55 protein-coding genes and 1 riboswitch (2 of these 56 only partly in view) are annotated in these 57,671 nt (G+C 58.6%); of the genes, 24 read left to right on the top strand and 31 right to left on the bottom strand.

All coding sequences use genetic code 11. The annotated features are described in order from the left end of the window. Positions 1-422, top strand: the 3' portion of a protein-coding gene (locus CU103_RS11675) for a tetratricopeptide repeat protein (protein WP_106664098.1). The gene continues 64 nt to the left of window position 1, outside the view; 422 of the gene's 486 nt are visible here — the last part of the coding sequence; its start codon lies beyond the left edge, outside the window; the stop codon is at positions 420-422. A 74-nt stretch (positions 423-496) separates the two neighbouring features. Next, on the top strand, positions 497-2,251 hold the full coding sequence (locus CU103_RS11680; protein WP_245448736.1) for an adenylate/guanylate cyclase domain-containing protein: 1,755 nt from the start codon (positions 497-499) through the stop codon (positions 2,249-2,251). Positions 2,252-2,285: 34 nt separating this feature from the next. Here the strand turns inward: CU103_RS11680 and CU103_RS11685 are convergent, their stop codons facing one another. The 3 genes from CU103_RS11685 to CU103_RS11695 form a co-directional block, all read right to left on the bottom strand. Then, positions 2,286-3,059 (bottom strand): molybdopterin-binding protein, encoded by a 774-nt coding sequence (locus tag CU103_RS11685; protein ID WP_106664099.1) that lies wholly within the window; start codon positions 3,057-3,059, stop codon positions 2,286-2,288. Beyond that, positions 3,056-3,934: a cytochrome b/b6 domain-containing protein gene (locus CU103_RS11690; RefSeq protein WP_106664100.1), complete on the bottom strand. Its 879-nt coding sequence runs from the start codon at positions 3,932-3,934 to the stop codon at positions 3,056-3,058. The genes CU103_RS11685 and CU103_RS11690 overlap by 4 nt, the downstream gene beginning before the upstream one ends. Positions 3,935-4,102: 168 nt before the next feature. Continuing rightward, on the bottom strand, positions 4,103-4,372 hold the full coding sequence (locus CU103_RS11695; protein ID WP_106664101.1) for a pentapeptide MXKDX repeat protein: 270 nt from the start codon (positions 4,370-4,372) through the stop codon (positions 4,103-4,105). A 226-nt stretch (positions 4,373-4,598) separates the two neighbouring features. Between CU103_RS11695 and CU103_RS11700 the strand changes: the two genes are divergently transcribed. Together CU103_RS11700 and CU103_RS11705 are read left to right on the top strand one after the other, a co-directional pair. Then, a complete protein-coding gene (locus CU103_RS11700) occupies positions 4,599-5,156 on the top strand; it encodes a sigma-70 family RNA polymerase sigma factor (protein WP_106664102.1) in 558 nt (185 codons plus the stop codon). Next, entirely contained in the window at positions 5,143-5,784 is a 642-nt protein-coding gene (locus CU103_RS11705; protein WP_162707071.1) for an NrsF family protein, read from the top strand. The genes CU103_RS11700 and CU103_RS11705 overlap by 14 nt, the downstream gene beginning before the upstream one ends. A 34-nt stretch (positions 5,785-5,818) precedes the next feature. Here CU103_RS11705 and CU103_RS31385 read toward each other — a convergent pair whose 3' ends face one another. From CU103_RS31385 to CU103_RS11730, 6 genes are all read right to left on the bottom strand, one after another. After that, positions 5,819-5,956, bottom strand: coding sequence for a hypothetical protein (locus CU103_RS31385; RefSeq protein WP_162707072.1), 138 nt, complete (start codon positions 5,954-5,956; stop codon positions 5,819-5,821). After that, positions 5,957-6,754, bottom strand: coding sequence for a 5-deoxy-glucuronate isomerase (gene iolB, locus CU103_RS11710; RefSeq protein ID WP_106664104.1), 798 nt, complete (start codon positions 6,752-6,754; stop codon positions 5,957-5,959). Between the two features lie 4 nt (positions 6,755-6,758). Further along, entirely contained in the window at positions 6,759-6,980 is a 222-nt protein-coding gene (locus tag CU103_RS11715; RefSeq protein ID WP_106664105.1) for a hypothetical protein, read from the bottom strand. 13 nt (positions 6,981-6,993) lie between these two features. After that, a complete protein-coding gene (gene iolE / locus CU103_RS11720) occupies positions 6,994-7,911 on the bottom strand; it encodes a myo-inosose-2 dehydratase (RefSeq protein WP_106664106.1) in 918 nt (305 codons plus the stop codon). A gap of 53 nt (positions 7,912-7,964) precedes the next feature. After that, positions 7,965-9,815 (bottom strand): 3D-(3,5/4)-trihydroxycyclohexane-1,2-dione acylhydrolase (decyclizing), encoded by a 1,851-nt coding sequence (iolD, locus tag CU103_RS11725; RefSeq protein WP_106664107.1) that lies wholly within the window; start codon positions 9,813-9,815, stop codon positions 7,965-7,967. A gap of 77 nt (positions 9,816-9,892) precedes the next feature. After that, on the bottom strand, positions 9,893-11,833 hold the full coding sequence (locus CU103_RS11730; RefSeq protein WP_106664108.1) for a bifunctional 5-dehydro-2-deoxygluconokinase/5-dehydro-2-deoxyphosphogluconate aldolase: 1,941 nt from the start codon (positions 11,831-11,833) through the stop codon (positions 9,893-9,895). Positions 11,834-12,032: 199 nt separating this feature from the next. On the opposite strand from CU103_RS11730, the gene CU103_RS11735 reads away from it, so the two are divergent. Continuing rightward, positions 12,033-12,245, top strand: coding sequence for a type II toxin-antitoxin system VapB family antitoxin (locus CU103_RS11735; protein WP_099998097.1), 213 nt, complete (start codon positions 12,033-12,035; stop codon positions 12,243-12,245). Next, positions 12,242-12,631: a type II toxin-antitoxin system VapC family toxin gene (gene vapC / locus CU103_RS11740; protein ID WP_106664109.1), complete on the top strand. Its 390-nt coding sequence runs from the start codon at positions 12,242-12,244 to the stop codon at positions 12,629-12,631. The genes CU103_RS11735 and vapC overlap by 4 nt, the downstream gene beginning before the upstream one ends. 3 nt (positions 12,632-12,634) lie before the next feature. On the opposite strand, the gene CU103_RS11745 is transcribed toward vapC, so the two are convergent. Further along, complete coding sequence (locus CU103_RS11745) at positions 12,635-13,468, bottom strand: MurR/RpiR family transcriptional regulator (protein WP_106664110.1); 834 nt, start codon at positions 13,466-13,468, stop codon at positions 12,635-12,637. Between the two features lie 236 nt (positions 13,469-13,704). Between CU103_RS11745 and CU103_RS11750 the strand changes: the two genes are divergently transcribed. Then, positions 13,705-14,814 carry a Gfo/Idh/MocA family protein gene (locus CU103_RS11750; protein ID WP_106664111.1) on the top strand — a complete coding sequence of 370 codons (1,110 nt, stop codon included), beginning with the start codon at positions 13,705-13,707 and terminating at the stop codon, positions 14,812-14,814. A gap of 230 nt (positions 14,815-15,044) precedes the next feature. Here the strand turns inward: CU103_RS11750 and iolG are convergent, their stop codons facing one another. The 4 genes from iolG to CU103_RS11770 all read right to left on the bottom strand — a co-directional run bounded on the left by iolG (position 15,045) and on the right by CU103_RS11770 (position 20,065). After that, on the bottom strand, positions 15,045-16,034 hold the full coding sequence (iolG, locus tag CU103_RS11755) for an inositol 2-dehydrogenase (protein WP_106664112.1): 990 nt from the start codon (positions 16,032-16,034) through the stop codon (positions 15,045-15,047). A 260-nt stretch (positions 16,035-16,294) separates the two neighbouring features. Beyond that, on the bottom strand, positions 16,295-17,323 hold the full coding sequence (locus CU103_RS11760; protein WP_106664113.1) for an ABC transporter permease: 1,029 nt from the start codon (positions 17,321-17,323) through the stop codon (positions 16,295-16,297). Positions 17,324-17,345: 22 nt separating this feature from the next. Next, a complete protein-coding gene (locus CU103_RS11765) occupies positions 17,346-18,887 on the bottom strand; it encodes a sugar ABC transporter ATP-binding protein (RefSeq protein ID WP_106664276.1) in 1,542 nt (513 codons plus the stop codon). A 248-nt stretch (positions 18,888-19,135) separates the two neighbouring features. Then, on the bottom strand, positions 19,136-20,065 hold the full coding sequence (locus CU103_RS11770) for a sugar ABC transporter substrate-binding protein (RefSeq protein ID WP_106664114.1): 930 nt from the start codon (positions 20,063-20,065) through the stop codon (positions 19,136-19,138). A gap of 544 nt (positions 20,066-20,609) precedes the next feature. Here CU103_RS11770 and CU103_RS32480 point away from each other — a divergent pair. The 7 genes from CU103_RS32480 to CU103_RS11790 all read left to right on the top strand — a co-directional run bounded on the left by CU103_RS32480 (position 20,610) and on the right by CU103_RS11790 (position 28,762). Next, positions 20,610-20,738 carry a hypothetical protein gene (locus tag CU103_RS32480; protein ID WP_280954595.1) on the top strand — a complete coding sequence of 43 codons (129 nt, stop codon included), beginning with the start codon at positions 20,610-20,612 and terminating at the stop codon, positions 20,736-20,738. Between the two features lie 472 nt (positions 20,739-21,210). Next, positions 21,211-21,867 carry a phytochelatin synthase family protein gene (locus CU103_RS11775; protein WP_106664115.1) on the top strand — a complete coding sequence of 219 codons (657 nt, stop codon included), beginning with the start codon at positions 21,211-21,213 and terminating at the stop codon, positions 21,865-21,867. Between the two features lie 71 nt (positions 21,868-21,938). After that, positions 21,939-22,070 carry a hypothetical protein gene (locus CU103_RS32485; protein ID WP_262261120.1) on the top strand — a complete coding sequence of 44 codons (132 nt, stop codon included), beginning with the start codon at positions 21,939-21,941 and terminating at the stop codon, positions 22,068-22,070. An 85-nt stretch (positions 22,071-22,155) separates the two neighbouring features. Further along, positions 22,156-22,302 carry a hypothetical protein gene (locus CU103_RS31390; protein ID WP_170117028.1) on the top strand — a complete coding sequence of 49 codons (147 nt, stop codon included), beginning with the start codon at positions 22,156-22,158 and terminating at the stop codon, positions 22,300-22,302. Positions 22,303-22,330: 28 nt separating this feature from the next. Further along, a complete protein-coding gene (locus CU103_RS11780; protein ID WP_106664116.1) occupies positions 22,331-22,741 on the top strand; it encodes a GFA family protein in 411 nt (136 codons plus the stop codon). Positions 22,742-22,977: 236 nt separating this feature from the next. Continuing rightward, a complete protein-coding gene (locus tag CU103_RS11785) occupies positions 22,978-26,073 on the top strand; it encodes a GH92 family glycosyl hydrolase (RefSeq protein WP_210203750.1) in 3,096 nt (1,031 codons plus the stop codon). Positions 26,074-26,203: 130 nt separating this feature from the next. Next, positions 26,204-28,762, top strand: a complete 2,559-nt coding sequence (locus CU103_RS11790; protein ID WP_210203751.1) for a GH92 family glycosyl hydrolase — start codon at positions 26,204-26,206, stop codon at positions 28,760-28,762. 75 nt (positions 28,763-28,837) lie between these two features. On the opposite strand, the gene CU103_RS11795 is transcribed toward CU103_RS11790, so the two are convergent. Together CU103_RS11795 and CU103_RS11800 are read right to left on the bottom strand one after the other, a co-directional pair. Next, complete coding sequence (locus CU103_RS11795; RefSeq protein ID WP_106664118.1) at positions 28,838-29,665, bottom strand: TIM barrel protein; 828 nt, start codon at positions 29,663-29,665, stop codon at positions 28,838-28,840. 288 nt (positions 29,666-29,953) lie between these two features. Then, positions 29,954-30,985, bottom strand: a complete 1,032-nt coding sequence (locus tag CU103_RS11800; RefSeq protein ID WP_106664119.1) for a LacI family DNA-binding transcriptional regulator — start codon at positions 30,983-30,985, stop codon at positions 29,954-29,956. A 166-nt stretch (positions 30,986-31,151) separates the two neighbouring features. Between CU103_RS11800 and CU103_RS11805 the strand changes: the two genes are divergently transcribed. The 5 genes from CU103_RS11805 to purU are packed head-to-tail and all read left to right on the top strand — an operon-like array spanning position 31,152 to position 35,546. Further along, positions 31,152-32,255 carry a fatty acid desaturase family protein gene (locus CU103_RS11805; RefSeq protein WP_106664120.1) on the top strand — a complete coding sequence of 368 codons (1,104 nt, stop codon included), beginning with the start codon at positions 31,152-31,154 and terminating at the stop codon, positions 32,253-32,255. A gap of 28 nt (positions 32,256-32,283) precedes the next feature. Beyond that, on the top strand, positions 32,284-32,598 hold the full coding sequence (locus CU103_RS11810) for a MocE family 2Fe-2S type ferredoxin (RefSeq protein WP_106664121.1): 315 nt from the start codon (positions 32,284-32,286) through the stop codon (positions 32,596-32,598). Beyond that, complete coding sequence (locus CU103_RS11815) at positions 32,598-33,836, top strand: NAD(P)/FAD-dependent oxidoreductase (protein ID WP_106664122.1); 1,239 nt, start codon at positions 32,598-32,600, stop codon at positions 33,834-33,836. Before CU103_RS11810 ends, CU103_RS11815 begins: the two co-directional genes overlap by 1 nt. A 12-nt stretch (positions 33,837-33,848) precedes the next feature. Then, positions 33,849-34,646 (top strand): 3-methyl-2-oxobutanoate hydroxymethyltransferase, encoded by a 798-nt coding sequence (locus tag CU103_RS11820; RefSeq protein ID WP_106664123.1) that lies wholly within the window; start codon positions 33,849-33,851, stop codon positions 34,644-34,646. 3 nt (positions 34,647-34,649) lie between these two features. Next, complete coding sequence (gene purU / locus CU103_RS11825; RefSeq protein ID WP_170117029.1) at positions 34,650-35,546, top strand: formyltetrahydrofolate deformylase; 897 nt, start codon at positions 34,650-34,652, stop codon at positions 35,544-35,546. A gap of 55 nt (positions 35,547-35,601) precedes the next feature. Here purU and CU103_RS11830 read toward each other — a convergent pair whose 3' ends face one another. From CU103_RS11830 to CU103_RS11890, 13 genes are all read right to left on the bottom strand, one after another. Continuing rightward, the gene (locus tag CU103_RS11830; RefSeq protein WP_106664279.1) at positions 35,602-36,705 is read right to left on the bottom strand and encodes an FAD-binding oxidoreductase; all 1,104 of its coding nucleotides are present in this window, start codon (positions 36,703-36,705) and stop codon (positions 35,602-35,604) included. 259 nt (positions 36,706-36,964) lie between these two features. Then, entirely contained in the window at positions 36,965-38,206 is a 1,242-nt protein-coding gene (locus CU103_RS11835; RefSeq protein ID WP_106664124.1) for an aromatic ring-hydroxylating oxygenase subunit alpha, read from the bottom strand. Between the two features lie 120 nt (positions 38,207-38,326). Continuing rightward, a riboswitch (cobalamin riboswitch) is annotated at positions 38,327-38,526 on the bottom strand. Positions 38,527-38,645: 119 nt separating this feature from the next. After that, entirely contained in the window at positions 38,646-39,929 is a 1,284-nt protein-coding gene (locus CU103_RS11840) for an L-fuconate dehydratase (RefSeq protein ID WP_106664280.1), read from the bottom strand. Positions 39,930-39,968: 39 nt separating this feature from the next. Next, complete coding sequence (locus tag CU103_RS11845) at positions 39,969-40,814, bottom strand: fumarylacetoacetate hydrolase family protein (protein ID WP_106664125.1); 846 nt, start codon at positions 40,812-40,814, stop codon at positions 39,969-39,971. A 162-nt stretch (positions 40,815-40,976) separates the two neighbouring features. Next, positions 40,977-41,711 (bottom strand): SDR family oxidoreductase, encoded by a 735-nt coding sequence (locus CU103_RS11850; RefSeq protein ID WP_106664126.1) that lies wholly within the window; start codon positions 41,709-41,711, stop codon positions 40,977-40,979. A gap of 33 nt (positions 41,712-41,744) precedes the next feature. Beyond that, positions 41,745-42,200 carry a MaoC/PaaZ C-terminal domain-containing protein gene (locus CU103_RS11855; protein WP_106664127.1) on the bottom strand — a complete coding sequence of 152 codons (456 nt, stop codon included), beginning with the start codon at positions 42,198-42,200 and terminating at the stop codon, positions 41,745-41,747. A gap of 272 nt (positions 42,201-42,472) precedes the next feature. Next, positions 42,473-43,546: a Gfo/Idh/MocA family protein gene (locus tag CU103_RS11860; protein ID WP_106664128.1), complete on the bottom strand. Its 1,074-nt coding sequence runs from the start codon at positions 43,544-43,546 to the stop codon at positions 42,473-42,475. A 13-nt stretch (positions 43,547-43,559) separates the two neighbouring features. Further along, positions 43,560-43,889, bottom strand: a complete 330-nt coding sequence (locus CU103_RS11865) for an L-rhamnose mutarotase (protein ID WP_106664129.1) — start codon at positions 43,887-43,889, stop codon at positions 43,560-43,562. Positions 43,890-43,893: 4 nt separating this feature from the next. Then, entirely contained in the window at positions 43,894-45,006 is a 1,113-nt protein-coding gene (locus tag CU103_RS11870) for a mandelate racemase/muconate lactonizing enzyme family protein (RefSeq protein WP_106664130.1), read from the bottom strand. 270 nt (positions 45,007-45,276) lie between these two features. After that, the gene (locus tag CU103_RS11875) at positions 45,277-46,374 is read right to left on the bottom strand and encodes an ABC transporter ATP-binding protein (RefSeq protein ID WP_106664131.1); all 1,098 of its coding nucleotides are present in this window, start codon (positions 46,372-46,374) and stop codon (positions 45,277-45,279) included. Positions 46,375-46,381: 7 nt separating this feature from the next. Continuing rightward, entirely contained in the window at positions 46,382-47,248 is an 867-nt protein-coding gene (locus CU103_RS11880) for a carbohydrate ABC transporter permease (protein ID WP_106664132.1), read from the bottom strand. A 305-nt stretch (positions 47,249-47,553) separates the two neighbouring features. Beyond that, a complete protein-coding gene (locus CU103_RS11885) occupies positions 47,554-48,450 on the bottom strand; it encodes a carbohydrate ABC transporter permease (RefSeq protein WP_106664133.1) in 897 nt (298 codons plus the stop codon). Between the two features lie 195 nt (positions 48,451-48,645). Continuing rightward, positions 48,646-49,962, bottom strand: a complete 1,317-nt coding sequence (locus CU103_RS11890) for a type 2 periplasmic-binding domain-containing protein (RefSeq protein WP_106664134.1) — start codon at positions 49,960-49,962, stop codon at positions 48,646-48,648. A gap of 173 nt (positions 49,963-50,135) precedes the next feature. Here CU103_RS11890 and CU103_RS11895 point away from each other — a divergent pair, with 173 nt between their 5' ends. The 5 genes from CU103_RS11895 to CU103_RS11915 all read left to right on the top strand — a co-directional run bounded on the left by CU103_RS11895 (position 50,136) and on the right by CU103_RS11915 (position 56,212). Next, a complete protein-coding gene (locus CU103_RS11895; protein ID WP_106664135.1) occupies positions 50,136-50,939 on the top strand; it encodes an IclR family transcriptional regulator in 804 nt (267 codons plus the stop codon). 17 nt (positions 50,940-50,956) lie between these two features. Then, a complete protein-coding gene (locus tag CU103_RS11900) occupies positions 50,957-51,808 on the top strand; it encodes an amidohydrolase family protein (RefSeq protein ID WP_106664136.1) in 852 nt (283 codons plus the stop codon). Between the two features lie 98 nt (positions 51,809-51,906). Next, a complete protein-coding gene (locus tag CU103_RS11905; RefSeq protein WP_106664137.1) occupies positions 51,907-53,742 on the top strand; it encodes a monovalent cation:proton antiporter-2 (CPA2) family protein in 1,836 nt (611 codons plus the stop codon). Between the two features lie 18 nt (positions 53,743-53,760). Next, positions 53,761-54,306: a DUF924 family protein gene (locus CU103_RS11910; protein ID WP_106664138.1), complete on the top strand. Its 546-nt coding sequence runs from the start codon at positions 53,761-53,763 to the stop codon at positions 54,304-54,306. A gap of 334 nt (positions 54,307-54,640) precedes the next feature. Continuing rightward, complete coding sequence (locus tag CU103_RS11915; protein WP_106664139.1) at positions 54,641-56,212, top strand: TerC family protein; 1,572 nt, start codon at positions 54,641-54,643, stop codon at positions 56,210-56,212. A 30-nt stretch (positions 56,213-56,242) separates the two neighbouring features. Here CU103_RS11915 and zigA read toward each other — a convergent pair whose 3' ends face one another. Further along, a complete protein-coding gene (gene zigA, locus CU103_RS11920) occupies positions 56,243-57,463 on the bottom strand; it encodes a zinc metallochaperone GTPase ZigA (RefSeq protein ID WP_106664140.1) in 1,221 nt (406 codons plus the stop codon). An 88-nt stretch (positions 57,464-57,551) separates the two neighbouring features. After that, positions 57,552-57,671 carry the final stretch of a zinc ABC transporter substrate-binding protein AztC gene (aztC, locus tag CU103_RS11925; RefSeq protein WP_106664141.1) on the bottom strand. Its footprint extends 816 nt past the window's final position, so the window shows 120 of its 936 coding nt (coding positions 817-936); its start codon lies beyond the right edge, outside the window; its stop codon occupies positions 57,552-57,554.

The following is a 57,671-nucleotide window of genomic DNA, read 5'->3' on the forward strand; positions in this document are numbered from 1 at the left end:
CCGATGATTTTGTCGGGAAGATCGAGAGCCTTACGGCCGGGCTCCCGCCCGGCGATGCCGTCGCGCTATTCGAGCGTGCCTCGGCAAATGACTCCGTGGGGCGCGAACAGCAAGCTGCTCCGCTTTACCGGCAGGCGCTTGCCGCCGGTCTTGCGGGTCAACTGCGGCGCCGCGCCACCATCCAGCTGGCCAGTACCCTGCGCAATCTTGGCCAGGCGGACGAAAGCATAGCGCTTCTCACCGCCGAACAGCAGGCAGGCTCCGACGAGCTTGATGATGCGGTCACGGCGTTCCTCGCCTTGTCGCTCGTCGACACCGGCAGGGAACGGGAAGCCGTTGCCCTGGCGTTAACTGCGCTTGCCCGTCACCTGCCACGGTACAACCGTTCACTGGCAGGATATGCCGGGGCCCTCATACAATAGGAGCTTTTCCGAGCGTTCCAAAGGACGCTCGTGTATAGTATTGTCCTTGGAGCTACAGCGGAGGAAGAGGGTCCGTGGGTCAACCCCAGGTAGAGCGCAGGCTGGCGGCTATTCTGGCTGCCGACGTCGTGGGCTATAGCCGGCTGATGGCAGCCGATGAAGCCGGAACGGCGCGCGCCCTGCGGGGCCACCGCGAGGCCATTTCGCCGATCATTACGAAACAGGGCGGGCGGATCGTAAAGACCATCGGCGATGGCGTATTGCTGGAGTTTCCGTCCGTCGTTGCTGCCGTTGCGTGTGGCGCAGCCATCCAGAGGCTGATGTCAGAGCGAAATGCGGCGGCACCCGCCGACCAGCGGATGCTGTTCCGGATCGGTATCAATCTCGGCGACGTCCTGATCGAAGGCGATGACATCCTGGGTGACGGTGTCAACGTCGCAGCCCGGCTTGAGGAGATTTCCGAGGCCGGTGGAATCTGCATCTCCGAAGACGTGTACCGGCAGATCGACGGCAAGGTCGATGTCAATTTTGCCGATATGGGGATGCACCACCTCAAGAATATCGCGCGCCCCCTTCGGACCTACCGGGCGCACCTTGAGCAGATCATGCCTTTGCGGGCGCCGCGACCCGCACTTCCGGACCGGCCGTCGATCGCCGTACTGCCATTTGGAAACATGAGCGATGCGGCAGAGGATTATTTCGGCGACGGCATCGTGGAAGAGATAACCATCGGGCTGTCGCGCATTCGCTGGTTGTTTGTCATCGCGCGCAATTCGAGCTTTACCTACAAGGGGCGCCCCGTCGACGTGAAGCAAGTCGGGCGCGAATTGGGCGTGCGCTACGTGCTGGAAGGCAGCGTGCGCAGGGCGGCGAACCGGGTGCGCATTTCGGCCGAACTCGTTGAAGCGGCCACGGGCATACATATTTGGGCGGATCGCTTCGAGGGAGGGCTGGAAGACATTTTCGAGCTTCAGGACCAGATAACCGCGAATGTGGTCGGCGCCATCGGATCGAAGCTCGAACAGGCCGAGATCGAGCGGGCCAAGCGCAAGCCTACCGAGAACCTCGATGCCTACGATTATTTCCTGCGCGGCTCGGCGGCGTTGCATCGCTGGAACCGGGAAGCGAACAACGAGGCTCTCCGGCTATTTTACCGCGCGATCGAACTCGATCCTGAATATGCTGCCGCTTACGGCATGGCGGCACGCTGTTATTCCCAGCGGAAGGCAAGCGGCTGGATGGTCGATCGCGTGGAGGAGACCGCCGAAACCGAGCGACTCGCCCGGCACGCCGCAGCCTTGGGCAAGGATGATGCGGTGGCGCTCTGCACGGCCGGAATCGCCTTCACATATGTTCTGGGCGCACATGACTACGGTGTTGACTTGTTGGAGCGCGCTCTTGTGCTCAATCCCAATTGGGCCTCGGCTTGGCTGTTCAGCGGTTGGGCCAGGATTTGGCTTGGCGAACCGGAGGTGGCGATGGATCATCTCGCGCGGGCCATGCGCCTGAACCCACAGGACCCCCAGATGTCCAATGCACATGCGGCAATGGCCGCGGCATACTTCTTTGCTGGCCGATACGAGGATGCATCCTCATGGGCTCATGCGGCCATTCGCGAACAGCCGGTCCACTTCATCGCAACCTGTGTCGCTGCGGCAAGCCACGCGCTAGCCGGACAAGCTCCTGAGGCTGCGGAGGCCATGGCGCGTTTGCGCCAGCTTTACCCCGACCTCCGCCTGTCGGGTCTCAACGATTGCTTCCCGATCCGGCGGCCGGAAGATGCCGCGCGATGGGCCAGTGGTCTGGAAAAAGCGGGGCTGCCACAGTGATGGTACATTTCGGTATGCCGCAGGGATTTTCGCGTTATATCCCCGCATACCATTCATAGCCGCGGTCTTCCCAGAAGCCGCCCTTGCCGCCAGCAAGGTTCTTGAAGCTGTCCACCAGTTCGATGCGCATGACATATTTGGCATGCTTGTAGCCGAGCTGGCGTTCGACCCGCAGGCGCAGCGGCGCCCCATGGCTAACTTCGAGATCCTTGCCGTTCATATTGTAGGAAAGGATCGTTTGCGGATGCCATGCATCGACAAGATCGATGCTCTCATAATAACGGCCGCTGCCGTCGAGCGACGGCTCATAATCGTCGGCGCAATGGAAAACCGCATACCGGGCGCCGGGCGCGATGCCGGCCTTCTGCAGCACGAGACCGAGAGGCACACCTTTCCACTTGCCGATGGCGCTCCAGCCTTCGACGCAATCATGCCGGGTGATCTGGGTGCGTGACGGCATGGCCTTCAGATCGGCCAGCGACAGCTCCAGCGGCGTTTGCACCATGCCATTCACCACCAGCTTCCAATCGGCAAAATTGCTCTCCATCAGCCGTGCATAGTCTTCGCTATCCGGCTGCGTCGTGCCATTCGCCTTGAAAACCGGCGACAGATCCGCCTCGGTATATTCGCGTGCCAGCGGCTGGTGCGACATGAGCAGGCGCTGAGCGCCCATGCTCAGGGATTCCGCTTTCTGCAGGACATCGTTGACGCTGGCATTTTCCACCAGGGCATCGCAGCCGGTCAGCAGCCCGGTCGCCGCGACACCGGAGCCGATCAGAAATCGGCGGCGTGTGAGATCGAATTTCATTTCGGCATCTCCTTTTCCTGTCCGATCTTCAGCACGTAATAGCCGGTGATCATCGAGCGCAGATTGTTCCAGACGCCGGAAACCAGCACCATCGCGATGTGGACGATGACAAAGGCGACGAGCAGCGACGCAGCGATAAAGTGGATCGTGCGTGCCGATTGCCGCCCGCCGAAGACATCCAACAACCACGGAAATATTGAATTGAAGCCGGGCGACATGGTGAGCCCGGTCAGCACCATCAACGGCAGGAGGATGAAAATGACGCCCACATAGGCAAGCTTTTGCAAGGAATTGTAGTGCCTTGCCTCTTCGCCCTTGGGAAAGCGCAGCCGCGCATGTTCGGAAATCTCATGCGCCAGATGCGTGGGCGTCAACTGGTCTCTGGTCGGAACGAGATCGCGGCGGAAATGGCCGGCGATCGACCCGTAGAGCAGATAGACAAGTCCATTGATGACAAAGAACCAGGCAAAGAAGAAGTGCCAGCGGCGGCCAGTAGCAAGATCTTGATAGCTTGGGATGGTGATCCATGAAGGAAAGGCGCGCGGGCTGAGTTCCCCGTCTTCTTTCGATGCGCCGAGGACGCCGGTTGTATCTATCGCCAGAGCGCCAATCCGCGTCACGCCCTTGATGGTATCGCCATCCCTGAACGCGCCGATGGATATGAAGGAGGGATCAGGAAGAGCATCGGCCCCATACTGTCCCCAGTAGAGGTGGGGATGCGCATTGAAGATTTGCAGGCCGCTCATCAGGAGGAAGCTCAGGCACAGAACGTTCAGCCAATGGGTGATGCGCACCGCGGCAGAATGGCGGTAAAACAACACCTTTTTGGGTTTCGACATTTCCGTATCGCTTGTGCCGGTCGTGACACTTGTCATTTTGAGCCTCCATGGGCCGCGGGTTGTGCGTGGTTCGACAAGCTCACCATGAGGGAAGCTGATACGCTCCACAGCAGACTGCAACGTCCACAGCTTGGCAATCTCGACAAGAACCCGGTATCCTCATGGTGAGCTTGTCGAACCACGCACAACCACTCTTTCAGTTTTTTACTTCTTCTTGGGAGCCATCGCGTCAGGCGCCATGGCGTCCTTCTTCATTGGCTGCATTGTATCCTTTTTCATCGCCATCGTGTCGCATTCCTTCATCATGGAATCCTTCTTCATGGCGTCCTTTTCCATTTCGGCCTTCTTCACGCAGTCGGCCTGCTTCATTGGATCGGCCTTCATGGCATCTTCGGCAAAGGCCAGGCCGGCACCGGCAAGACCGGTAGCGAGAACGAAGGCCGGCAGGGCGATACCGCGTGCAAAAATGTTCATGGGTTGTCTCCTTGGTTGAACAAGACACGATGAAACGTGCCCACAAGTTTCAGATGCGTCTGATCAGCTCACATGAGGCAATTCGCGAAGCCCCGCGATCCGGTTACAGCCATCACGCATTGGTGATCATTCTTTAGTGGATTCCTGCTTGAAGCATTGACCTGCCACTGACTTCCATCTCATCTGTAACCTTTCGCCGCTCCGCACGAATAAGGAATCAATCGGCGTGCATTCGATCGAAACGCGATTGAAGGAACTGATGCTCGCAAGCCTGGCGGGTGATGCGCGGAGCTATGGCGTTCTCTTGAGCGATGTTGCCAAACACTTGCGCTTCTATTTCCTGCGCCGGCTGGCCGATGCGCACAAGGGCGACGCCGACGACCTCGTGCAGGAGACGCTGATGGCATTGCACACCAGGCGCGCAACCTATGAGGTCGACAGGCCTTTCACCGCCTGGCTGCATGCGATTGCGCGCTACAAGCTGATCGACCATTTCAGGCGCAACCGCATCCGGGCGACGGTTCCGCTCGACGATGTGGAAGACCTGTTCGCGCCGGACCAGTCCGATGCGGCGGCGGATCGCATGGATGTGCAGCGGCTCCTGCAATCGGCGCCCGAAAAAACCCGCGATCTGATCTATCGCACCAGGATCGAGGGCCAGTCCATCGCCGAGGTCGCGCAAAGTACGGGCCTATCGGAGACGTCCGTAAAGGTCAGCATACACAGGGGAATAAGGGCAATAACCGCGAGGTTAAAGGGACATGCAGCCAATGATGACAAATGACCTGATTACGCGTCTGACTGGCGAATTGAAGCCCGTGCCAAGAACTGCTGTCATCATGCGGGTCGCGACAGGGCTCGGCATCAGCCTCGCCGCATCCGCGATCCTGATGTTGCTGTGGCTCGGAATGCGGCCAGACCTGGCTGAAGCCAGTACAACGATGATGTTCTGGACCAAGTTTAGCTATACGCTGATCCTCGCCGTCGCCGGTGCCTGGGCGGTCAAGCGCATCGCGCATCCGCTCGGTTCGATCCGCGTCAATCTCGGCCTGATGGCCGGCGCAATTGTGGTGATGATCATCCTTGCCTTTGCCCAGCTGGCGATGACACCGCCCGACGAATATATGGCCATGCTCAAGGGCCGGACGATTGCCGTCTGCACCTTCAATATAGTCATATTGTCATTGCCGCTGCTGATCGGCGCCTTCTGGGTGCTGCGCGGTCTCGCGCCGACGCGCCTGACCGTCGCGGGCGCGGCGGCGGGCCTTGCCGCCGGTGCAATCGCCGCGCTTGTCTATTCGTTCCACTGCTTTGAAAGCGCCATGCCGTTCATTGCGGTGTGGTACACGCTCGGCGTGCTCGTTGCCGGCCTCATCGGCGCAATCACCGGGCGGTTTATCCTGCGGTGGTAGCGCTTGCTCTTAAACAAGCAACCGAGGCTACAGTTCACGTCTCATCGTAAAGCACCCCTTCTCCGTCATTGACCCGAGGATGACGGAAGGGGAAGTGCTCGACGATGATGACAAGCCCCATGCGCTTGCGAACATCGAACCACGCACGCCTGCTCCGCAGCCGCAGTTTCACTCACCGACCCATCAGCCACTCATGTTCCACTGCGTTGTGGAATTTCCAAGTGCGCTTCGGCCCGGCCATGACATTCAGATAATAGAGATCGTAGCCGTGGCAGGCAGCGCAGGGGTGGTAGCCCTTGGGCACCATGACCACATCGCCATCCTCGATCGCCATGGCTTCGTCCAGCGTCCGGTCATCCGTATAGACGCGCTGGAAGCCAAAGCCCTGCGGCGGGTTGAAACGGTGATAGTAGGTTTCTTCGAGGTAGGATTCCGCCGGCAGGTTGTCCTGGTCGTGCTTGTGTGGCGGATAGCTCGATGTATGACCGCCCGGCGTGATGACCTCAACGACTAGCAGCGAATCCGCTGGCTCGTTCTCAGGAAGGATATTGGTGACGTAGCGGGTGTTGGTGCCCTTGCCGCGCGTCTCCTGGCCGAGATCGCCGGGCGAAATCACGCGCACCGGCAGGCCGCCGCCAAGGCCCGGTGCCGAGCACACGGCAAGCTCCAGCGGCGTATCCGCCGTCACCGACCAGTCACAGCCTTCGGGCACATAGACCGACCAGGGCTTTCCCTCGAACGGCGACATGCGTTCGCCGAGCAGTCCGAGATCGCGGCCATTGACCGTTGCAACGCCCTTGCCTGTGACAAAAACCAGGCAGACTTCCTTGGTTTCGCTTCGGCCCGAGACCGTCTGTCCCGCCACCGCACGATGCAGGTCGAAACCGACATAGGTCCATCCGGCGCTTTCCGGAGTGACATGCGCCACATGCCCGGCCCCCCGCTTGGCTTTCAGCAACAGTTTCGACATGGTTTCACTCCTTTTCGATTTCCGTTTCCGCCGGTTGGGCAGGCTCCGAAGCGTCATAGGCAATGAAGAATTGCCAGATGCCGTACCCGGCAAAGCCGAGAGCGATCACGCCCCAGAAAGGCGTCCCGGTTGCAAACTCGACGATGGCCCATGCAAAACACACGGCCACCACCGCAACGCGTCGCCAGAGCGGCCGAAACCAGGGGTGATTGCTGTCTTTGTTCATGTCGGACCCACTTTCAAACCTTGGGGAAACCCTGAGTCTCGACCGTATAGCCGGCGGCAGTCATGACCCGTATAAGTTCCTTATATCCGACTTGCGCCATCTTGAGCGGCGGATTTTTCTTCGGATCCTGCTCGGCCTCGACAACGAACCAGCCTTCGTAACCGTAATCGGCAAACTTTTGGACGATCGCACCGAAATCCAGCGAACCGTCACCCGGCACGGTGAAGGCGCCGAGGGCAACGGCGTCAAGGAAAGACTGCTTCGAGCGGTCCAAACCGTGGATCACTGGCAAGCGGACGTCCTTGACATGCACATGGTTGATCCGCCGGTGATGATTGTCGATTGCACGCAGTACGTCGCCGCCGGCGAAGGCCAGATGGCCGGCATCCAGCAGGAGCGGAATACCCTCGCCGGAATATTTCATGAAGGCGTCGAGCTCCGGTTCGGTTTCGACGACCGCTGCCATGTGATGGTGGTAGGAGAGCGGCATGCCCTGCTGTGCGCACCATTCACCGAACTCCGTGACCTTGCGGGCATAGGCCCTCATCTCCTCGTCCGTAAGCTTCGGCTTGGTCATGAGGGGTTTGGACCGATCGCCCTGGATAGAGCGGCCGACCTCGCCGTAGACGATGCAGGGCGCATTCACGGCCTTGAAAAGGTCGATCATCGGCTGGATGCGGTCCTTGTTCTTCGCCAGATCCTCTTCAACCAGCGTACCGGAGAACCAGCCGCCGCACAGCGTAACGTCCGCCTCTCGAAGGATCGGCAGCATCACGTCCGGATCATTGGGAAATCGCCGGCCCATTTCCATCCCGGTGAAGCCCGCGGAACGCGACTGGCGCAGGCACTCCTCCAGCGAGACGTCGTCGCTGAGCTCAGCGAGATCATCGTTCCACCATGCGATCGGGGACATACCCAATTTTGCCTTCACGTCATTCTCCAGTCTATGTGATATTCGTATGTTTTCGGATGGGCGCGCAGCACCTAGTTCCTGGCCGACCTCAGCTTGAGCGCTTCGTCATAGGCCTTGCGCGCTTCATTGACCTGCGGCCGCTGGCTCACCTCCGGCACGGCGACATCCCACCAGAATCCACCCTCTTCGGTGGAGATCAGGGGGTCGGTATCGATGACGATCACCGTCGTGCGGTCATTCCGTTTGGCACGCTCCAGGGCGTTTTCAATGTCGGCGATCGATGCCACTTTTTCGGCAATTGCCCCCAGGCTCCTTGCATGTGCGGCAAAATCGATATCCGGTAGAACTTCGTGTTTCGAGTCCTTCAGGAGGTTGTTGAAGTTCGCGCCGCCGGTGCCCATCTGCAGCCGGTTGATACAGCCATAGCCGCGATTGTCGAGCAGCACGATATTGATCTTGTGCCCGAGCATTACCGATGTGGCGATTTCCGAATTCAGCATCAGATAGGAGCCATCGCCGATCATGACGACAACTTCCGTCTCGGGCTTTGCCATCTTCGCACCGAGCCCGCCAGCGATCTCATAGCCCATGCAGGAGAACCCATATTCGGCATGATAGGAGCCGGGCGCGCCCGCCTGCCAGAGCTTGTGCATTTCGCCCGGCAGACCACCAGCCGCATGCAGCACGGTCGCTTCACTGCCCATCGCCCGCTGCACGGCGCCGATGACTTGGGCATCGGAAGGCAGTGCCACATTCGTGGGCCCGGTAACCTTGGCGGCAGCACGCTGCCATTCCGCCTTGCCATTCCCGGCTTTCTCGGTCCAGCCTTTCGGGGCGCGATAGTCCTTGAGCCCGGCGGCAAGTTCGACCAAGCCCTCCCGCGCGTCAGCGACCAGCGGCAACGCGCGATGCTTGGCTGCATCGAACGGCTGGATGTTGAGGCCGATGAAGGTCTTCTCGGTATTCTGGAACAATGCCCAGGAGCCGGTGGTGAAGTCCTGGAGCCGTGTTCCGACCGCGAGTATGACATCGGCCTCCTGCGCCAGCCGGTTGGCCGCTGAGGTGCCGGTCACGCCGACGGCCGCCATGTTGAGCGGGTGTCTGTCGGGCAGCGACGATTTTCCACCCTGGGTCTCGCAGACCGGAATGCCCGTCGCCTCGACGAAATCGGCGAGTTCCCGGGAGGCTTCGGAATAGATGACACCGCCGCCGGCGATCACCAGCGGCTTTTCGGCCGAACGCAGCGCTCCGATTGCCGCGGCAAGCTCGCCGATATCCGGCCGGGGGCGCCTCGGCGCCCAAAGCCGTTCCTCGAAAAAGCTTTCCGGGTAGTCATAGGCTTCCGCCTGCACATCCTGGCACAACGCCAGCGTCACCGGCCCGCACTCCGCAGGATCGGTCAGCACCGTCATCGTCCGCGTCAGCGCCGGGATGATCTGTTCCGGCCGGGTGATGCGATCGAAATAGCGGGACACCGGGCGGAAACAGTCATTGGCGGAAACGGTGCCATCGCCGAACGATTCCACCTGCTGCAGGACCGGATCCGGCAGGCGGTTCGCAAAGACGTCGCCGGGCAAAAGCAGCAGCGGCAGCCGGTTGACATGCGCCAGTGCAGCGGCGGTCACCATATTGGTCGCGCCCGGACCGACGGAGCTTGTTACCGCCATCATGCGGCGGCGGAAGCTTGCCTTGGCAAAAGCGATGGCGGCATGGGCCATGGCCTGCTCATTATGGGCACGGTAGGTCGGCAGTTCTTCGCGGACCTGATAAAGCGCCTCACCGATACCGGCAACGTTGCCATGGCCGAAAATGGCCCAGACACCGGCGAAGACCGGCATCTTTTTACCGTCGATCACCGTCATCTGGTTGGCTAGGAAGCGCGTCAGTGCCTGCGCCATGGTCAGGCGTATCGTCTTGGTCATGTCAGTCTCCTCCCGGTCTCATCCTTCCGCATTTGCGGACGGAAAACCGGTTTCCACGTTTCCTGGAATTGCTCTTTCTATGCCGCTTGTTTGTTGCGGCTGGCAAGCCAGGCCTTGGTCAATTTTTCGAAACGATCTGCCATGTCGTCAATCGCCGCCTCATCCGAGATGCGGCCCGACAGCCAGTTTTCCGCCGCATCCATAAACAAGGTCCGGCCGACAGCGAAGCCTTTGACCACCGGCGCATTCGCGGTCGCGGCGAATGCCGCCTCCAGCTCGTCCTGCGGTGCTTCCAGTCCGAGCAGCACGACACCGCGGCACCAGGGATCGTTGTTCTCGATCACCGCCTCGATCTGTTTCCAGGCAGCGGCCGAAGCCTGCGGCTCCAGTTTCCACCAATCCGGCTTGATGCCAAGCGCGTAGAGTTCTTCAAGCGCCGTGGGAATCGTGTTGTCGTCGAGCTTGCCATGCTTGCCTGCAATGATCTCGATCAGCAATTCGCGCCCGACCTTGCGCGCCGCCTCGAACAGCGTGCGCAGTTTCGCCTGCTGCTCTTTCTTCAGCTCCGCGGGATCGTTCGGATGATAGAAGCACAGGCACTTGATGCAATGGTCTACCGGCCACTCCGCCAGTTGCGAGCCGATATCCTGTGAAAACTCGAAGCGCAACGGACGCGATCCCGGCAATTCCACCGGCCGGCCCAGCCAATCGAAATTATGCCGGGCGAATTCGAACATCGCCTCGCGGCCGAACTTTTCATCCAGCAGCATGCCATACCCGCCGCGGCCATCCGCAACCTTTGCCGCTGCCTTCACCGCCAGTTCCTTGAAGGCGTGGACCTTGCCGGCATCGGCACCAAGCTTGGCGGCAAGATCTTCGAGCTGGACGCGATGGTCGATGGCAAAGGCCATCATCGAAGGGATTTCGTGCCGGCGCGTCGTTGCCCAGTGCACGTGATTGATCGCCTCATCCTTGCGCAGGGCGTGATACGGGCTGCCATGCTTGAGGAAATATTGCAGCTCCTCAAACGTCGGGATTTCCGGCGCGCACAGCAGGCGCGACACGGCAAAGGCGCCGCAGGCATTGGCCCAGGTCGCGGCGGTCGCCAGATCCTCGCCACCGAGCCATCCGCGCAGCAGCCCCGACATGAAGGCGTCGCCAGCGCCGAGAACATTGAACACCTCGATCGGGAAACCCTTGCCGACAATGCCATCTTCGAGATTGTCCGAAATCGCCCCTTCATAGACGATGCAGCCCATCGGACCGCGCTTCAAGACAATCGTGCCGCTCGACAAGGCGCGGATGGTCTTCAAGGCGCTCAAGAGGTCGGCTTCGCCGGACGCAATCAGCACTTCCTCTTCCGTGCCGACGATCAGGTCGCAATCGGCAAGCACCGTCTTCAAATGGTTCGACACAGCATCGGAGGCGATGTAGCGGCTGTCGCCGGCTGCGTGTCCGGCAAGGCCCCAGAGATTGGGCCGGTAATCGATATCGAACACCACCTTGCCGCCCGCCTCTTTCATCAGGCGGATCGCCTTGCGCTGCGCCGCATCGGTGTTCGGCTTGGAAAAATGCGTCCCGGTCACCACCACTGCGCGCGCCGACTGGATGAAAGCCGGGTCGATATCGCCTTCGTCGAGCGCCATATCGGCACAATTTTCGCGATAGAAGATCAGCGGAAAGCTCTTGTCGTTCTCGACCGACAGGATGACCAGCGCCGAAAGCCGTTCCGGATCGGTGATCACACCATCCGTGGCCACGCCTTCGCGCACCATCTGCTCGCGGATGAACCGGCCCATCTGCTCGTCGCCGACACGCGACAAAAGTGCAGACCGCAGTCCGAGCCGCGCGGTTCCGACGGCGATATTGGCCGGACACCCGCCGACCGACTTGGCAAACGAGGTGATATCCTCCAGCCGGGAACCGATCTGCTGGCCATAAAGATCCACGGACGAACGGCCAATGGTAATGACATCAAGCGGCATGCCAAGGGGCGTGCTTGCATCAGCTCTGTCCATGATAGTCCTCCCGATAGGCTGATAAGCCCGGCGTCAAACGGCCGGGGAATTTTCCTATATGAAATAATAATTCTACCAAATCGTCAATATGGAATGTCTGTTCTTTTTCATATTCTACTATTTGATAAGATGGAACGGCATTGTAGATGCTAACCTGGATGTGTATATTTTGTTATAATCATACACATTGGAGGTTGGAATGCGCACAAATATCGAATTGGACGATAAACTCATGGCTGAGGCCATGAGGGTAACTGGCCTTGCCACCAAGAAAGCTACAGTCGAAGAAGCGCTCAAGAGGCTCGTGCGCCACTATGATCTAAAGAAAGTGCTGGACGAAATGGCCGGGGTTGGTTGGGATGGCGATCTTGATGCCATGCGGGAAGGTCGCTTTTGGGATGAACCGGAATGATCGTTGTCGACAGTTCAGTTCTTATTGCTCACCAACGTAACATCCCCATTCAGTCTGTTCAAAAGCTCAGATCTCTTAAAGATCTTAACTCGGTGATTGTTGGCGACCTCGTCATGCTTGAGATTTTGCAGGGGGCGCGAAGTGAAGCCGAGGCGAAGGCGACGGAGCAGCGCTTACGCAAGTTCGAGATACGCAACATGCTTTCGACGCACATTGCGGTGAGCGCTGCCCGAAACTACCGGTATTTACGTCTACAAGGGATCACAATTCGCAAATCCATCGACATGATCATTGGCACCTTTTGCATAGAAGGTGGACACCAGCTGCTCCACCATGATCGCGACTTTGGTCCAATGGTTGAACATCTCGGACTTCAAGTCCTTTAGTGATTACAGGCTCCGCCGCTTCTCCGCCACGCTGACCGTCAGCGCCATGGCAAGCGCCATCGTCCCGGACAGGGAGCGGAACCCGGAAAAGTCGCCCTCCGCCGCCTCGAACCACACCTTGGCCGACTGAGCCAGCGGCGAGAAGGCACTGTCGGTGATTGCAACGACCGGCACGTTGCGCGCCGCGAGTGCCGCCGCATGCTCGATCGTCGCGGAAGCGTAGGGTGAGAAGCTGATGGCGATCGCGGCATCGCTCGGCTGCGCAAAAGACAGGATTTCCGGATCGATCCCTGCGGTCGATTCGATCAGCTGGTTGCGGATTTTCAGCTTGCCGAAGGCATAGGCCATATAGGCGGTGATCGGATAGGAGCGGCGGCGCGCCAGCAGGTAGATCGTCTCGGCCCCCGCCAGGATATCAACCGCGCGCTCCAGCACCTCCTCTTCGACATTGTGCGAGATCGTCTCGATGGAATGGCTGGCCGCAGTCAGGAAGCCGTTGAGGATGACGCGATTCTTGGAGAGCCCGTGCGTGTCGCCGCGCAAGGCCGACAGTCGCTCCTCATAGGAGATCTGCCGCTCCCGCAGCCGCTCGCGGAAGACCGACTGCAGGCTGGTAAACCCGTCGAAACCGAGATGCTGGGCAAAACGGATCAGCGTGGAAGGTTGTACCCCTGCCGTCTGGGCAATGCTGGCCGCCGTACCGAACGCTATCTCGTCGGGATTGCTCAAAGCATAGGCGGCGATCTGCGCCAGGCGCTTCGGCAATACCTCGCGGCGATCGAGAATAAGGGTGCGAAGGGCCTCAAAGTCCCGCGGTAACGACGCTCCATCATCCATGCTTGCCACCCGAATCGTTCCCTGTTGATCTTCCGATGATACTGCTGCGCCGTGCGTCCGCCAGGACGCGAAAAGAACGCAGCGGCACGTTTAAATGGCCTATGATCCTTTCCGAAATTCGAAGAAAAATCCTGGGGCCATACGCCGCAAAATAATTATATCAAAGCGGATCAGTTATTCCATTTTGCCTTGTTATAGATTATTTCAATCGGCAACTGCAAGCGATGGAGAGAACAATGCTGAACGTTGGACTGATCGGAACGGGCTTCATGGGCAAATGCCACGCGCTGGCATGGAATTCGGTTCGGGCGGTCTTTGGCGATGTACCACCTGTGCGGCTTGTTCATCTTGGCGAAGCCAATGCCGAACTTGCCGTGCGCCGCGCCAATGAGTTCGGCTTTCAGAAAGGGTCAGGCGACTGGAGGGCTGTGATCGACGACCCCGAGGTCAACGTCATCTCGGTGACGACGCCAAACCAGTTTCATCCCGAAATGGCGATTGCGGCATTGAAGGCCGGCAAGCATGTCTGGTGCGAGAAGCCAATGGCGCCCGCCTTCAACGATGCGCAAGCCATGCTCGTCGCGGCAAGACAGTCCGGCAAGGTCGCGGCTCTTGGCTACAACTATATCCAGGGCCCTGCCATCCGCCACATCCGCAAGCTCCTCGCCGAGAGGATCATCGGCGAGGTCAATCATCTGCGCATCGAGATGGATGAGGACTTCATGGCCGATCCCGACGCGCTGTTCTACTGGAAGCACGAAGCGGCATCCGGCTATGGCGCGCTCGACGATTTCGCCGTCCATCCGCTCTCGCTGCTATTCACGCTTTTCGGCCGCGTTTCGCGCGTCATGTGCGACATGTCGAAACCCTACCCTGCCCGCAAGACGCACGATGGCAGCGATCGCCCGGTCGAAACCTATGACAGCGCCAGCGTCCTCTTGCACATGGAAAACGGCGTCGCGGGAACGCTGCAGGTCAACCGTTCCGCTTGGGGCCGCAAGGGCCGTATCGCGCTGCAGATCTTCGGCTCCAAGGGGTCGATCCTGTTCGATCAGGAGCGCGCCAACGAGTTTCAGCTCTATGTCACAGCCGACCGCCCTGCCGAACAGGGCTACCGCACGATCCTGACCGCGCCGCAGCATGAGCCTTATGGCCAGTTTATCCCGGCGCCCGGCCATGGCCTCGGCTTCAACGATCTGAAGATCATCGAATGCCATGAGCTGATCAAACGCATCAACGGCCAGCCCGCCCACCTGATCGAATTCGCCGACGGGCTCGAGGTCGAGCGCACCGTGCACGCGATGGCACGCTCGTTCAACGAGCAGCGCTGGGTTGATGTGCGGTGATGGTATCCCGAACAGCCGATGCCGATTATCTCCCCCTTTGTGGGGGAGAAAGGATTTTCTTGGATTTAGCCTCTTCGCTAAATCCTTAGAAAATCCAAGAGAGGGGGTAGTTCAATAGAGCAAATCCCCTCTCTGGCGATTTCTAGCGCTTAGCAAGAGCTAAGATGCTGAAATCGCTACCAGGGCGAGCCACGGGTCTCGTCCGCCTTCGGGGAGCTATAACGGACAACTCAGACCGTGATCGTCTTGCCTTCATTGACCGACCTTAGCGCCGCATCGGCAAGCGCCAGTGCGATCAGCCCATCCTCGCCGCTCGGTGCTGCCTTCGTGCCCGTCGCGATTGCATTGATGAATGTGGCGATCTCGTTGGCATAGGCTTCCGTATAGCGGGTCATGAAAAAGTCGTGCAGCGGCGGGCGGGTATAGCCCCTGCCATTGGCGATCTCGATCGACACCGGCCGCTGGTTCTCCGCGGCCGCCATGCCCTTCGAGCCGTGCACTTCGATACGCTGGTCATAACCATAGGTCGCACGCCGTGAGTTTGAGATCACGCACTGCTTGCCCGACGCGGTCGAGAGAATGACGCTGACGCTGTCATAGTCGCCCAGTTCGCCGATCTTCTTGTCCACCAGCACCGAGGCATGGGCGGTCACCGCAACGGGTTCCTCTCCGAGCAGAAAACGGGCCATATCGAAATCATGGATTGTCATGTCGCGGAAGATACCGCCCGAACGGCTGATATATTCGGCCGGCGGTGCGCCCGGATCGCGCGAAGTGATCGTAACCATCTCTACATCGCCTATGGCGCCGTCGTCGATCGCTTTGCGCACGGCGGCGAAATGCGGATCGAAGCGGCGATTGAAGCCGACCATCAGCGTGGCCCCGGTTTCCTTGACCACGGCGAGGCACTGCCTCACGCGCTCCACGTCGAGATCGATCGGCTTCTCGCAGAAGATCGCCTTTCCGGCCCGGGAAAAGCGCTCGATCAGATCCGCATGCGTATCGGTCGGCGTGCAGATGATGACGGCATCGATGTCCGAAGCCTTCTCGATTTCGTCGATGGTGCGGATTTCGCAGCCATGCGCGGCGGAAAGATCCTTGGCGGCCTGTTCGAAAGCATCGGCGACAGCGACCAGTTTCGCTTGGCGGTTGGACGTCACCGCCTTCGCGTGGACCTTGCCGATACGGCCTGCACCGAGCAGACCAAAACGTACAGTCATTTCATACCCTCTTAAAAGAAGCCCGGAAGGATCCCGGGCGTTGCAGATTGATTCCTTGCCGTCAGTGCCGCGTTTATCTCCTCCTTGAGGGGGAGAAAGGATTTTCTTGGATTTAGTCTCTTTGCTAAATCCTTAGAAAATCCAAGAGAGGGGGTATTTGACCCAGCAAATCCCCTCACTTGCGATTTCTAGCACTTAGCAAGAGCTAAGATGCTGAAATCGCTATCTCTCCCACAAGGGGAGAGATAGCCGGCGTCTCACTAGACCTTGCGCTTCTTCTGGCGATATACGTCCACGATCACGGCCGCAACGATGATCACGCCCTTGATGATCTCCTGGTAATAGGCGTCCACCCGCAGGAAGGTGAAGCCGGAGATCATGACACCGAGAATGATGGCGCCGATAACGGTGCCGGTGATGCGGCCGATACCGCCCGTCAGCGACGTTCCGCCAATGACGGCAGCGGCAATGGCGTCAAGTTCGTAGGTGACGCCCATGCCCGCCTGTGCCGTTTGCGCACGGGCGGCACTGACGATACCCGCAAGACCCGCCAGCAAACCGGCAATGGCATAAACCTTGATCAGGTGCCGCTCGATATTGATACCGGAAACGCGTGCCGCCTGCAGATTGGCGCCAATGGCGTAGGTGAACTTGCCGTAGCGTGTGTAGCGCAGGGCAATGTGGAAGATCAGCGCCACCACCAGGAAAACGACCACCGGCCATATACTGGTGCCGATGAAATTGAATTGGTCGGTAAGGCCGGAAACCGGCGAGCCCTTGGTGTACCATTTCGCCACGCCGCGGGCAGAGACCATCATGCCGAGCGTAGCGATGAACGGCGGTATCTTGGTGAACGCGATGAGCCAGCCATTGACGATGCCGGCAAGTAGCCCGATGCCGAGACCAATGCCGATGGGGATGAAAAACGGCAGGTCCGTCAAAGCTGGATAGACCGGCCGGGCCCAAGTGGAGGACTGGGCGAAACTTGCGGCGATCATCGCCGTCATGCCGACGACGGAGCCGGAGGAAAGATCGATGCCGCCGGTAATGATGACCTGCGTCACGCCGACGGCGATGATGCCTATGACGGAGACCTGCAGGATGATGATCCGCAGGCGCTGCACATTCATCAGGAAACTTTGACCGGCAAAAATCCAGCCGAGAAGCTCAAAAATCAGCGCGATGCCAATCAGCACCAGAAGGATATTGACCTCCGGCGGCAGCCGGCGGCGGCTCCTGCGCGCGAGTGCTGGTGTTGGCGCCTTGGCGGTTACTTGTTCGCTAGTCATTGTTGTTTCCTCCCCGGGGCGCTCATTTTGAGGCGAGCTCCATAACTTTTACCTGGGTTGCTTCCGCACGATCGAGAAAACCGGTCACCCGGCCCTCGTGCATCACCATGATCCGGTCGCTCATCCCGAGCACTTCCGGCATTTCCGACGAGATCATGATTACCGCCACGCCCTGGCCTGCGAGCTGGGACACGAGGCGATGGATCTCCGCCTTGGCGCCGACATCGATGCCGCGGGTCGGCTCGTCGAGAATGAGGATTTTCGGATTGGTCAAAAGCCAGCGGCCGATCAGCACCTTTTGCTGATTGCCGCCGGAAAGGTTTTCGACTCTCTCCTCCATGTTCGGCGTCTTGACCCGCAGCGTATCGCTCATGGTCTTGCACGCCTTGGTAATTTCCTTCTCGGCGACAAAACCGTACTTCACGAAGCGATCCTGCAGCACGGCGATCTGCATGTTCTCGAGCACATCGAGGATGAGCAGACAGCCGGTCTCCTTGCGGTCTTCCGTGATAAAAGCCATGCCATGGCTGATCGCCTGGTTTGGCGAATTCATCTTGATCGGCTTGCCATTGATTTCGATGGTCCCCTCCGTTGCCGGCGTCACACCAAAAATCGTCTCGGCCACATTCGACCGTCCGGAACCAACCAGACCGGCAACACCGAGAATTTCTCCTGCCCGGACTTCGAACGAAACATTGTGGAACACGTTCTTCAGCGAAAGGTCCTTAACCGAAAGCACCACGCCGCCAATCGGCACGGTTTCTTTCGGGAACATCTGGGTGATCTCGCGCCCGACCATCATCTTGATGATGTCGTCGCGTGTTACATCAGTCGAGAGATGCGTGCCGATGTAGCGGCCGTCGCGGAATACCGAAAACTCGTCGGCAATCTCGAACAGCTCGCTCATCTTGTGGGTAATATAGACGATGCCGATGCCTTGTGCGCGCAAGTCGCGGATAATCGCGAACAGATGCTCCACTTCGCGCTCGGTCAGGGCCGAAGTCGGCTCATCCATGATCAGCACATCGGATTCGTAGGAAACCGCCTTGGCAATCTCTACCATCTGCCGGTTGGCAACACTGAGGTCCCGAACCTGGCTTTCCGGGTCGAGCGTGATGTTCAGCCGCTGGAAAAGCTCGGCCGTCATGTCATACATCTTGCCGTGGTCGACGAAGCCGAAACTGTTCTTCGGCTCGCGCCGGATCCAGATATTTTCCGCCACTGTCATGAACGGCATCAGGTTGAGCTCCTGATGGATCATGGCGATGCCATTCTCCAGAGCATCCAGGGGTGATTTGAGGCGGATCGGCAGGCCCTTGAGATAAACCTCGCCCTGATCCGGAATATATATTCCAGCAAGAATCTTCATCAGTGTGGATTTACCGGCACCGTTCTCGCCCATCAGCGCATGCACCGTGCCGCGCTTCAGCCGGAATTGCACATTGTCCAGCGCCAGCACGCCGGGAAATTCCTTGCGGATATTTTCAACGTTCAGAAGATATTCCGCCTGCGGTATGGCGCCACTCGCGCGCACCGCGGCCATGGTCGAGGGACTGACTGACATGATCATCTCCTCCCAGAGAGGCTTTATTATAACATCATCAAAAACGCTGATGCCGATTATCTCCCCCCTTGCGGGGGAGAAAGGATTTTCCTGGATTTAGCCCTTTGCTAATCCTTGGAAAATCCAAGAGAGGGGATTTCGCTTCATTCACAGCTATCCCCTCTCTTGTGATTTCTAGCACTTAGCCAACAGGCTAAGATGCTGAAATCACTTTCTCTCCCGCAAGGGGAGAGATAGACTCGGCGTCCTTAATTGGACTTCTGGTACTTCGACAAGTTCTCCGGCGTCACCAGCTCGAAAGGCACATAGACCTTGGTCTCGACCTTCTCGCCCTTGGCAAGCTTCAGCGCCGCGTCAACGGCACCCTGGCCCTGGCCGGCGGCGTTCTGGAACACCGTTACGTCGAGGTCGCCGGCAGCCATGGCGGCAAGCGCGTCCTGCGTGGCATCGACACCGCCGATAACGACCGTGTCCATCGCGCGTCCGGCAGCCTTGAGCGCCTGGATCGCGCCAATGGCCATTTCGTCATTGTTGGAGACGACCGCATCGAACTTCAGACCAGCGGAGAGCCAGTTCGTCATCAGGTCCGCGCCCTGCGTACGGGACCAGTTGGCGGTCTGTTCTTCAACGATCTTGAGACCTTTGCACTCATCGGTCGCGATCACGTCGTGAATGTCCTTGGTGCGCTGACGCGCTGCCTGATTGGACAATTCGCCCATCATGACAACGATATCGCCCTTGCCCTTGAGCAGGCGGCAGACTTCCTTGGTCTCGAGCGTTCCGGATTCGACTTCGTTCGAAGCCACGAAGGCCTGCTTCTCGGGAAGTTCGTTGACGTTCACCGGCTCGCGGTTGACATAAACCAGTGGAATGCCTGCCTCGGCGGCGATCTTCGACATGGCAGCGGTAGCGTCCGTATCGACCGGGTTGACGATGATGGCGTCGACCTTGGATGCAATGAAGTTCTGGATCTGGCTCTGCTGCTTGGCAACGTCATTCTGCGCGTCTTCAACCTGCAGCGTCACGCCATCCAGCGTCTTGGCATAATCCTGCATGCCATTGCGCAGAACCGTCAGGAAGTTGTCGTCGAACAGAGCCATCGACACGCCAATATTGGCGGCAGACGCCGACCCCATCATCAAGGCTGAAACAGCCACGCCCAACAAAAGCTTTTTCATTTCTTCTCCTCCACAAATGGTGCCCGATTGCACCGTTATTGGCACACCGGTTTAATCCGGAAGCTCCTCATGCCGTCCCAATGCGCGGCCAACCTACCCTTGGCTTGCGAAAGATCTGGCATGGAGAGTGCGCGAAGTTTCGCGCAAACTTGATTCTGAGCTCAATTACGGAACATACAGACCGTCACACTCAGTTTCTGAAATATTTATTCCATTTTCTGTTCGCAGCGTCAAGCCGGATTCAGCCGTCCAATTCAATAAATGGACATCAAATCTTTGCACGGCTGTGCAATTTTGCATCGGCGGCGATCTATTCTAAATTAAGGGATGGGTAACCATTGGCGCCTATGCCGGGATGATACGAACGGAGGAGCCCATGATCCACCAATGCGTTGTGATTGCCGTATTTTTGATCCTGTTCGCCTTGCTCGGGGCACTGGCATTGTTCTCTAAAGACGATCCTTTGCCCAACAGGACACCCCCCTCGGCAGTCGAAGCGCCCTCGTCCGCGTCTTGAACGGCAATCGACCCGCAGGGGCACGCAATGACCAAGGCCGCCGCAAGGACCACGTTGCAATTGGGTTACGGGATGGTCTCGTCGCGCCGGCTTGCCTGGAATGGCGACGTTCACGAGATCGCGCTGGTCATCGGAGGGCCAAAAAAGCAACAGTGAACGGTTTTTTTGGCGCCTCACCCGCGAGGGTGAAGAACTTTGTAAATTGCCCTCCTATTCTTCAATGACGGCAAGCGTATTTGAGCCGTGACAGAGCGGGAGTTGCGTAAGCATAAAGGGAGGACAAGATGCTATCTCTATCAATCGACAGCCTGGCTGTTTTGATGCTGCTGGCATTATCGATGTCGTTCATGATTTCCCGGTATCCAAGCGGGATCGGGCAGCCAGTGTGGGGACGGTTGGGCCAGCGCGCGCCACTACCGCAAAGAAAATAAAGTTCAGCAGATTCTGTTTATACTGAATGATACATTTTCAACGATATTGCGCGGGGACTAGGCGGAGATGCGGTGTGGGGATGCCGCATCTCCCGGCTTTTTGCAATCCCGCGCGCACGGTCCTTGAGCGCATGTTGATTTGCGGTTTTTCCGCCTGACCGATAAGATTCATACGACCGGCTGTCTAGGTTTCAGCGATGAGGCGTCGTTTTGTTTTCAGTGTGGTTGCCTGCATCGCCCTCATCAGCGGGGCAGCGTTCCTCGTTGCGGGACAGTCCGGGGTTTCGTCCGAGGCAATTCAATCCTCGGTTGTCCGCGCACCGGAACTGATCGATCGCGCATGGCATCTGCCGGTGGCCGCGAGCTTCAATTCAGAATTGACGTGGCAATCCAATGGCTCCCGCTGCGGCCCTGCAAGCCTTGCAAATGCTTTCCGCTCCATCGGTGAAGAAGAGACGACCGAAGCCGCGGTTCTCGACGGGACCGGAAAGTGCTGGACCGGCTTTTGCATCATCGGACTCACACTCGATGAACTCGCCGAAGTCGCGCAACAGCATACCGGCAGGAAGGTGACTGTCGTCCGGGATCTGAACGCCAAAGAATTTCGCGAACATATGCGGCGCGCCAACGATCCAGACCGCCGTTACATCGTGAATTTCACCAGAGAAAAGGTGTTTGGCGGCGGCGGCGGCCATCATTCGCCGATCGGAGGGTATATGGAGGCCGAAGACCTGGTCTTTGTTCTCGATGTCAATGAAAACTACAGGCCCTGGCTCATCGAACGCGAACGGCTGTTCGCAGCCATGGATACGTTCGACGGAGACAAGAAGCGCGGCCTGCTGCTGATCGAATAAGCCCTGCCCCCTGGGCATGGCGGAACCATCTTGGCCTTAACGCGGTTAACACAGCAACCGGAGGCGATCACATGCGCATGCAAACATGGATATCGACGGCTGTCATCATCATCCTTGCACTCGTGGCGTTCCTTTGGCTTTACCCGGCAAGCGATCAGACGCCCGGCCAACCTTCGCCGCATGCACTGGATCAGTCCAATTAACCGGCCACGTCGGTTGAAGGAACCAGTTGTTTGCCGCAGCGTTATCCCTTGGTCGCAATTCTTCCGCTCATCAAAGGATTAAACATTGAACCGCAACGGTCTGTACTTAATTGTCGGTGCTCTTCTGGTCGTCGTCGTCGGCTTGGGCATCTATGTCTACCATGAAGAAACCAAGCCCGCCGGCGTCGAACTGAAGATCGGCGAGGGTGGCATCTCCATAGAAGAAAATTGATATGCTTGCTGTTTGAAGGGAGGGACCCATGAAAGTCGACGGAGCGTGCCATTGCCGCCGCATAACGTTCACTTGCGATGCCGATCCGGATGAAGTGAGCATATGCCATTGTACCGACTGCCAGATCCTGACCGGGACGGCCTTTCGCACATCGGTTCCCGTGGCGGCGGACAACTTTCATATTCTATCAGGGTCCCCAAAAACCTATATCAAGATCGCCGCAAGCGGCGCGCGCCGGGTACAGGCCTTTTGTGGTGAATGTGGTACGCCGATCTATGCAACCTCCGATAGCAACAATCCATCGGTCTACGGTGTGCGGGTCGGCACGCTCGATCAGCGTTCCCAATTGCGGCCAACCCATGCCGTCTGGCAGCGGTCGGCGCTTCCGTGGGTGCCGGCCATTGCCGGCATCACCGTCTATGACGAGGAAGACGGCTAGCCGCCCGGCCAAGGTGCGACGGTTCCCCTATCGCGCCCGATATTTCTAAGACTTATTGATAATTGACAGGGATCAGCAGGGGAAATAGTCACAATACCCTTTTTAATCGTTTTAAGCCGGCTTGGGAGGAAGCTGGTTTTGGCGGCGACCGGCCGACGGCATTACGTCACGACGGCCTTGGCCCAGAGGCCTGATTTCAAACCAAAATCATAATCAAAAAATTCATTTGGAGGAAAATGATGAGATTCAAAAACACGCTTATTGCGGGATTGCTCGGCTGCACCATGCTGGCCGGCTGCAACGGCTCAGATGATAAAAACCCGACGACGCCTGATACAAGCCAAAGCACCTTCGACACGTTGAAGAACGAATTCGATCAGCTCAAGACTGAAAGCGAGGCAGATCAAACACGGTTTGCGGATATACTAAAAGCTTTGGCTGAAATACAGGAGCGGTTGACGCTTTCGGAAACGGACGCGAAGAACGACGTTGCGGAACTGCAAAGCAGAATGACGGCGGTTGAGATTGACCTTGCCGCATTGAAGGCGCTTGGTACCCGTATCAGCACGCTTGAAAATGCACTGGAGGAAACGGGTGAAAGAACGCTCTCCGTGGACGATCTCGCCCGGCTCACGACGCTGCATGGGGACTTTGCTACGCTCAAAAGGGATTATGATGCAGCGATCAAGCTGAAATTGGAAGCCGCCGACATTGCCGATCTGCTCGCCGCCGTCGAGACGTTGAAGACAGATAAAGCCGATCAGGGCACGATCGCGAAGCTTCAGGATGCAGTTCAAAAACTGCAGGAAGACTTGGCGGCATCACAAAAGCTCGGCGCAACTTCGGTCAACGACTTTACCAATCGCGTAACGGCGCTCGAAGACGCCCTCTACAAGCTGCTCAATCCGCGCACCGACATGGCGCTGACCCAGTTCGTCGATTTGTTCGTCGGCACGACCGACACCACCACCGGCGGCGGCCATTCCGGCAATCTCAATCCCGGCGCGCAAACCCCCTTCGGCATGGTCAGTTTCGGCCCCGATACAATGGGCAGCGGTAGCGGTTGGGGCTATGGCTCGGGCGGCTATTATAAGGACAGCACGATCCAGTATTTCAGCATGACTCACCTGAACGGCCCTGGGTGCCGTGGCCAGGGTGCAGTTGCCATATTGCCGCAAGAATCGGGCAGCGCGATATCGACCGGCGGGGTTGGGTATAGCCATGCGAACGAGTCCGCGGAACCCGGCTACTACAAAGTCAAATTCAACAACAACATCGTCAGCGAATTGACGGCGACGACAAGAACCGGCATGGCGCGCTTCACCTGGCCGGATGCAACCAAGGCATTTCTCACAATCGACGCCACCCGCAACAACTCGAACAAGTCTGGCGTTGCTTCCAGCATGGTCGATCTCACGTTCGGTGCCGATAAGCAATCCCTGTCGGGCAAGGCCATAGCCAGCCCCTTCTGCGAGGCAACCTGGAGCCAGCCTGTCTATTTTTATGCGACCTTCGACAAGAAGCTCAAAAATACCTCTCCGGTCGCAAACGCGGTAGCAACACTGCAATTCGATCTGACGGATGCTGACAAGACAGTGCAACTCAAAGTGGGTATTTCCTCTGTCAGCGCCGCTAACGCCAAGGCCAATCTGGAAGCAGAAAACCCCGGCTGGATGTTTGACGGGCCCAACGGGACCAAGACAAAGAGCAGTACAATCTGGAATCAACGTCTCAATACGATTCAGATCGATCTGGCGAAACCTGAAAATGCCAGCAAATTGACAGCGGCAACAGCCAACTATCTGAAGCAGTTCTACTCGGCCTTTTACCGGGTCTATAGCGGACCAATTGTCTTTAGCGATGTGAATGGCGACTATCGCAGCATGAAGCAGGTCAACCTGGGTAGCGCTGCCGGATCGGTGCCACAGCGCGCCACCGAAAACGTCGCCAACTACAAATTCACGGCCGATGGCAAGGATGCGAGCTACAAGACGCACTATTCCGGCTTTTCCATGTGGGATACCTACCGGTCGGCAGCACAACTTGTAGCCTTCATCGCCCCCGATGAGGCCAGCGACATGATGCAGTCGCTCGTTGCCGATGCGCAGCAATGCGGGGCTTTCCCGCATTGGGTGGATGGCAGCGAAGACACGACGCCGATGCAAGGCGATCACGCGCCGAATGTCGTTGCCGGTTCTTATATGTTCGGAGCGAGGGGATTTGATCTCGACAATGCGCGCAAATTCATGCGGCAATCCGCCTCCAACACAAAAAGCGCATGCAATAATAAATCAAGCTCGCTCGGGCAGCTGGGAAACTACATAAAGAATGGCTATGTGAACACGGCAGATTCGGATCGCGCGTCGTCCAACACGCTTGAAATGATCACGACGGACGGTTCGATTGGCGCATTCCTCCAAGCTCTGCCCGAAACGGCGGAGGTCGATCAGGCCGAAATTCAGACCCTGTTCAAACGCGCGGCAAACTGGAAGAACATTTTCAACGACAGTACGAAAACGCTGGGCGCTAGGAACGCGGCGGGAGCCTGGCAGAACGGCAACTTCTTCCATGAATCAACGGAACCAAACTACTTCTGGTCGTTTGCGCAGGATTGGACCGCATTGATCGACCGCCTTGGTTTCGACGCAGGAACTGGAAAAGTCGATACAGCAAAAGGCAAGGCCGCAGCCATCACGCGCCTGAATACACTGTTTTCCATTCCGGCATCGACACCGTTTACCGGCGCCGGCGCCGAACCGACAGGGCGGGACCTCAACGGCGGCGAATATTCCAACAACTATTACATTGGTAACGAACCCGCTTTCCAGACGCCCTGGGCCTATAACTGGGCGGGCGCGCCGAAATATGCGCAATACATCATCCCGGTCATCATGCGGAAGAACTTCATGATGATACCCGGCGGCCTCCCCGGCAATGACGATATGGGCGCGACTTCGGCCTGGTATGTCTGGGCGGCACTCGGGCTCTATCCTGTCGTTCCTTCCGCCCCCGGTCTGGCGGTGTCAGCACCGCAATTTGCCGGCGCAACCGTCTGGCTCGGCAATGGCAAGAAGCTGCGCATCGAGACCGACAAGGAAGCGCTGCTCGGCGATGTACGCTACATCAACGAGATGAAGCTCAACGGCGCGACCTATCAAGGCTCGTGGCTGCCTTTGGACAAGATCAGGAATGGCGGCACGCTGAGCTTCACGCTTTCGGCCACACCGACCGAATGGGGCACGGGCGATAACCTTGCCCCGCCATCGGGTCCGGGTGCCGATTACAGCAAGGCAACCGCCAAGGAGGCAACGGGCGTCCAGATCGTCCAGTAATTCCTGGCATGAGAAACGGCAAAGGCGCAGCTCGCCCCTTTGCCGGCGCTCATGGCCGCAAAATCGCATTTTATCCAGGCCGCTGATTTCAAACGAAAATCATAATCAGAAAATTCATTTGGAGGAAATGATGCGATTCAAAAACACGCTTATTGCGGGATTGCTCGGCTGCACCATGCTGGCCGGCTGCAATGGCTCGGACGGCGATAAAGCCGCTACCGGCCAGGGCACCTACGACGAAATGACCGTGCGCAATGGCGCGCCACAGGACGATGCCGGCAAGGAGAACCAACCCGGCCCGGTCGGCCAGAATCAGGACAATCCTGACGAACAGAAACAGGACGACCCTTTGGCGATCAACAGGCTTGATCCATTGCCCGCGCCGCGTACCGACATGGCGCTGACCCAGTTCGTCGATCCGCTGATCGGCACGGGACAGGTACCGGCGACCGATACGGGGACAAAGGAAGATCTTCTTGGCGGTTTCACCACACCTTCAGCGAGTGTGCCATTCGGCATGATCGCATGGGGTCCCGATACGCCGCCGGTACCGAATACCTGGAGCCCGCCCGGCTATCATTATACCCAGGCCTCGATCACCGGCTTCAGCATGACCCATCTGAGCGGTGTCGGTTGTGATGCAGGCGGCGCCTTTCCGGTTCTGCCGGTTACCGATGCGAAACAATCCAGCATCGTTTTCAGCCACGGCGATGAAATTGCGCAGGCCGGCTATTATTCAGTCAAGATGTCCAACGCGGTTCAGGTGCAATTGGCGGCAGCGGAACGAAGCGGATCGGGGCAGTTCACCTACCCGGCCGCAAGTCCCGCGATGCTGAAAATAACCTCCAAAACGAACAATGGCACCGGCACCATATCGGTGGATCAGCCGAATCGAACCGTCTCGGGCGATGCGACGGGTGGCGGCTTTTGCGGTGCTGGTCAGAGCTACAAGCTTTATTTCCATGCGGCGTTCGATCAGCCCTTTACGGCCACGACGTCCGGCGCCGCTGCCACGCTGACATTTACACCGCCGCCCGCACCGGTTTCCGGAGTGGGCATAAAGGCCGGCATGAAAGTTGGCCTTTCCTATGTGAGCGCGAGCAATGCCAAGGCCAATCTCGAAGCGGAGACCGGCGCGATGAGTTTCGATCAGACACGGCAAAACGCCGACGATGCCTGGAACAAGCGTCTGAACACGATTCAAATTACCGGTGGAAGTACGGACGACAAGAAGAAATTCTACACAGCCCTGTACCACGCCTTCCTGGCACCATCGATATTCAGCGATGTGAATGGCGACTTTATCAGTTTCAACAGCGCCGCCACGACCCGGAAAGCGCCGGCCGGCCATGTGCAATACACGACCTTCTCCAGCTGGGACACTTACCGCTCGCTGATCCCGCTTCAGGCCCTGCTTGCACCGCTGGAAGTCGGTGACATGATGCAGTCGCTGATCTTTGACGCCGACGATTGCGGCGGCACATTCCCGATGTGGGCCGAAGGCAACAACAACAGCAATATCATGCCGGGCGACGGGGCATCGATCATCGTGGCGCAAGCCCATGCCTTCGGCGTCAAGGATTTCGACACGCAGAAAGCCCGCACAATCATGCTCGATACCGCCTTCGGGCGAAAGACCACTTGCCGGGGCGTCAGGACCTTGCCGGGTCTGAGCGGCTATATAAGCCGCGGTTATCTTGCCAAAGGTGCAGGCGAAGGGCAGCCCACCTCCACCAATATGGAATATGCAAGCACCGACTTCGCCGTTTCGCGCTTTACGAGCGCCGTCCCGGCATCAGATGCCCAGATTGTCGCGGGTGACACGGCCGCCGAACCCGCATCCTTGCTGACCCGTTCGGGCAACTGGGCAAATCTGTTCAACCCGGACTGGCGTAAGGTGAAAGGCCAACCCTATCCGCAATTGCAGCCGCGCAACAGTGACGGTACGTGGAGACCATACCTCCCCGTCTCGACATGGGACAATGATTACCGGGAAGGCAATGCGGAACAATATACATTCATGGTGCCCCATGACATTCGCGGGCTTTTCCGCAAGCTGGTGATCGACCCGACCAAAGATGCGAACGCGGAAAATGATGCCGTCGCCCGGCTCGATGAATTCACCATGAACCTGAATGGCGGCTGGAGCTATCAGCCGGCGCGGCTTTGGATCGGCAATGAGCCCGGATTCCTCACACCCTGGATGTATAATTGGACCAGCCAGCCGCACAAGACGCAGGCGCTGGTTCGCCGCATTCTCGACGAGCAGTTCACAACGGCGCCATCCGGTCTTCCGGGCAATGATGACGAGGGCGCAATGTCGGGAATATTCGTCTGGGGTGCGCTCGGCCTCTATCCGGAAATTCCGGCTGTACCCGGTTTTGCGCTGAACAGTCCGCTTTTTCCCAAGGCGAGCATCCTGCTTGGCAACGGCAAAGTGATAACCATCAGCGCTGACAAGTCGCCGGCGAAATATATTCAGAAGCTGACAGTCAATGGGTCTCCCCATGACAGCCCCTGGATCGGCCTCGACAAATTGTCGGCTGGGGCGCGACTTGATTTCTCGCTCGCCGGCACGGTGAGCTGCTGGGGAACAAATCCTGCGACGGACACCCTGCCGCCTTCCTTTGCCGCCGACGGAACCCAGACACCAAGACTGAAGCCGGAAAAGGAATGCGCACCAAACTAGGGGCAAAAATGAGAAAGACGTTTCGCCATTCGATTTCCCGGCCGCAACGGGCGGCCGGGAAATATCCTTGAGTGTTCAAATCAGTCCGGCTTTGATCGTGTCCATGCTCGCCGAAATCGCTGCGGACGGATTTTCAAGCCGCTGGACTTCGGCCGCAAAAGGTTCGAACGAGAACAGACCCGTGTAACCCTGATCGAGCAAGGCCTGGATCTGGTCGACATTACCGAGGCGGTCATCCGCATCGACCAGCACCCGGTGCGGGTCGCGCATGTCGCTGACAGTCACCTCCGGATCGGTCACGCCGGAAATATGGACGAGGCCCGTCAACGCCGGAAACAGTTCCGGTTCGCCGGCAAGGTGGTGGTGGAACGTGTCATGCACGAGTTTGAAGCGGCCCTGCCCGCCAATGGTTTCGATTGCCTCGGCCGCCTCGCGCTTGGAACGCAGCGAACAGATCTCGAACCCCAGCGGCTCGACGAAGCCGATGAGCCCGCGGGTCTCGAGGATCGGCTTCAGCGCCTTCAGCGCGGTGCGCAGGTTCTCCTGCCGCTCGCCATCCTGGCGGCCGGAGCCATCATTGACCGGAACCAGCACCAGTGCCGCCGCTCCGGCCTCCTTCGCATAGTCGGCAAGCTCGATCGCTTGCTGCTCGCGCTCCGGCGTCCACTCGTTGAACCGTTGCAGCGCATTGATCGTGGCAATGTGAACGCCGGCCTCCGCGGCCAGCGACCGGACTTCCGCTGCCGGCGTACCATCGATGATCGCATTGCCTTCGAGGTCGTTGCGTATCTCGACATCGCTGAGGCCCAGCGACTTTGCGAGCTGAAAGAACCCGCGGATGCCAAGGCTCGGCGCGACCATATGGTTGATTGCAAAAACAGGGTGAGAAAATGTGTCGGTCATCCGAATGCCTCCCGATGGTACTTAAAAGGTCTGCTGCCGGTGGTTGCAACGGCCCGCAAATGTCGCGCGCAACCATCTGTTGAGGCTGCCCTCCCGTCAATCGGTGATCTGACCGGAAAACTATCATTTCTGATAGATTCTGAGCTTGTGTGCCATCCGCGAGGCTCGCGCCCGGAAATGCACGGATTTGGCGCAAGGGCATGGGAAAATGGCCTGAGAACCATCGATTCTGACCAAAGAATTTCAATTGTAGCGAGAGTTTTGGGTGTGATTGGGTGCAAATGCCGGTCAGATGTTCTCCGGCAGATAGATATCGAACGGCAGGAAGGTCTGACCCGGGGCATTGGCGGCGCCACGTTCGATGGCATGGCCCATCAGTTCCACGAGTTCGCGGCAGAGCCGCGGCAGCGGCGTGGCGATGGCCATGGTGACGATGTCTTCGGCCAGAGCCGCCCGCGATTCCGGCGTGATCTCGTTGACGATCATCACTGGCGGCGGCTCCACTGCCTGCTCACGCAAGGCTGCGATCGCGCCTTCCATGCCCCCGCCCGCCACATAGCAGCCGGCCAGATCCGGATGGCGGCGGAGAAGTTCCAGCATCGCCTCATGCGTGATCTGGCGTGTCTCCAGATTGACCATCGTATCGAGCACGGTGAACTCCGGCGCTTGTTCGCGAAAGAAGGCCCGGAAGCCGATCTCGCGCAATTCATGGCCGTGAAAGCGATGACTGCCGACGAAAATCGCGACTTTTCCTGGTTTTTTGGCTGCTTTTGTGATCATCCAGGCCGCTGTGCGCCCGACCTTGCGGTTGTTCACGCCGACATATCCTTCGCGAACTCCGGCGGCGAAATCCGAAAGCAGCGAGAAAACCGGGATGTCCTTCGCCTTCAGATCCTCCACCACCGCACTGATCGACGGGTGATCGGGAGCGACCAGGCCGATGGACCGGCAGCGCCCCGCCAGCGATTTTACTTTGGCGATAATCTCGTCCGGCGCTTGCGACGCGGAAAAATCAATAACCGGAACGCCGCGAAAATGCGGCGCCTGGGTCACGGCGTTTTCGATCTCCCGCGCAAACTCCTGATAGAAATGATGGCCGGGCTTTTGCAATACGAAGCCCAATCTGTACTCAGGCAACTCCTGCCGCATGCGCTGACGGATCAGCCCGGCCGCGTGATAGCCTATTCGATTGGCAGCTTCGTACACGCGCCGTGCCGTCTCCTCGCGAACCGGCAACCGGTTGTTCAGGACACGGTCCACGGTCGCAACACTGACCCCTGACTCCCGCGCCAGATCGGCAATTGTCGGCCTGTTCGCCACCTTACGCACTCCATGATAGAATCTATCATTCAATTCTACCAATCCCTGATTGAAAATGATAGAATTTTGTCATCTTTGATTGAGGAGGGTTGTACGCAAGCGTAGTATCTCCGCCATCCAGCCGGAAAGAAGAAACCGTTTCCGCTGCACGACTGGGAGGTCTCGCATGAATACTGCCGCACTCGCCGCGCCAACCAAACGCGATTACAGCCTTATCGGCCGTGACTCGCGGCTGGCAGTTGAGTCGGGCCTTGCCGCAGCGCAGTGGTACCATACCGACATCCCGCGCAAGCAGATGAAGGAGCTGATGAAACGTTCCGATGGCCCGGCGATGCGCGACACGGCGATCTGGCTCGGCAGTATGGTTATCCTTGCCGGTCTCGGCGTTTATTTCTGGGGCACATGGCTCTGCGTGCCGTTCTTCCTCGCCTATGGCGTTCTCTATGGTTCCGCATCGGACAGCCGCTGGCACGAATGCGGTCATGGCACAGCGTTCAAGACCCGCTGGATGAATGATGTGGTCTACCAGATCGCCTGCTTCATGATCATGCGCAATCCCGTGACCTGGCGCTGGAGCCACACGCGCCATCACACCGACACTGTCATTGTTGGCCGCGATCCGGAAATTGCCGTGATGCGCCCGCCGGATCTCCTGCGCGTCGTCTTGAATTTCTTCGGCATTCTCGATGTCTGGCATGCCTCAGGCGATCTCGTCCGCAATACGCTGGGCAACGTCAGCGCGGAAGAAAAGACCTTCATTCCCGAGCAGGAACAGCCGCGGGTGGTGCAGATCGCCCGCATCTGGGCCGCGATCTACGCGGTCACGATTGCCCTGTCGATCCATACGGGATCGATCATGCCACTGGTGCTGATCGGGCTGCCGCGTCTCTATGGGGCCTGGCATCATGTGCTTACCGGCCTGCTGCAGCATGGCGGGCTTGCCGACAATGTCACCGATCACCGGCTCAATAGCCGTACTGTTCTCATGAATCCGGTCAGCCGGTTCATCTACTGGAATATGAACTATCACGTCGAGCATCACATGTTCCCGATGGTGCCATACCACGCGCTGCCCCAGCTCCATGCAATGATCAAACACGACCTGCCCGCCGCCAACCCGTCCATTCTGCACGGGTATCGCGAGATGCTACCGGCGTTCCTGCGCCAGCTGCGCAACGAGGATTATTTCATCAAGCGTGAGCTGCCGCCAACGGCAAAGCCCTATCGTGAGGAATTTCACAACGAACCGGTGGCCACAGCAGCTGAATAGCAATCACCAATACCAGGGAGGAATAACCGTGAGCAACTGGATCGAGGCCTGCACCTTTGACGACATCGATGAAGAAGATGTCATGCGATTTGACCACGCGGGGCGCACTTTTGCGATCTATCGCAGTCCCGACGACGAGTTCTTCGCCACGGATGGCCTGTGCACCCATGAACATATCCACCTGGCCGATGGGTTGGTGATGGATGAAATCATCGAATGTCCCAAGCACAATGGACGCTTCAATTACAAGACCGGTGAAGCCAAGGGCGCGCCAGTTTGCGTCAATCTGAAGACTTATCCGGTGAAAGTCGAGGCCGGCAAAGTATTGATCCAATTAGGATAATGGCTATGGAAAAAGGAATGGTCATCATCGGCGCAGGGGAATGCGGCGCGCGCGCCGCCTTCGCCTTGAGGGAAACCGGCTATGACGGACCGGTCACCCTGATCGGCACCGAAAAGCACCTGCCCTACGAGCGCCCGCCTCTGTCAAAAGACGCCATGGTCTCGGAGCATCACCCCCTGCCGAGAACGATCGCGGAGGGAACTCAGTTCAGCGAGAAGCGTATCGATTTCATCGGCGATACGACCGCATCGGCGATAAACCGTTCCGAGAAGAACGTGGTTTTCGAAGACGGTCGAACCGTGGAATACGATCGCCTCCTGCTCGCGACCGGGGCAATCCCCCGTTCCCTGCCCCAGGCAGCAGGCAGCAGATATTGCGTGACGTTACGCAGTTTTGACGATGCTCTTGCCATCCGCGCCAAGTTCCGGCCGGACGCGCGCATCGTGATCGTAGGCGGTGGCTTCATCGGACTTGAGCTTGCGGCAAGCGCCCGCAGGCGCGGAGCGAGAGTGACCGTGATCGAGGCACAAGCCCGCATCATGATGCGAGGCGTGCCGACGGAAATCGCTCAAGTCATCGACCGGCGTCACCGCGAGGAAGGCGTGACCATCCGCTGCGATACCGGGATTGTCTCCATTGCCGACAATGCGAATAACGTCGCGATCACCCTTTCGACCGGCGATGTCATCGCGGCCGATCTTGCCGTGATCGGCATCGGCGCATCGCCGGTCACAGGGCTGGCAGAGGCGGCCGGTCTTGAGACCGGCAACGGCATTGTCGTCAATGAATGGCTGCAGACCAGTGACCCGGATATTTTCGCGGCCGGCGATTGCTGCACCTTCCCGCTGGCCATTTATGGCGGGAGGCGTGTGCGGCTCGAGGCCTGGCGCAATGCCCAGGAGCAAGGATCTCTTGCGGCCCGCAACATGCTCGGATCGCTTGAGCCGCATCAGGCCGTTCCGTGGTTCTGGTCGGATCAATATGAGCTTGGTCTGCAGGTTGCCGGACTGCCGGACGAAGGCACGCAGACCATATGCCGTCAGCTAGACGATGGTGCCTTCATCCTCTTTCACCTCACTGACGACGGCCGCCTTGCCGCCGCAAGCGGTATCGGCCCCGGCAATGCGGTCGCAAAGGACATAAGGCTTGCCGAAATGCTCATTTCCCGCGGCGCCAGACCCGACCCCATCCAGCTTGCTGCACCCGGCGTCAGACTGAAATCGCTCCTCGCAGCATAGACAGGACAGGAAATGGCCAACAGACGACCTACGGTAGCGGACATCCTCGCATTGAAGGGCCGCCGCCAATTGACGATGCTGCGTGTAGAAACGCTTGAAGAAGCGGAAGCCGCTGAACGGGCGCGCGTCGATATGCTGTCGGTGCCGCCCGCATTGCTCACGCCGGAGTTTCGCGACGCCGCACCCTCAGCTTTCACCTTCCCAGGCCTCGAATATGGGGATTTCATTACGGCCGAGGACTATATGCGTGCTGCATTCAAGGCGCTGCGTGCGGGCGGGGATGCGGTCTATTGCGCCGCAAGTCTCGCCACGGTGCGGCGGATGCGTGACGAAGGTATCCCGGTTTGCGGCCATGTCGGGCTCATTCCTTCCAGAGCAACCTGGACCGGCGGCTTCAAGGCCGTCGGCAAGACAGCCTTGAGTGCACTGGAAATCTGGCGGCAGACCAAAGCGCTGGAGGACGCCGGTGCCTTTGCGGCGGAAATCGAGGTGGTTCCCGTCGACGTAGCACGTGCCATTTCCGAGCGCACGTCGATGTTCATGATCTCGATGGGTGCGGGAACGGGTTGCGACGCGCAATATCTGTTCGCACAGGACGTTCTTGGTTCAAATCGCGGCCATTATCCGCGTCATGCCAAGGTCTACCGCAACTTTTCGGCTGAATATGACCGCCTGCAGCAGGAGAGAGTCGCAGCCTTCTCCGAGTTTGTCGCAGACGTGCACGCACAAAACTATCCGGGGCCCGAACATGTGGTTGGAATTCCGCGTGACGAACTGGACCGTTTCCTGAAAGAGCTTCCTGGAGTTTAACTTATGGATCATCAGCCCCAAAATCACCTGGCCGCATCGAAAGCGGCCGAGCATGCACATCGCTTCGTCCTCACCCTCTCCTGCGAAGACAAGCCCGGCATCGTTGCCGCGGTGACGACGGAACTTGCCGGTACCGGCGCTAACATTGCGGAGAGCAACCAGTTCTGGGACCGGCAGACCAATCGCTTCTTCATGCGCATCGCCTTCACCACGCCGGAAGCGATCGTCAAGGATGACATCGAACGCAGCTTGAAATCATGTGTCGACCGCTTCGACATGAAGACCACTTTGGTCGATCAGGCGAAGAAGCCGAAGATCATCATCATGGTGTCGAAGTTCGACCATGCCCTGTTGCATCTGTTCTACCAGATCAAGGTTGGCTGGCTCGATGCCGATGTCGCCGCCATCGTCTCCAACCACGAGGACAGCCGCCGCTTTGCCGAGCATGAGGGCATCCCCTATCACGTGCTGCCGGTATCCAGGGACAACAAGAAGGAACAGGAAGAGGCGCTGCTGCAGATCGTCAAGGACACCGGTGCCGACCTCGTCATCCTCGCCCGCTACATGCAGGTGCTGTCCGACAATCTGTCGAAGCGGCTGTTCGGCAAGGTGATCAACATCCACCATTCGTTCCTGCCCAGCTTCAAGGGCGCCAAGCCCTATCACCAGGCGCATGAGCGCGGTGTCAAGCTGATCGGTGCCACCGCGCATTATGTCACCCCGGACCTCGACGAAGGTCCGATCATCGAGCAGGAGACCGAACGGGTCAGCCACGCGATGAGCGCCGAGGATTTTGTGGCCACCGGCCGCGATATCGAAAGCCGGGTGCTGGCACGAGCGGTGAAGAAGCACCTCGAATCCCGCGTCATGCTCAACGGCCACAAGACCGTGGTGTTTTAAGACGAGCGGCTTGGCCTGATGGGTAGATGCCCATCAGGCTGAGTTTAGAGATTTCTCAAGCCTCGATTTCGACATTGCCGAGTGGCTTGGAGCAGCAGGCGAGGACATAACCCTCGTCGATTTCCTCGTCGAGAATGCCGCCATTATGGTCCATGTCGACTTCGCCGGAAATCTTCATCACCTTACAGGTGCCACAGAGACCGGATTCGCAGGCCGCTGCGATCCGGATACCGGCGCCGCGCGCCGCTTTCAGAATCGTGTCGCCTGCAACGCATGGCACATCCATTCCCGACATGGAGAATGTGACGGTCGATGCCGCCTCGACAGCTTCTGTCGAGATGTCATCCATCATCGGCAAAACCGGCTCGGCGGCGGGACCAAAGCTTTCCTGATGATAGTGGTTCATGTCGAAACCCGATGCTTCCAGCATGGTGCGGACATCGCGCATGAACCCTTCCGGTCCGCAGCAGAATATTGTCCTGTCCTTGAAATCCGGGGCGAGCAGCGGCAGTTTTGGTGCTTCGAGCCTGCCGCGAATGCCGGTCCACACCTGGCCCATCTCGTGTTCCTTGATGAGGAAGGCGAGCTTCAGGTTGGGCATGCAACTCATGAGATATTCGAGTTCCTTGCGGAAAATGATATCGCTGGGGCGGCGCGCGCAGGTGACGAAACTGATGTCGCTCTGCGGCGCGCAATCATGCATCCAGCGGGTCATTGACATCATCGGGGTAATGCCGGATCCGGCCGAGATAAACAGATATTTTCCGCCCGGATGTTTGCGCATGGAGAAATCGCCAAGCGGGCCGAATGCCTTGAGCCGCACGCCGGGTGTCAAATGATCCAGCATCCAGCGCGTGCCGATGCTATCCTCCTGCGCCTTGACCGTCACAGCGATGGTGAAGGGCCGCGACGGGGTGGAGGAGAGCGTATAGGTGCGCAGCACCGCTTCGGGCTGCACCGGCAGTTCGAAAGTCATGAACTGGCCCGGCTCATAGCGGAACCAATTCTGATTGTCCGACCTGAAGGTGAAGGTCTTCACATTGGGCGCTTCCTCAACAATTGACAGGCACTCAAGCAGATGCAGCCGGTCATTCCACGGCTGCATCTGGTCGAGGTGTGGATAGTTCTGAGGAACACCCCCAGAGCGAGAGTAGGTCATATTGCACCGTTCTGCCGGAGAGAATTCGCGGACAAGGTCGAGGGGATTGGCGCGGTCGCACTGGTTGTGCGGCCAAAGCCGAGCCCCGAAGGATTTGGCCCGAATTCGCTCGGCCCTTCGGGTTTCTGGCTGGCGGCCATCCACTTTGTCAGGCGGCATCGTTCGATGGAAAGACATCGGCCTCGCCACCTTTCTCGTGGGCTGTCTCGCCATCCGAGAAACAGAACTGGCGCAATATGGCCCACTCTCGCTCTCGTCATTAAGCTACCCTGCTGAGTTTCTTGTCGCCGGAGAGACGCGTCTCCATCGCATTGCTGTACCATTCGAGGAATTGCAGCACACCGCCTTCATGCTCGACCGAGTAAGGACCAGGCTCGTAGGCGGGCGAACGGATACCGAAGGCGTTTTCTTCAACGATACGGCGATCCTGGTCGTTGGTCTCCAGCCAGACATGCGTCAGTTCTTCGATATTGTAGTCGACGCCTTCCACCGCATCCTTGTGCACCAGCCATTTGGTGGTGACCTGCGTTTCATTGGGACCGAGCGGCAGCACGCGGAACGAGATCGCATGATCGCCAAGAATGTGATTCCATGTTGTCGGGTAATGATAGAGCAGCAGCGAACCGATCTGTTTGGCATTGACGTCATCGCTAAGCTGCCTGCCGACGGCACGCTTGCCGCTCAAGGTATAGCTCTCGGCATCGCGCAACAGTGGCACGCGCGTCGCGCGGTACTGGCCGTCCTCGGCAATACGGAAGACACTCGGCAGGCCAACGGCTTCACACTTGTCCCAATGCGCGACGATTTCCGGATCGTCCTTGGAACCCTGAATACCCGTGACACTCGGCGCCTCCGGGAAGGTCTTGCACAGTTCAGGGTGGTTGGCGACGCAGTGATAGCACTCGCGATTGTTTTCCCAGACAAGCTTCCAGTTGCCCTTTTCAACGATCGAGCTTTGGAACGCGACCTTCGTCTCGGTGAGGCGATGCGGCGCGAGGTAGGGTTCGAGCAGCGCGCGCGTCGCTGCGAAATCCGGCGCAACGGGTGCGAGGCAGATGAAGATATACCCGCCGACGCTTTCGCAATGAACGGTCTTCAGGCTGTGCTGGCTGGCGTCGAAATCATCGCCCATCTGGCGGGCAAACAGCAGGCGGCCATCGAGCTCATAGGTCCACTGGTGATAGGGGCAGACGAGCTTCGCCGCAGTACCCTTTTCGGCCGAGCAGACGCGTGAACCGCGATGGCGGCAGGAATTGTGGAAGGCTCTGATCTTTCCCTGCCGGTCACGAACGATGACAACCGGATAGTCGCCGACCTGCACCGTGAAATAATTCCCCGGCTTCGCCACTTCGCAATCATGACCGATGAACAGCCAGTCGCGATAGAAGATGTTTTCCATATCGAGACGGTAATAGTCCGGATCGGAATAGAAGGCCTGTTCAAGTCCGTAGCCCGGTTTCCGGTTTTGAAGATTCCGGAGCAGTTCATTACGAATATCCATGTCGTGTCCTCGCCCTTACAGCTGCAAAGAACTGACTGGTGGTGACGGAGAAGAACGTCCGCACAGTCAACGAGCGTTGTCTGCGCAAAATCATGCTCCTTGATCGCCCACCGCGATCAGTCGGTGTTGTCACTCGGGGCTGGTTTCCGGGCTCTGGAGTTGCCTTGCCGGGCTTCACGGCGCCTTCCCGGGGTGCACTCCCAGTGGCTATTTTGCCGCGTTTTACTCCACTACCGTTGCGGGGGCAGCGCCGGGTTTTCGACCGGCTTCCCAATTCTCCGCTTCCCCTAGAAAGCGGCACCTCAAGTGTCCCGATAAAAGCATCCGGCACAGAAAAAGAATAGGTGCGGAAACGACATCGCATTTACGCAAGACGACACATATCCGTAAACGAAAACGGCGGCATCTCTGCCGCCGCGTTTCATGGACCCTTGCCGGTTCAGGCCATCGGTCTGTGCAGATATTGCCTGATCGATTCCGGCTTCATCTCGATCGAGAAGCCCGGCAGCGATGGCGGCATATAGGCCGCATTCTGGATACTGCAGGGATCGACGAAGTGTTCATGCAAATGATCGACATATTCGATCACCCTGCCCTCTTTGGTACCAGAGACGGCGACGTAGTCGATCATCGACAAATGCTGCACATATTCGCACAGGCCAACGCCGCCCGCATGCGGCCAGACAGGCAGATCGTACTTCGCCGCCATGAGCAGCACGGCGAGCACTTCGTTCAGTCCGCCCATACGGCAGGAATCGATCTGCACCACGTCGATGGCGCCTTCGGCGATGAACTGCTTGAACATGATGCGGTTCTGGCACATTTCGCCGGTCGCCACCTTCACCGGGCTGATCGCCTGGCGAATCTTGCGGTGGCCCGCGACATCGTCGGGGCTAGTCGGCTCCTCGATGAAAAACGGCTTGACGAAGGCAAGCTTCTTCACCCAGTCGATCGCCTCATTGACCTCCCAGACCTGGTTCGCATCGATCATCAGAATACGATCCGGCCCGATCACCTCGCGGGCGATGGTCAGGCGGCGGATATCGTCGTCGAGATCGCGGCCGACCTTCATCTTGATATGATTGAACCCGGCATCGATAGCTTCCTGGCAAAGGCGGCGCAACTTTTCATCCGAATAGCCGAGCCAGCCAGCCGAGGTCGTATAGCAGGGATAGCCTTCCGCCTTCAGCGTCGCGATCCGTTCCTTCTTGCCGCTTTCGGCCTTACGCAGGATTGCCAAAGCCTCTTCACGAGTCAAAACGTCGGTCAGGTAGCGGAAATCGACGATGTTGACGATCTCCTCCGGTGTCATTTCACCGACCAGCTGCCAGACGGGCTTCTTCGCTTCCTTGGCGAGCAGGTCCCAGACCGCATTGACGACGGCACCGGTCGCCAGATGCATCGCACCCTTGTCCGGGCCGATCCAGCGCAGCTGGCTGTCGCCGGTAATGAAGTGCCAGAAACGACCAGGATTTTCCTTCACCCAGTCGAGCTCCAGACCAATGACGAGATGCTTCATCGCCTCGATGGCAAGGCAGCAGATTTCGTTGCCGCGCCCGATGGTGAAGGTGAGACCGTGGCCGGAAAGCCCGTCGGCGTTGGTGTCGAGCACGACATAGGCCGCCGAATAGTCCGGATCCGGATTCATCGCATCCGACCCGTCAAGGCTTTGCGAAGTGGGAAAGCGGATATCAAAAACGCGAAGATCGGTAATGCGGGTCACGATATGCCTCATGTATCTGTTGCTAAGGGTGCGGCGCGCCTATGCGTCGGCGCGCGTCACCTGTTTCTGGGTGCCCAGGCCTTCGATGCCGAGTTCCACGACATCGCCGGCCTTGAGATAGCGCGGCGGTTTCATACCCATGCCGACGCCGGGAGGCGTGCCGGTCGAGATGATGTCGCCGGGCTGCAGGCTCATGAACTGGCTGAGATAAGAAACGAGGAAGGCAACGCCATAGACCATCGTCTTGGTCGAGCCGTTCTGCATGGTCTCGCCATTTACGGTCAGCCACATGGGAAGGTCCTGCGGGTCTGCGACCTCATCCTTGGTCACGAGCCACGGACCGGTCGGGCCGAACGTGTCGCAGCTCTTGCCCTTGGTCCATTGACCCGAACGCTCCGTCTGGAAAGCGCGCTCGCTGACATCATGCACCGTGCAATAGCCGGCGACATAATCCAGCGCCTCGCCTTGCGTGACATATTTTGCCGTGCGTCCGATGACGACACCGAGCTCTACTTCCCAGTCGGTCTTTTCCGAACCGCGCGGAATGACCAGATCGTCATTTGGACCTGCGATTGCCGATGTCGCCTTCATGAAAATTACTGGCTCGGGTGGAACGGCCATGCCGGATTCCGCAGCGTGATCAGCATAGTTGAGACCGATACAGATGAACTTGCCGGTACCGGCGACGCAGGGTCCGAGACGCGGATTGCCGCCGACTATCGGTAGGCTCTCGACATCCAGATCGCCAAGCTTGGCCAGCGCGTCCGGGTCAAGCACCGCCGCGGAAATATCGTTCACCTTGCCGGAAAGATCGCGGATTTGCCCTTTGGCATCGAGAACGCCAGGCTTTTCCTGTCCTGGCTCGCCATATCGTAGAAATTTCATCGTCTGTTCCTTTTTCTTGTTGGAGATGCTTGAGAATTCATCCTGATGAGGCAGCTGGTGTGGTTTTCGAGAACCGGAGCGCAGTGGACTTTTTCGTCCATGAGCACCGGAAGCGTAGAAAATCGCATCAGATGGCCATCGGGGTGGATTTCCCAAAGTCTCCTAGACGGTCCAGCCGCCATCGATGTTGTAAGCCTGACCTGTCGTATAAGTCGCGCCGGCGAGATAAACGGCGAGGTCGGCGATTTCTTCCGGCAGTCCGAGACGGCCCATGGGCTGGCGCGCAATGAAGGCCGCGCGCGTTGCCTCATAATCACCTCCCGCACGCATGCGCTGCTCCAGCGATGGGCTCTCAACCGTGCCGGGGCAGATCGCATTGCAGCGGATACCCTGGGTGATGTAATCGGCTGCGACCGCCTTGGTGAGGCCCAGAACTGCCGCCTTGGTCACGCCATAGGCAAAACGGTTCGGTACGCCCTTCACGCTGCTGGCAACCGAAGACATGTTGACAATCGCGCCATCCTTGCGCTCGATCATACCCGGAAGAACCGCCCTGATCGTGCGGATCATGGCGCGGACATTCAAGTCCAGCGCAAACTCCAGATCAGCATCCGGCATTTCGAGAATCGAACCGCCATGGACGAAACCGGCGCAGTTGAACAGCACGTCGATGGCGCCAATCTCGCCGATCACCTGATTGACTTCGTCCGTCTTCAGCACGTCGAGCTTGCGGGGGCGAATACCTGCATCCTTTGGCAGCGCGTCGAGTAGCTGCTGATTGATGTCGGTCGCATGCACAATCGCGCCTTCGCGCGCAAAAGCCAGCACCGAAGCCCGGCCGATGCCTTGCCCTGCAGCTGTAATTAGAACGCGTTTACCTTCAAGCTTACCTGTCATCTTAATTCTCCGTTCGGCACTCTGTTGCGCCTGTCATGCACCCTTGGACTTGCGCTCCGCAATCAAAATATGGTCAGCCGCCAATACCACTTCGTCGCGTTGATTGATCACCTCACAGTGCTCGACCACGCGTCCGCTGTCCGGCCGTTTCGGATCGTCTTCCTTTGCGCTGATCGTTACCCGCGTGCGGATCGTATCGCCGATGAACACCGGGCGTACGAAGCGCAGGCGGTCGTAGCCATAGGAAAACGCAACGGGATTGATAAGGCTCGCCGTCAGTCCGACCCCAATGGAGAAAATCATGGTGCCATGGGCAACGCGCTGTCCGAATTGCGTTGTCTTGGCAAATTCCGCGTCCATGTGGTGCGGGAAGAAATCGCCCGTATGGCCGGCGTGCACCACGAAATCAGTCTCAGTAATGGTGCGTCCCGTCGTGACACGCACATGGCCGAGTTCATAGTCCTCGAAATAGATGGCTTGTTCGGACATCTAGAACCTTTCATGTTTGGATGGAAACAGTTCTGTTTCCTGGATGGCGAGACAATCCACGCGGAAGGTGGCGAGGCCGATGTACGTGCATCGGACGAAGCCGCCTGACAAAGTGGGTGGCCGCCAGCCGGAAACCCGAAGGGCCGGGTGAATTTGCTCCAAAGCCTTCGGGCTTCGGCTTGGTCCGATGGGTAAATATCGGCCTCGCCAAACCCCTTGACCTTGAACCAAATTCCCTCCGGCAGAATGATTCCATCCAGACATGAAAGGTTCTAAGCCTCCGGCTTCTGCGCGAGCGGAGTTGCCGGCGTCGCGCTCGATTGATAGGCAGCCTCGACCAGGGCCATGGTGTACCAGCCATCCTCGACCGAACTGACCAGTTCCTTGTCCTCGCCGCTGGCAAAGCGCTGCAGGTTGGCCATACGCCCGACAAAAGCATCCGGAAACCACGCGCCCTTCAGCGGAACGCTGACCCAGCCGGAGCCACCCTTCGGATAGATCATCAATTCGTCCGGCTCGCCGCGTGGATAGTCCAGATTGACGCCAAGCTTCACATAGGCCGCGCCTTCCGTACCGCTGACGCGGAACTCGCAGGCCTGGAATTTGCGGCCGAATTTGTGATCGTGATTGATCGACAGCGAACAGCGTACCCTATTCCCATAGTCGAGGATGGCGCTGGTCCTCGTCTGCGCCACTTCATGATTGGGATGGCCGAGCGTCTTGGCGTGCACGCCCAGCGGGTTGCCGAGGATCTGCCGTATGAGGTCAATATAATGGATCGAGTGCATCGCAATCTCGACGCGCGGCAGGCCGTTCAAGAACGGCCAGAGCGACCATGGCGTATCCAGCGCCAGCCAGGCATCGAAATCGACAACCTCGCCAAGCCAGCCTTGTGCCATCGCATCCTTCAGCGCCAGCATCATCGGCGCGAAGCGCAACTGGAAATTGACCGCCGCAGTGATATTGCGCTCCCGGCAAATGCGCAGGATCTCGGACGCTTGTCCAAGATCGCTGCCCATCGGCTTCTGGATCAGCGCAAAGGAACCCTCGGGCAGGACCTTCAGGATTTCAGCGTGACGCGATGGCGGCGTAGCGAGATCGAAGATCGCGTTCTCAACCGCCGCACCCTCGGCGACGGAAGCATAGACTGTGACACCCCATTCATCCGCCAGTTTCCGCGCCTTGGCCTCATCCGGATCGAACAGTCCGGCAATCGGAAAGCCGCCCTTGTTGTAGGCCGGATAATGCGCATCGCCGACAATGCTGCCCGCGCCGAAGGTCACGACCGGTCGTGGCTTCGCCGGCAAGGGCCAGCTCTGTTGCAGGGATGCGGGATCAAAACTCATCGAATATTCCTCATCAATCCAGATGGAAGACTTCTTCCATCATCGCCCACCACTCGCCTTTGGCGCGCGTTTCCAGCGGCACCTGACACGGCATGCACACGTCCCACCATTCCTTGTTCTTCGCATTGGCGGCCATCTTCGCCATGTCGGCCCCGAAGTCGGTCCCGTGATATTCCCATGTACCGAACAGGATGTTTTCCGGCTCGCGCAGGAAGATCGTGTAGTTGCGGATATTGCAGCTTGATATCAGTTCCAGAATTTCCGGCCAGACGGCGGCGTGCAGCCGCTTGTATTCCGCGACTTTATCCCCGTTGAGCCCGATCATCATTCCCATACGTTGCATCGCATCAGCTCCGGATTTCGGTGGTAAATTCGTCGATGCTGCGCGCCTTCACGGCATCCCAATCCCAGTCGATACCAATGCCCGGCTCGTTCGGCGCAATGGCAAAGCCGTTCTCGATACGCATCTGCGTGTGGGTCAGGTCATCGAGCTGCGGAATAAATTCGACATATTTGCCGTTCTGCACCGCGCAAGTGAGACTCACATGCAGTTCCATCAGGAAATGCGGGCAGACAGGAATATCGAAGGTCTCGGCGGTGTGTGCCACCTTCAGCCATGGCGTGATACCGCCAATGCGGCCCACATCCACCTGCACGATAGAGCAGGCACGCTTCTGCATATATTCGCGGAAATGCCGGATCGAATAGAGCGACTCGCCAATGGCCACGGGCGTTGGTGTTGCCGCCGACAGGCGCACATGCCCATCAATATCGTCGGCCGGCAGCGGCTCCTCCAGCCAGGCCAGATCGATATCGCGAAGTACCTGAGAGCGGCGGATGGCCTCGTCCAGTGTAAAACCCTGATTGGCATCGGTCATGATCTCGAAACCAGCCCCTACAGCGTCGCGCACCGCCGACAACCGCTCCAGATCCTCGGAACCATGCGGACGGCCGATTTTGACCTTTGCGCCCTTGAAACCCTTGGCCTTTGCCTGCAGGGCATCATCGACCAGCGCCTGCTTTTCAATGTGCAGCCAGCCGCCTTCGGTCGTGTAGAGCGGGCAGCGATCCTTCGCCCCGCCCGCCAGTTTCCATAGTGGCAGGTTCTGCTTCCTGGCACGCAAATCCCATAGCGCAGTGTCGACAGCGGCAAGCGCAATTGCAGTAATCGCGCCGATTGTTGTCGCGTGGGTGGCAAATTCAAGGTCACGCCAGATCGCCTCGATCTGATCGGCATCCTTGCCGAGCAAACGGGGAGCGAGGTGGTCAGAGAGCAGGCGCATCACCGATGATCCGCCCGTACCGATCGTATAGCTGTATCCGGTGCCCGCAGCGCCATCACTGTCAGTGATCGTAACGATCGGCGTCTCCTGGCTGACAAAGCTCTGGATCGCATCGGTCCGCAGCACTTTCGGCGGCAGATCCACCATGCGCAACTCAACTCGTTCGATTTTGGCCATAGTAGAGCCTTTCCCGGCCATATTGGCCGTATTCTGTTTCTCGGCTGGCGAGGCAATCCGCGCGGAAGGTGGCGAGGTCGATGTGGTGCATCCGAAGCCGCCTGACAAAGTGGGTGTCCGTCAGCCGGAAACCCGAAGGGACGGGGACAGTTGCGCCAATCCCGGCGCAAATCCACTCGCCCGCACGCGAAGTGCGGGTCTTCGTGTCTTTGCTTGATCTTGTCACAACACGCCTCCGTCAGAATAGGTCAGTATGGCCGGGAAAGGCTCTCACCTCCGCAAGGTTTTACCGGTTTCCGGCGAGAACAGATGCGCCTGAGACAGGTCGAAACTGAATTTTACCATCTCTCCGGCACCCATGGGACGCGGATTGAGCATGCGCGACACCCACTCGCGCTGCGCCATGGTAATAAAGAGCAAAGTCTCGTTGCCCAGTGGCTCGGTGATCGAGACCGGCAGCTCCATTTCATGCACATCGGTGGCTTCCCCGGAGTTCAAGCCGTGACCCGTCGGGTAAATATCGTCGGGCCGCAGGCCGAAGATCACCTTGTCACCCGCTGCAACCTTACCGCGGAATTCAATCGGCAGCGGCAGACTCTGCCCGCCGGCAAAGACGAGTTTGCCATCGGCAACCGTCGCTTCGTTGAGGTTCATCGGCGGCGAACCGATGAACCCTGCGACGAAGCGCGTGGCCGGCCGCTTGAACACTTCCTCCGGTGTACCGACCTGCTCGATATGACCATCGCGCATGATGACGATGCGGTCGGAGAGGGTCATCGCTTCCACCTGATCGTGCGTCACATAGATCATCGTCGACTGCACCTTGGCGTGCAGGCGCTTGATCTCGGTGCGAACCTGCGTACGCAATTTGGCGTCGAGGTTGGAGAGGGGTTCGTCGAAGAGGAACACGTCCGGCTTGCGCACGATCGCGCGGCCCATTGCGACACGCTGGCGCTGGCCACCGGAGAGCTGTGAGGGGCGCCGGTCCATATACTTGTCCAGATCGAGGATTGCTGCGGCTTCGTTCACGCGTGTGTCGATTTCGCTCTGCGCGACTTTGCCGATCTTCAACGAAAAGCCCATGTTCTCGCGCACGGTCATGTGCGGGTAGAGCGCGTAGGACTGGAACACCATCGAGATATTGCGGGCGCGCGGCGGCAGGTCATTCACCGGCTTGCCGCCGATTTCAACCACACCGCCACTGATGTCCTCGAGCCCGGCAATCATGCGCAGCGTCGTCGATTTCCCGCAGCCGGACGGGCCGACCAGCGCAATAAATTCGCGATCCTTGACCTCCAGGTCGATCCCGTGGACGACATCGACATTGCCATAACTCTTGACCAGCTTTTTCAATGTAACAGGGGCCATGACGAGCTTAACCTTTCACCGCGCCGAACGTCAGTCCGGACACGAGATGCTTCTGGATGATAAAAGTGAGTGTGAGTGCCGGAATGATCATGACCACCGCGAGTGCGCACATGCCGCGCCAGTCGATGGTGAACTCCGACGTATAATCGAGGAGGCCGACAGGCAATGTCTTCGAATTCACCGAACGGGTGATCTGCGATGCCAGCGCATATTCGTTCCACGAGGTGAGGAAGGCAAAGATGCCCGCCGACGCGATGCCCGGTCCGGCCAGCGGAAATTCCACCTGCCAGAATGCCTGCCAGCGCGTACAGCCATCGATCTGCGCCGCTTCCGCCAGGTCCTTGGGCACTTGCCGGAAGAAGCCGTCGATGAGCCAGATCGTGAATGGCACGTTCAGCGCTACATAAATCAGGATCATCGCGAAATGCGTGTCGATAATGCCGACCCGGGCGAAGATCATGAACAGCGGCAGCGACAGTGCGATGCCGGGGACGGCGCGCGTCAGCATGAAGCCGAGGAAGATGCCCGACTTGCCCTTGAACTTGTAGCGTGCGAACGCATAGCCGCCCGCCATACCGACTATGAGGGCGATGGCCGTCGAGGTAATCGAAATGATCAGCGAATTGCGGAAATATTCCCAGATCGGAATGCCGCCCTGCCCTGCGCCGCCAAACATGGCACGGTAGGCATCGAGCGAGACATCCTGCGGTATCCAAACCGGCGGCTTCGCCATGATCTCGACTGTCGGCCGGAGCGAACTAAGGACAATCCACAGGCCCGGCAGGCAGATGACCAGCATCGCCAGGAATAGCCCGGCAAGATGCAGGACTTTCAGGCCGCGGCGTTTGAGACGATGAGAGCTGTTCTGGTCCATCTAGAGCCTTTCATGGTTGCACGGAACCATTCTGCCGGTGACGGTTTGGGACTTGGCCTGTCCTCGGGCCAGCCAAAGGCTGGACCCGGGCGTCAAGGTCTGCAGCGAAGGCCGGGCTGGCTGCCCGGACGAGCCGGAGGCCGAAGGATTTGGCCCAAACCAGCCCGGCCCATCGGGTTTCCGTTTGGCGGGCGCCCACGGTGTCAGGCCGCTCGCCCGATGCACCACATCGGGCTTCGCGCCCTTCCTGGTGGATCGCCGCCCCAAACGAGAAACAGAATGATTTCGTGTAATCATGAAAGGCCCTACCACTCCGCTCCGATTTGCTGGCGGGCGGCCGCAAGCTTTCTGAAGAAATATACGGTGAACAGGATCGACAGCAGGATCGAGATATAGGCCATCGCATTGGCAAGACCCATCCGTGCGTCGCTATAGGCCGTGCGTCCGACCAGCGTCCACAGTAGCTCCGTGCGCTTGGCGGGTCCGCCGTCGGTCATGATCTTCACAATGTCATAGGCGCGTGCCACGTCGAGCGAGCGGATCGTCATGGCGATGAAGGCGAATGGCATCAGATATGGCCATGTGACGTAGCGGAAAGTCTGCCACGGCGTGCAGCCATCGACACGCGCCGCTTCGACCGGCTCCTGCGGCATGGCAAGCAGCCCTGCGAGGATGAGAATGGCGAAGACAGCCGTCGACGACCAGACCTCGGCAACGATGATCGAGAACAATGCCAGGTTGCCATCGATCAGCCAGGGAATGGCATTCGTGGTCAGCCCGAGCGATTGCAGCGCGTTGTTGACGAAGCCAATATTGTCATTGAACAGGAACTTGAACTGGAAGCCGACGAGCACCGGCGAGAACATCATCGGAAACATCATCAGCGTGCGCAGAATACGCTGGCCGCGCGTCGCCTTGTTGACCAGCATGGCAAGCCCGAGACCGAGGAACATTTCGGCATTGAGCGCGATGGTCAAGAGCAATACGGTCCGGCCGAACGCGGTCCAGAATTCAGGATTGGTCAGCACGCTGACATAGTTGCGAAAGCCGATGAATATCCAGATCGACTCGGGCTTGGTCAGCCGGAACGGCGTGAAGCTCGAATAGAGCGAGAACAGCAGCGGCAGCACGATAACAGCGGCAAGAACGACAATTGCAGGCAGCAGCAGTAGCGTCGGCGCTGATAGTTTGGGAAATTTCATCTGAAATATTGGCCTTCGGTCTCTGCTTTGCCACCTCCTACCCTCCCCCTTGTGGGGAGGGAGGCTGCGAAGCAGCAGGGAGGGGACTTGTTTATTTCTTACTGATCAGCCGTGCTGGCTGCAGAAATACCCTCCCAGGACTTGCGTCCGTCCCTCCCCACGAGGGGAGAGTTGAGAGCGGCATGCATGTATCCCTCAAAGCTTACCTGCATCCTGAAGGATTTCGGTTGCCTTTTTGGCAGCGGTGTCGAGCGCTTCCTTCGACGTCTTGTCGCCAAGGATAGCAGCCTGCAGTTCCGGATAGACCGCATTGGAAATTTCGATCCACTCGGCTAGCGGCGGAACCGGAAAGGCGTTCTTGGCTTCTTCCTGGAAAGCATTCAGGACTTCGGTCTTGTAGGGATCGCCCTTCGCCTGCTCGATGTCCCAGGCCCAGACTGCCGTGCGTGTCGGCAAGGGACCGGCCTTGGCTTCAAGCTTCTGGCTGTCTTCATTGGTCAGCCACCAGACGAGCGAGGCCGCCGCTTCCTTGTTGGCGCAGGATTCGGTTACCGAGAAGCCATGATGGCCGGACCAGCCCGTCCGCTTGCCGGAGGAACCGGCGGGCGCAACCTTGACGCCTACATTGCCGGCAACTTTGGACGACTTCGGATCGTTGAAGAAACTTGCCCAGCCCGGCCAGTCGAGATTGATGGCGATGGAGCCTGACGCAAAGCCCTGGCCCAGATCATCCCATAGGTAATTGGTTGTGCCAGCCGGAACGGCCTTTGCCTTGTAAAGATTGACGAACCAGTCGAGCGCCTTGATACCCGCTTCCGAATTGAATGCGGGCTTGCCCTCGGCGTCGATATATTCGCCGCCCTCCGCAATCACCATTTCATAGAAGCGGCCGTTGATCGCCTCTTCCTTGCCGGCAAACTGCGTGCCGTAGAAATCCGGTGCCTTGGTGAAGAAGAGCGCCTGGTCGGCGACCTGCTGCCAGGTGTCCGGCGGGGTCAGGTCATAGCCGTACTTCTCCTTGAAAGCTTTCTTGTTGCCTTCATCTTCGTAGAGGCTCTTCTGGTAATACAGCGCCGACACGTCGAACTGTGCGCGCGGCAGCATGACCAGCTTGCCATCCAGCGTCGATGACTTGATGTTCGAAGGTACGAATGCAGCAACTTCTTCGGCCGGTATGAGTTTGTTCAGGTCCGTATAGATTCCCGGATATTGCGGGGCGAATGATGAATGATTTGAACCGACGCACCAGTTCAGGCTGCCTGAGGCGATATCCGACTTGATCTCCTTGTCGAGCTCGAAATGATTCTTCTTCGACAGGATGTTCACCTTGGCGCCGGTAAGCTTTTCCCATTCGCCGATGCGCTCATACAGCGGCTCATATTGCTGACCGCCGATGAGCTTGGCGTCGATCGTCACGCCTTCGAATTTTCCCGGCAACTCTGCAGAAAAGGCAGCTTGCACGCTAAAAAGTGCGATCACACCAGCTGAAACACTGGCCAACAGGTTCTTCATCGGTTCCCTCCCCAGAGCGAGTGGCCGCTCCCCGGCTCTCGCAATTTATGAATACCCATATATGGGCGCTTCATTCATATACAAACATTAATACGCTTGACCGTCAAGCAAGGAAACTGCTTTCCTACGAATATGGTCTTCGTATATGCATACGATCCAAGGGGAGACTTCATATGACAGAAGACGACGATAGCGACCGGTACCGCGCACCGGCGCTTGATAAGGGGCTCGACATTCTGGAGCTTCTATCCGGGATCGACGGCGGCCTTACCCAGGCGGAAATCGCCAAATATCTCGGCCGCAGCCCCAATGAATTCTACCGCATGCTCGATCGCCTGGTGCGCCGCGGCTATGTCACGCGTCTCGAAGGTGACCGCTACTCGTTAACGTTGAAGCTCTTCGGCCTGGCCCAGTTGCACGCACCTGTCCGGCGCCTCGCATCCTATGCGACGCCGCTGATGCGCGACCTTGCGGTCGTGTCGAAACAGGCCAATCAGTTGAGCGTTTTTGATCGTGGTGCGGCGGTCGTGATCGCCCAGCAGGAAGCGCCGGATTACTGGGGCATTTCCATCAGGGTAGGATCACATATCAGCCTCTTCAACACCGGCTCCGGGCACGTCTTGCTGGCATTCCGTTCCAACGACGAGCGCGCCCTGATGATCGCAGAATATGAAAAGCACGCCGACGACATTGTACAGCCATCGGACTTTGACGAGCGGCTGAATCAAATTCGCGAGCGGGGTTACGAGGTCATGCCCAGCGCCCAGACGGCAGGGGTCTTCAACGTCTCAGCGCCCGTCCTCGGGCCCGACGGAAGGGCGATCGCTGCGCTGACATGCCCCTATATTGAGTTGCTCAACATTCCGGATGCGCCAGGTGTCGACGATGCCCGCAAGATGCTTGTGGCCACGGCACAGAAACTCTCGGAACTCGCCGGTGCCGACGTGATTCATTCGAGCGTTCTCCGCCAAGCCTGATGGCAGGAAGATTGACCATGTCACTTACATCAATGATCGACACACATCTGCATCTGATCGACCGGTCGGCCTTGTCTTATCCATGGTTGTCCGGCGTTGACGCGCTGAACCGGGACTTTCCCTACGAGGAATATGCGCTTCAAGCCCATCGCGCCGGGATAACCCAGGCCTTGCACATGGAAGTGGACGTCTCGCCTTCCGATATCGAATCCGAATCGGATTACATCGCGGGCCTTGCGAAACGCGAAGGCAGCCTCATCACTGGCGCCATCTCCTCATGCCGGCCGGAAGAACACGGCTTTGCCGCCTTCCTCGATCGGCAACGGGCCAATCCTCTGGTCAAGGGCTTCCGCCGCGTGCTCCATGTCGTGCCGGACGATCTGGCGGAAAGCGCACTCTTCCGGGAGAATATCAGCCGACTTGGCGGTACAGGCTACACCTTCGACCTATGCGTGCTGCCACGGCAGATCGACAAGGCCATCGCGCTCGTTGACCTTGCACCCAATGTCCAGTTCATCCTCGACCATTGCGGCGTTCCCGATATCGAGGGCGACGGGCTGGACGCGTGGCGCGGCAAGATCAGCGATATTGCCGGACGCCCCAACGTGACCGCCAAGATCTCGGGTGTCGTCGCCTATGCTGACGCACGGACATGGCGCGTTGAGACCCTTGAGCCATATGTGCACCATGTCATCGACAGTTTTGGCTGGGACCGCCTAGTCTGGGGCAGTGACTGGCCAGTCTGCACGCTCGGCGGCGGTCTTGCCACTTGGGTTGCCGCAACTCATGCATTGTTGTCCGGCTGCAGCGACGGTGAAAAAGCCAAGCTGTTCTCAGAAAATGCAAAGCGCATCTGGAATTTGGGGTGATCGGGCCAAAATCCTCGACGTGCGTGAATAGACTTGCCTGCTGCACCCTCTCGCTTTACGTCTGACATTCGACATCAAGCGAATGCAGAGGAGCCACAATGGCGGCGGAAGTAAGCGGACCTGACCTGTTGAGTGTTGTCGTGCTTCTCGGCGCTGGCGTCGTCGCCGTGCCGCTGTTCAAACGGCTGGGCCTTGGCTCCGTTCTTGGGTACCTCGCGGCAGGCCTCGTGATCGGCCCGTTCGGCCTCAAATTCTTCACCGACCCGCAAACGATCCTGCACGTTGCAGAACTCGGCGTTGTGATGTTTCTCTTCCTTATCGGCCTTGAAATGCAGCCCTCCAGGCTCTGGGGTCTGCGCAAGGACATTTTTGGCCTCGGCGCATTGCAGGTCGGGTTGTGCGCCGTGCTCCTGACTGGTGTCGGCATCGCTACCGGCTTCCCCATTGCCCAATCTTTCGTCGCGGGCGCCGGTTTTGTCCTGACTTCCACTGCTATCGTCATGCAATTGCTCGAGGAGCGCGGCGAAATCGCGTCGCCGCAGGGCCAGCGCATGGTGTCGATCCTGCTGTTTGAAGATCTTGCCATCGTACCGCTGCTGGCACTCGTTGCGTTCCTCGCACCAATAAGCACGACCACAACCGGCGGCTTGCTCTGGATGGATATCGGTATCGGCATCGGAGCTATCGTCGGTCTCGTCCTGGCAGGAAAGTATCTTCTCAATCCACTCTTCGGATTTCTCGCCCAGTCCCGCGCCCGCGAAGTCATGACGGCCGCCGCCCTCCTCGTCGTGCTGGGTGCCGCACTTATCATGCAGGTCAGCGGCCTCTCCATGGCCATGGGCGCATTCCTTGCTGGCGTGCTCCTCTCGGAATCGACCTTCCGCCATCAGCTCGAGGCCGATGTCGAGCCGTTTCGCGGCATCCTTCTTGGCCTTTTCTTCCTTGCCGTCGGAATGTCGCTCGACCTCAGTGTCGTCGCCGCGAACTGGCAGACAGTGATCTTCTACGTCCTGGCATTCAAACTCGTCAAAGGCGCCGGGATCTATATTGTCGCGCGGCTGCTCAAATCATCCAATCGCGAAGCCCTCGAGCGCGCGGTCATCATGGCACAAGGCGGTGAGTTTGCTTTCGTGCTTTATTCGACCGCTACGGCGGTCGGTATTCTCGATGGCGAGGCCAATGCCATTCTGACCGCAATCATCATCTTCTCAATGGTGCTGACGCCGCTTTTCATTGTTGCCCTGCGTCTGCTGCTGCCAAAGGAAGAGCAGGCGATGGAGGGGGTCGATGTTGCCGAAGGTTTATCCGGTAACGTCCTGATTATCGGCTTCGGACGCTTCGGTCAGATCTCCAGCCAGCCGCTTTTGCTGCGCGGCGTCGATATTTCCATTATCGACAACGACATCGAGATGATCCAGGCCGCGGCGCAGTTCGGTTTCAAGGTCTATTATGGCGATGGCACCCGACTCGACATCCTCCATGCGGCAGGCGCGGGACGGGCGCAGGCCGTCCTCATCTGCGTTGACAAGGCCGAAACCATCCTGACGATTGCCCATTTGATCAAGGCGGAATTTCCGCTCGTGCAGATTTATGCGCGCGCCTACGATCGCGGCACAACGATCGAGCTCATCAAGATCGGCGTGGACTACCAGATGCGCGAAACATTCGAATCGGCGGTGGTCTTCGGTCAAAACACCTTGATCGGCCTGGGCGTGGATCCGCAGGTAGCAGCTGACATCGCTGCCGACGTGCGCCAGCGTGACGCCGAACGGCTCGATCTCCAGTTGGCCGGTGACATTTACGCCGGTAATGATCTGATGAAGGGCAACGCCCCGGTTCCGGGGCCATTGATAAAGCCGCGCCAAGCCGGCCGCGCCCTCAACGAGGAGACCGCAAGTGTCCTGCCTTCGCCACAAGGCGCGGACGCAAACTGAACACACGGGAGCAAGCACATGGCTGACAGCGAGAACATTGCCCGTATTGTCGACTTCTGGCGCCAAGCCGGTCCCGACAAATGGTTCGCCAAAGACGAAACATTCGACGAGACCTGCCGCCAGCGCTTCCTCGCCGATCACTACGCCGCCGCGCGCCGTGAGTGCAGCGGTTGGCTCGATAGTTCCGATGGTGCGCTCGCGCTGATGATCCTGCTCGACCAGTTTCCGCGCAATCTCTTCCGCGGCACCGGCCACATGTATGCGACCGATAGCCTTGCCCGCTATTATGCCAGCCGGGCGCTGGAAAAAGGCCACGACCTGTCGTTCGAGCCGCAACTGCGCGCCTTCTTCTACCTGCCGTTCATGCATTCGGAGAATGTCGACGACCAGCGGCGATCCGTCGAGCTTTGCCGGGAAGGAGCTCCGGCGAATCTCGAATATGCCGATCACCACTATGACATTGTCCGCCGCTTCGGCCGTTTTCCGCACCGGAATGCTATTCTCGGGCGCGCTACGACCGAGGAGGAGCAGGCATTCCTCGAGGGCGGCGGATTTTCCGGGTAGGGCAATTTATTGTCGCACCCCTTTCTTGCGCCCGCCTCTTGAACAGCTTTCGTCTGACTGCCATTATATGCCCATCTGGCAGCACGAAATTTCACAATGACAGCCAGTCAAACAGGGACTGACGGCGCATCGATGCCGGACGATCAATCTGAAGAGCCTCCAAGTCCGGACTTGCGAAGCATGCTGACCCTGCATATGCAGCGTCAGCAACGAATCCCCTTATCTTCCGTTTTCTCCTTTGCCTGCGCCACAGGCGGATTTGCGCTGCCATTTGCAAGCGCATCCGCCTGTGAAGCCGCGCGCTGATTTCATAATTAAAGGATCTGACTCCCCAATGGACTGGACACTGGACTGGATTGCCGACCCCAATGCCTGGATTGGTCTTGCCACGCTTGTCGTGCTTGAAATCGTGCTGGGTATCGACAATCTCGTTTTCATCGCGATCCTTGCCGACAAGCTGCCTCCGCAAGAGCGCAACCGCGCACGGCTTGTGGGACTGTCGCTGGCGCTGGTCATGCGCCTCCTGTTGCTTGCCTCCATTTCGTGGGTTGTGAGACTGACGACGCCGCTCTTCAACGTCGCCGGCCTCGATTTCGCCGGACGCGACATTATCCTCATACTCGGCGGCATCTTCCTGCTGTTCAAAGGCACGATGGAGCTGCATGAGCGGCTGGAAGGCCATATGTCCGCCAAGGAAAGCAATGTGGCCCATGCGGTGTTCTGGCAAGTCATTGCGCAGATCGTTGTCCTTGATGCGGTATTCTCGCTCGATAGCGTCATTACGGCCGTGGGCATGGTGAAATATCTCGAGGTCATGATGATCGCGGTGGTGATCGCGGTTGGCGTCATGATGCTGGCATCCAAACCCTTGATGACCTTCGTCAACAAGCATCCGACGGTCGTCATTCTCTGCCTTGGCTTCCTGATGATGATTGGTTTCAGCCTGATCGTCGAAGGTTTTGGCTTCCATATTCCCAAGGGTTACCTCTACGCGGCGATCGGCTTCTCGGTGCTCGTCGAAGCGGCCAACCAGGTCGGGCGGCACAATCGCGAGAAGCGCGTCACCACGATGGACCTGCGTGACCGCACGGCCGGTGCGGTTCTGCGCCTTCTCGGCGGCGGGCGCGGCGACGCACCCCATTCTGACACGCTTGATGTCATCGCCGAACAGAGCGCAGCGGGAGAAGTGTTCCATCCTGAGGAGAAGGAGATGATCCGCGGGGTGCTGGATCTGGTCGAACGCCCCGTGCGTTCGATCATGTCGCCGCGCAACGAGGTCGAATGGCTTGATCTGGACGAGACGAATGAGGAACTGCTCGCCGAGATTCGAACGCTCAGCCATAGCCGCGTCGTGCTGGCACGCGGTCGCGTCGATGAATTCGTCGGTGTTGCGCTGACCAAGGACCTGCTCTTCGCTATCCTCGATGGCGGCAAGATCGATTGGGACAAAGTCACCCGCCAGCCGCTGATCCTGCACGAAAATGCCAATGTGCTGCGGGTCATGGAACAGCTCCGTGGATCATCGGTACAGATGGGCGTGGTTCTCGACGAGCATGGTTCGTTCGAAGGCGTCGTCACACCGACGGATGTTCTCGAGGCCATTGCCGGCGACTTCCCCGAGGAGGGTGAGGAAAGCCCCGTCCTCGAACGTTCCGAAGACGGCAGCATGGTCGTCGATGCCTATATCGACATTCGCCGGCTTGGCGGCCTGATCGGGCGTGATCTGACCGACGAGGGCGATCGGTATACGACACTCGCCGGTTACATCCTGTGGAATCTGGGCCACATCCCCTCGGTTGGGGAGAAAGTGACCGTCGATGATCTCGAATATGAGATCGTCGAGATGGACGGCCGCAATATCGGCAAAGTGCGCCTGACAGCGGTGCAAACGGCTGCGTTTATTTAAACGGCCATCCGCCCATTGTGGGATTGGCCCTCAAGCCGCCTGCCACGTCCAGCTCGGGAATGGATCCGGCAATTCCTGCCATTTGTGCGGCGTGAATTCCTCGGCATCGACCAGGCACGCATCAAGCTTGGCCCTGAGGTCGGCTTCGTTCATTGGATCCATGCCGATGAAGACAAGCTCCTGCCGCCGGTCGCCCCAGACCGGGTCGAGGTAAGGCTGCATCGCTTCGCGCCAGTCCGGATGGTCTGGCCAGCGGCTTTCCGAAACAGCCGCCCACCATAGGCCACGCTTTTCTGTCCTGACCAAAGCCCCGGCCTGGCTCAGCTCGCCCACATGATCCGGCCGCGTCGCCAGCCAGAAGAACCCCTTGGCCCGCACGACGCCAGGCCAGTTGCCGTTGATAAAGTCCTGGAATTTCTGCGGAACGAATGGCCGCCGTTCGCGGTAGACGAAGGAACGCACGCCGTATTCTTCGGTCTCCGGCACATGGTCGGCAAAACCGTTGAGCTCCTTGTACCAAAGCGGATGTTGCTGCGCCTTGTTGAAATCGAACAGGCCGGTATCCAGAACCTCATCCAGCGCAACCTCGGCGAAATCTGTTTCGATCACCCTTGCATCGGGGTTGAGCGCGCGGATGATCTTGCGTGCCAAATCGCGATCATACAGCGATGTGGCCGATATCTTGTTGAGGATGATCACATTCGCAAACTCAATCTGATCGACCAGAAGATCGATGAGCGTGCGATTGTCCGCACTGCCCATCGACTCGCCCCGGTCCTTCAGGAAATCGCTCGACGCATAATCGTTCAGGAGGTTGGCCGCATCGACAACTGTCACCATCGTATCGAGCCGTGATACATCGGAAAGGCTGGATCCGTTCTCGTCGCGAAAATCGAAGGTGGAAGCGACCGGCAAGGGCTCGGAAATGCCTGTCGATTCAATGAGCAGATGATCGAACCTGCCCTGCTCCGCAAGTGAACGCACCTCCTTCAGGAGATCGTCGCGCAACGTACAGCAAATGCAGCCATTGGTCATTTCGACAAGTTGTTCGTCGGTACGCGAGAGATTGGCTCCACCGTCCCTGACAAGCGCCGCGTCGATATTCACCTCGCTCATGTCATTGACGATGACAGCGACGCGGCGGTCTTCGCGATTGTTGAGAATATGATTGAGTAGCGTGGTCTTGCCCGCCCCCAAAAAGCCAGAAAGAACGGTGACCGGCAGACGATCGGCTACTGCTTTATTTAGCATGACGCGAACCCTTCATAACGTAATAACATAACAACTATGAGAATGAAAAAAGCGGAATAATCACCCCGCTTTTCTGAAGTCCTGTAGATCAGCTCCCGAGAATAGCCTTTTTAAATGTATCGATATTGTGATGCATCATATCGATATAGGTGCTTGCCCCCTCTTCCGGCGTAGAAAGAGCATCCGAGAACAGTGTGCCGCCGACATT

Source organism: Phyllobacterium sophorae, from assembly GCF_003010965.1.
GTDB lineage: Bacteria > Pseudomonadota > Alphaproteobacteria > Rhizobiales > Rhizobiaceae > Phyllobacterium > Phyllobacterium sophorae.

What these genes read in the sequence shown, in the direction of transcription:
- CU103_RS11685 (WP_106664099.1), bottom strand. Translation starts at nt 3,059, where the DNA reads ATGAAATTCGATCTCACACGCCGCCGATTTCTGATCGGCTCCGGTGTC.
- CU103_RS11910 (WP_106664138.1), top strand. Translation starts at nt 53,761, where the DNA reads ATGGCTGACAGCGAGAACATTGCCCGTATTGTCGACTTCTGGCGCCAA.
- CU103_RS11895 (WP_106664135.1), top strand. Translation starts at nt 50,136, where the DNA reads ATGACAGAAGACGACGATAGCGACCGGTACCGCGCACCGGCGCTTGAT.
- CU103_RS11900 (WP_106664136.1), top strand. Translation starts at nt 50,957, where the DNA reads ATGTCACTTACATCAATGATCGACACACATCTGCATCTGATCGACCGG.
- CU103_RS11830 (WP_106664279.1), bottom strand. Translation starts at nt 36,705, where the DNA reads ATGACCTACTCTCGCTCTGGGGGTGTTCCTCAGAACTATCCACACCTC.
- iolD (WP_106664107.1), bottom strand. Translation starts at nt 9,815, where the DNA reads ATGACCAAGACGATACGCCTGACCATGGCGCAGGCACTGACGCGCTTC.
- CU103_RS11905 (WP_106664137.1), top strand. Translation starts at nt 51,907, where the DNA reads ATGGCGGCGGAAGTAAGCGGACCTGACCTGTTGAGTGTTGTCGTGCTT.
- CU103_RS11775 (WP_106664115.1), top strand. Translation starts at nt 21,211, where the DNA reads ATGAGGCGTCGTTTTGTTTTCAGTGTGGTTGCCTGCATCGCCCTCATC.
- CU103_RS11690 (WP_106664100.1), bottom strand. Translation starts at nt 3,934, where the DNA reads ATGACAAGTGTCACGACCGGCACAAGCGATACGGAAATGTCGAAACCC.
- CU103_RS11870 (WP_106664130.1), bottom strand. Translation starts at nt 45,006, where the DNA reads ATGGCCAAAATCGAACGAGTTGAGTTGCGCATGGTGGATCTGCCGCCG.
- CU103_RS11835 (WP_106664124.1), bottom strand. Translation starts at nt 38,206, where the DNA reads ATGGATATTCGTAATGAACTGCTCCGGAATCTTCAAAACCGGAAACCG.
- CU103_RS11750 (WP_106664111.1), top strand. Translation starts at nt 13,705, where the DNA reads ATGCTGAACGTTGGACTGATCGGAACGGGCTTCATGGGCAAATGCCAC.
- CU103_RS11845 (WP_106664125.1), bottom strand. Translation starts at nt 40,814, where the DNA reads ATGAAATTTCTACGATATGGCGAGCCAGGACAGGAAAAGCCTGGCGTT.
- CU103_RS11785 (WP_210203750.1), top strand. Translation starts at nt 22,978, where the DNA reads ATGATGAGATTCAAAAACACGCTTATTGCGGGATTGCTCGGCTGCACC.
- CU103_RS11915 (WP_106664139.1), top strand. Translation starts at nt 54,641, where the DNA reads ATGGACTGGACACTGGACTGGATTGCCGACCCCAATGCCTGGATTGGT.
- CU103_RS11780 (WP_106664116.1), top strand. Translation starts at nt 22,331, where the DNA reads ATGAAAGTCGACGGAGCGTGCCATTGCCGCCGCATAACGTTCACTTGC.
- CU103_RS11815 (WP_106664122.1), top strand. Translation starts at nt 32,598, where the DNA reads ATGGCTATGGAAAAAGGAATGGTCATCATCGGCGCAGGGGAATGCGGC.
- CU103_RS11865 (WP_106664129.1), bottom strand. Translation starts at nt 43,889, where the DNA reads ATGCAACGTATGGGAATGATGATCGGGCTCAACGGGGATAAAGTCGCG.
- CU103_RS11730 (WP_106664108.1), bottom strand. Translation starts at nt 11,833, where the DNA reads ATGGACAGAGCTGATGCAAGCACGCCCCTTGGCATGCCGCTTGATGTC.
- CU103_RS11705 (WP_162707071.1), top strand. Translation starts at nt 5,143, where the DNA reads ATGATGACAAATGACCTGATTACGCGTCTGACTGGCGAATTGAAGCCC.
- CU103_RS11795 (WP_106664118.1), bottom strand. Translation starts at nt 29,665, where the DNA reads ATGACCGACACATTTTCTCACCCTGTTTTTGCAATCAACCATATGGTC.
- iolG (WP_106664112.1), bottom strand. Translation starts at nt 16,034, where the DNA reads ATGACTGTACGTTTTGGTCTGCTCGGTGCAGGCCGTATCGGCAAGGTC.
- CU103_RS11850 (WP_106664126.1), bottom strand. Translation starts at nt 41,711, where the DNA reads ATGACAGGTAAGCTTGAAGGTAAACGCGTTCTAATTACAGCTGCAGGG.
- CU103_RS11875 (WP_106664131.1), bottom strand. Translation starts at nt 46,374, where the DNA reads ATGGCCCCTGTTACATTGAAAAAGCTGGTCAAGAGTTATGGCAATGTC.
- CU103_RS11715 (WP_106664105.1), bottom strand. Translation starts at nt 6,980, where the DNA reads ATGAACAAAGACAGCAATCACCCCTGGTTTCGGCCGCTCTGGCGACGC.
- CU103_RS11880 (WP_106664132.1), bottom strand. Translation starts at nt 47,248, where the DNA reads ATGGACCAGAACAGCTCTCATCGTCTCAAACGCCGCGGCCTGAAAGTC.
- CU103_RS11820 (WP_106664123.1), top strand. Translation starts at nt 33,849, where the DNA reads ATGGCCAACAGACGACCTACGGTAGCGGACATCCTCGCATTGAAGGGC.
- CU103_RS11860 (WP_106664128.1), bottom strand. Translation starts at nt 43,546, where the DNA reads ATGAGTTTTGATCCCGCATCCCTGCAACAGAGCTGGCCCTTGCCGGCG.
- zigA (WP_106664140.1), bottom strand. Translation starts at nt 57,463, where the DNA reads ATGCTAAATAAAGCAGTAGCCGATCGTCTGCCGGTCACCGTTCTTTCT.
- purU (WP_170117029.1), top strand. Translation starts at nt 34,650, where the DNA reads ATGGATCATCAGCCCCAAAATCACCTGGCCGCATCGAAAGCGGCCGAG.
- CU103_RS11890 (WP_106664134.1), bottom strand. Translation starts at nt 49,962, where the DNA reads ATGAAGAACCTGTTGGCCAGTGTTTCAGCTGGTGTGATCGCACTTTTT.
- CU103_RS11885 (WP_106664133.1), bottom strand. Translation starts at nt 48,450, where the DNA reads ATGAAATTTCCCAAACTATCAGCGCCGACGCTACTGCTGCTGCCTGCA.
- CU103_RS11735 (WP_099998097.1), top strand. Translation starts at nt 12,033, where the DNA reads ATGCGCACAAATATCGAATTGGACGATAAACTCATGGCTGAGGCCATG.
- CU103_RS11745 (WP_106664110.1), bottom strand. Translation starts at nt 13,468, where the DNA reads ATGGATGATGGAGCGTCGTTACCGCGGGACTTTGAGGCCCTTCGCACC.
- CU103_RS32480 (WP_280954595.1), top strand. Translation starts at nt 20,610, where the DNA reads ATGACCAAGGCCGCCGCAAGGACCACGTTGCAATTGGGTTACGGGATG.
- CU103_RS11805 (WP_106664120.1), top strand. Translation starts at nt 31,152, where the DNA reads ATGAATACTGCCGCACTCGCCGCGCCAACCAAACGCGATTACAGCCTT.
- vapC (WP_106664109.1), top strand. Translation starts at nt 12,242, where the DNA reads ATGATCGTTGTCGACAGTTCAGTTCTTATTGCTCACCAACGTAACATC.
- CU103_RS32485 (WP_262261120.1), top strand. Translation starts at nt 21,939, where the DNA reads ATGCGCATGCAAACATGGATATCGACGGCTGTCATCATCATCCTTGCA.
- CU103_RS11855 (WP_106664127.1), bottom strand. Translation starts at nt 42,200, where the DNA reads ATGTCCGAACAAGCCATCTATTTCGAGGACTATGAACTCGGCCATGTG.
- CU103_RS11760 (WP_106664113.1), bottom strand. Translation starts at nt 17,323, where the DNA reads ATGACTAGCGAACAAGTAACCGCCAAGGCGCCAACACCAGCACTCGCG.
- CU103_RS11790 (WP_210203751.1), top strand. Translation starts at nt 26,204, where the DNA reads ATGCGATTCAAAAACACGCTTATTGCGGGATTGCTCGGCTGCACCATG.
- CU103_RS11695 (WP_106664101.1), bottom strand. Translation starts at nt 4,372, where the DNA reads ATGAACATTTTTGCACGCGGTATCGCCCTGCCGGCCTTCGTTCTCGCT.
- CU103_RS11770 (WP_106664114.1), bottom strand. Translation starts at nt 20,065, where the DNA reads ATGAAAAAGCTTTTGTTGGGCGTGGCTGTTTCAGCCTTGATGATGGGG.
- iolB (WP_106664104.1), bottom strand. Translation starts at nt 6,754, where the DNA reads ATGTCGAAACTGTTGCTGAAAGCCAAGCGGGGGGCCGGGCATGTGGCG.
- CU103_RS11765 (WP_106664276.1), bottom strand. Translation starts at nt 18,887, where the DNA reads ATGTCAGTCAGTCCCTCGACCATGGCCGCGGTGCGCGCGAGTGGCGCC.